Source organism: Spirosoma validum, from assembly GCF_014699035.1.
Classification (GTDB): Bacteria; Bacteroidota; Bacteroidia; order Cytophagales; family Spirosomataceae; genus Spirosoma; species Spirosoma validum.
This window is the reverse complement of record NZ_JACXAA010000011.1, coordinates 1-57671: the sequence shown is the minus strand read 5'-3', so window position 1 is coordinate 57671 and position 57671 is coordinate 1. Positions and strand designations below refer to the sequence as shown.

Below are 57671 nucleotides of genomic sequence, written 5' to 3'. Positions count from 1 at the left end.
GGAGAAAATATGCTCTACTAATTTGTCTTTTAAAGATGCATTGACATACCTGCCTCCTGCCAATACGGTTTTAATGGCTTCCAGCAGTTCCTCTTCTGAAGCATCTTTCGTCAGATAGCCGTCTATCCCCAGCCGCATGGCTTGCTTTACCATACCTATATCGATCAGGGAAGTAAGCAGAATCGTTTTGGTGTTGGGAAGTTGTTGCTTTAGGATCGTCAACATATCGAGCCCATTCATGCCTGGCAACAGAACGTCGCAAATGACAACGTCAGGATACCACTGATCCAGCTTTTCCGCTAGCAGGGCTTCCGCCTTTAGATACGTTTTGAATGAACTTTCTGGATATTCCTTGGTAAGCAGGCGCTTAATGAACTGAGTAATCAATAAGTGGTCGTCAATGATGCAAAAGTTCATGAGCTGGAAAAGACTCAGATAGAGTCCATGATTGCTATTTATTTGATTGCTTAAAGATAAGGGACAAGTTCGGGACTTTAATTCCAAAAAACGTGGGATATGAGCTCCCTAATTTGGGGGTATAAATACTCCAAATTATTCGTGTACTGTGCTCCTCACGTTTAGGGCTATCCTGATTTATTATATCTGCCGACCTTTGTCATAATTATCTCCCTCTAATTGAGCTGCTTAAGTTGTTCTTAATCAATACGTGAATGGCCCCGCCTACCGTCGATTTTTTGCCAATAAATGGTCTAAAATTATGCTGGTGGAACCAAACTGGATATGTATTACCCTCAATGCTTTACCGTACTAAACTAGATGAATTTTCTACTTCTCTTGGCGGCCGTCCTACAGGGGAAAAGGTTTGATTTTCAGGGCGTATTATAAACTTTATCAATAAGTATTTCATGATGTACAATTACACACCAGATTCCGGGCGGTTACGAAGCTCCCAATCTGATATCGCGTTTAGGAAGCCCGCATGGGCTACCACTTTTTTAGGCTATACATTCAGTAAGCTAGCCAGTGGTCTTCTAGCGACTTTTTTAGGCCTGGTACTTTTTGCTGGGCAGTCTAAGGCCGACGATGTCTACCTGAGCGCTGGCGGCAGTGGCACCCAAACCGGTAACAGCTGGAACAATGCCAAGGACTTCAACACCTATTTCAATACGTTCTTCCCATCTGCAGGGGCCATACCCGCGGGGACACACATTTATATCAAGGCGGGCAATTACAGTATTACCCCCGCACAACCGGCCGCACTAAACGCCAATGACATTCTCATTCAGGGGGGCTTTCCGCTAACCGCTACGGGTGTCGACAAATCCGGCTACAACCCCTTGGCAAATATCACCAAGATTACCAGTACCGGCGGGTTTGTCGGCACCAATGGCTCTCTAAGCGCCAGCACCAATGTCATTGAACTCAAAGGCATTGAATTTGGCGGGGCGGGTAGTTTCTATTTTGGCAATATCGGCGCCCAAGGCACCCGGGGCACTTTTAAATTTACCGACCTAAATATCCATAATGTAAGTGGCCAGGCTGTATTTTTCCAGGCAAATGGCAGCGGCAGTTCGGCTAGCTTTACCAATTGTTTGTTTGCCAACAATATCAATGGTGCGGGAGGTGGCGCGGCTATCTCCAATCCTCCGACCAATTTACCGCTCACTATTGTCCGTTGTAGTTTCACTGGCAACAACAACAGTGCCGGGTCGGCGAACGGTGGGGGGGCCATCTTCTCGGAGTCTAACCTAACCATATCCGACAGTTATTTTTGTGATAATACTTCCTATGTAGGCGGGGCCATAGGCGTTCCTACGGTAGGTAGCGTAAATCCGGTGTATACCGTCACGAATTCTACCTTTTATCATAACAGGGCCATCCTCTACGGCGGGGCCATTGGTTTGAGCAGTGGTAGTATTGATATTACCGGCTGTAAGTTTTATGATAATATCTCCAATGGTTCAAGAGGTGGGGGTGGTATCTGCGTGGTTTTGTCTAGTATTGGCACGGTCAACACGGTTGACGATTGCATGTTCTATAATAATGGTACCCTTACCCCGGTTGCTCCTTACGGGGGCGGAGCCATCAGCTTGATGCAAGGGGGTTCCTCTAATTACCAGATCACCAATTCGAAATTTGTCAAGAACTACGTTAATTCAGGCTATGGCGGGGCTATTTGCTATGATAATAATGGGGGTACCGCTACCCCCACCATAAGCGGGTGTCTGTTTTATGACAATAAAGCTAATGGAGGTTCTACCGGGCTCGGCGCCGACTTGGGAATCCGATATGGGACGATTTCGAGTTACCCGCGTTATGTGGTCAACAGCAGTAAGTTACAACTGGCCCAGTCTGCTTACCTGGGATTTAATGGCGGAGGCTCGGGGAGTGGCACCAATGGGTACGTCTTTGGCACGGGGCCTAATGTGAACACGTTCAGCAACACCACCGATGATGGTGGAATAGGAACCCCTACGTTCAGTTGCCCTACATCGATCAACGCAGTAGCGGTCAACATTGAGGGTCAGGTGTGGGATGATGTCAACGGCAATGTCACCTTCGAGGGCTCGGAAAATGGCACCAATGCCGGTGGTCCCCTCTTCGTTAATTTAGTGGATGGAACCGGTACGGTCATTGCCTCCACCACCGTATCAGCCTCGGGCAGCTATACCCTGGCCGCTCCCACCAGCACCACCGGGCTTAAACTCGTGCTGACCAACACGGCTACGGCTACCGCACCAGGTCCCCTGCCCAGCCAGTGGGTCAATACGGGCGAGAACGTGGGGTCTAGTAATTCGGCTACTCAAAGTGCTACGTTAGGCCAAATCGAGTTGAGCATCGGCACAACGGCCATTACGGCTCAGAACTTCGGCATCGAACACCTGCCCACACCGGGCTCAGGTACGGCTACGGTCAGCAACGCGGGTGGCACGACACCGGTGACGGTTCCCCCTTCAGCTTTCACTTCCACCAGCCCTAGCTCGGATACTGGCGATACTCCGCCCGGCAGCGTGACAGCGATTCATATCACCACCTTCCCCAGTAACGTCACGAGTCTGACTATTAACGGGACGGTCTACACCAGTATTCCTGGGGGCGGCATCACCGTGCCCACCGATGGTAACGGTGCGCCAACGGTGCCCATCCTGGTGGACCCCACCAACGATAGCCAGCCGGTGAGCTTCACCTTCACCGCCATCGACAATGCGGGTAAAGAATCTACCACCACTGGCACAGCCGTGCTGCTGCCGGCTCCTGACCTGACACCGATCATCTATGCCCGCCCCTCAAGTGTCTACAATACCACCGACCTGACGGTGGTGGTGGATGTGGTGGAGTTGCTGGGAGTGCCCACCAGTGGATTGATTACGGTTCGGGTGACCAAGGACGCTCGGGTTAACCTGGTCTTCATCCCCAGTACGACCCTGGTAGGTGGTCGTTCGGTGAGCAATAGCGTGTGGAATGTGGACCTGTCGAATCCGAGCTATTACACCTTGAGTACGAGTCAGCCCATCGGTGCTGGCGACAAGCTCTCGTTTGGTTTTACCGGCACCTTGACGCCTGGGGCGACAACGGGGGTGTTGACGCTGAGTTCGGTGATTCTGGGAGGTAGTGGGGGTGAGGTACGGGTCAACAACAATGTGGATGCCGACAAGATCGATTACTTCCAGCAGTAAGAATCTTCTAATCGACAATTAATAAATTGATCCCGATACACTTCCAAAAGTGTATCGGGATCAATTTATTAATAAGCTCTATATTTCTAGAAAATCAATCACTTGTAAACCTGATCGGGCGTAAGAAAACTGGTTCGTTTTTGCTCAGGATCTTTAAGCGTTACGTCGACCTGGTAGGCTTTACGATCCCGGACGAAGGCGTCCAGAAAGCCTAAAATTTCGGGCAGGTTTCGCTGAAGCGGGGTAATCGCCACTTCATGTCCCATATCGGCTACGCGGCAGATATAATACGGGAAACCACGCTTTTTAAATTCCGCAGCAATTGGGCTCGATCCGTAAAATCCTTTGTTAAAAATGCGGATCTTATTATAAAAGACGAGCTTGTCGTCGGTGCCGTGAAACAGCATAGTCGGAGCGGGCGGGGTGCGGTAGTTGAGGCCCCCGTCGAATCGTAGAATCGCGCCCGCGAACGATACTACACCCGCGTATTGAAAATTGGCTGGTAAACGCTTGCTGAGTTCAGTATTATTTCGCTTTTCGTAGTCGCCCTGCAAAACCGTCATCGCTCCCGCGCTGGAGCCCGACAGTACAATCCGGCCTGGGTCGATGCGTAGTTCGTTGGCATGATCGAAGAGCCAGTTCGTGGCATCGAATAAATCTTCTACCGCGATGTCGATCGCTCGTTTGAGCGGTTTAACCCGAAAGGCCCATATCTTTCCCGCCCCTTTGAGCCCCAGCCGATACGAAATCGAGATGACTGCATACCCATGCCTGACTAAACTGGTAAAGTAGGGATAATAATCTGGGCAGTCCCGACTCCCCCGTTTGAAACCACCACCGAATACAAACAACACACAAGGGCTCTTTGCGAGCATGTTCGGGCGCTGATAAACGTCCAGTTGCAAGTTGTCATGGTCTTTGACGGCATACGTATACGTCTTTTTCGTAATACTGACTTCGACAGGAGCAGTAGCCGTCATGGTGTGGTTCTTGGTGTGGCTGAAGGCAATCATTTCAGGTTGTGTGGTTATGTGTTTTGTTGGATCAAACTTAGAAAGGGCAACTGCCGGAGCCCAAACCATTTTGCATGAACTGTACAATCTTTGGGCTAGAATGGCTAATTGGTCTCTTGAAAAAGTTATAGTTGATTACTGCGAGGTTATCGTGTTCCAGCTAATCGAGTCTCTTTGCGAATTGCTGCAAATCAAAAAAATGCCACTAATGAACGTAGTAACTTTTGTTGTAAACTGAGTATGGATTGGTATCAGATTTTACTCGCGCAACTTCTATAAACAATACGCTTATTGCGATTTTCGACTCAACAATACGTTAGCAGTTCGCGCTTTTTTGTCGGTTTTTGCCAACACATCCGGCTGAGCGCTTGTTTTCTGCATAACCACTTATTCGATCATCCTATTAACACATGAATCAGGCACTAATCAACCGCCGTACCCTGGGCGTTACGTTCACGGACGACGGCGCTTGTGTGCGCGTCTGGGCACCGCTGGCGCAATCGGTAGCGCTTCACCTTTGTCAGCAGGACGTAACCATTCCGCTTCGGCACGATGGCAATTACTGGCAAACGCTGGTCAGTGAGCTAAAGCCAGGCGATACGTATAAATTTATTCTCAACGGCACTCTGGAACGACCCGATCCGGTGTCGCTTGCTCAGCCCGAAGGCGTTCATGGGCCATCGCAGGCCGTTGATACCAGCGCCTTTAGCTGGACCGACGATGACTGGCGAAATTTGCCACTGGAAGACTATTTATTATATGAACTTCATACGGGTACGTTTACGCCCGAAGGCACTTTTGCCGGTATTGAGGAGCAACTGGATTACCTGGTTGAACTGGGGATCAACGCGGTCGAGATCATGCCAGTGGCGCAGTTTCCCGGTACGCGCAACTGGGGGTACGATGGCGTTTGTCCGTATGCGGTCCAGAATTCGTATGGTGGCGCTGAGGGGCTGCATCAGTTAGTCGATGCCTGCCACCGGAAAGGGCTGGCCGTAGTGCTCGACGTTGTTTATAATCACATGGGCCCGGAAGGAAATTATTTTTCCGATTACGGTCCTTATTTCACAACCCGCTACCAGACACCCTGGGGACACGCGCTCAATTTTGATGATGATTATAGCGATAGTGTCCGACGTTATTTTGTTGAAAATGTGTTAATGTGGTTTCGTGATTTTCACATCGACGCGCTACGTATCGATGCGGCTCATGCCATTCATGACACGCGCGAAACGCACCTGCTACGCGAAATCAAGCAGTACGTCGATGAACTTATGCGGCAAACGGGTCGGCAGCACTATTTGATCATTGAGTCCGATCAGAACGAAACACGATTTATTCAGTCGCTGGCAGATCAGGGCTACGGCATGGATGCTCAATGGAACGATGAGTTTCATCATGCGTTACGTGTCACGGCCGGTGGTGAGCGAAAAGGGTACTACGCCGACTACAACGGCATTCAGCATTTAGCCAAATCCTACAAAGATGCGTACGTATACGATGGCGCTTATATGCCCCGCCGGGCACGTATTGTCGGGAAATCGACGGCGGGTCATGCGGGGCGACAGTTTGTCGTTTTCTCTCAGAACCACGATCACATCGGTAATCGGATGCTGGGCGATCGGCCGAGTCAATCGGTGAGTTTCGAGATGCAGAAACTGATGGCTGGCGCCGTTATGAGCAGTCCCTATCTGCCGATGCTGTTTATGGGCGAGGAGTGGGGCGAGCTAAATCCGTTTCAGTATTTCGTGAGCCATTCCGATCCGGCCCTGATTGAAGCCGTTCGCCAGGGACGTAAACGGGAGTTTGCCGCTTTTCAGGGGGGATTAATTGAGGCTCCCGATGCGCAGGATGAGCAAACATTCATGCGGTCGAAACTTCTGTGGTCACGACTCTCGCAGGAGCCGCACCAGACACTATTCCGCTACTACCAGACCTTGTTAGCCCTACGTAAGCAGTCCTCGTTACGTCACCCGGACCGGGAGTCTGTAGCGGTCGTTGTGGACGATGTTCGGAAGACGCTCATTCTGTTCCGTCAGCACGCGCAACCGTTGTCAGCCAATTCGCAGGCGGGGTCGGAGACAGTTGTCTGTCTAATGAATTTCTCGAAAGAACCGCAGTCGATGACCTTACCCAGCAATGACCGTTCCTGGCAGAAACTTTTCGATTCAGCTGAGCCACAATGGCGTGGTCCAGTGGCAGCTCCGGCTTCAGTGGCAGGCTGTGAATCGGTTACGGTTCAGTCCGAATCCATTCTAATTTACACAAATAAGTAGCGTCGTGGGTTGTTAGTAAGCGTTCTTGTTGGCACAAATGACACACAGTGGATAAGAACGCTCTGGTAACTGATGAACTCGAATTCTCTCTTTATGTATAACCCAATTGCTACGTATCGTATTCAGTTTAATAAAGACTTTACGCTTACTCATCTCGAATCGCTCTTACCTTATCTACAGACAATAGGCATAACGACAATTTATGCATCGCCCATTTTCGCGGCCACTCCTGAGAGTACACATGGATATGATGGCGTTGATCCAAATCATATAAATCCCGAGATCGGTACCATCGAGCAACTACGTGCCCTAACCCAGCGGCTACATCGGGCGGGGATGGGCTGGCTACAGGACATCGTGCCGAACCACATGGCCTACCACGTCAATAACGAGTGGCTGACGGACATGCTCGAAAAAGGGCCCGTGTCGCGCTTTGCTCAGTTTTTTGATACCTCGTTGGCCAGTTCATTTTTCCGGGGACGTATCATAGCGCCTTTTCTCCCCGAATCGATGGAGGAAACCTTAGCGCAGGGGAAACTGACGCTGGCTTACGAACAGGACCGACTTGTCTTCAAAATTGGTGGAAATACGTTACCACTAAAACCAGGTAGCTACGAGGCTGTTTTGCAAGCGAATATAGTCGAAGCGAATGATGCCGTGCGTCAGTTATTGACTGTACTCAGCCCACTCCGACAGCTTGACGAACCAGAGGCTTATACCCTTGCCTGGGACGAATTTCGGGAGCAACTGACGTCGTTGGTTAATACCCCACAAACGGGTCAGTACGTAGCGGATTGCGTGAAAGCGATCAATGGGGATTCTGCAACGCTACGTCGACTGGCTGACGAGCAGCATTATCGGTTTTGCACGGAACCCGAAACGCGGCTGGCTATCAATTACCGACGTTTCTTTGCGGTCAATAGCCTGATTTGCCTGAACATGGGCGACGAACTCGTCTTTGAAAAGGTGCATAGTCTAACCAAAGAATTGATCGACGAAGACGTGTTCCAGGGACTACGTGTCGATCATGTCGACGGTCTATTCGATCCAGCGCAATATCTGAAACGGCTTCGCGAACTGACGGGTAAGGATACATACGTAGTAGTCGAGAAAATTTTGCAGGCGACTGAACGCTTACCCGAATCGTGGCCGGTGCAGGGGACGTCTGGCTATGATTTTCTGGCCATCGTCAACAATGTGCTGACAGACGGTCGGAGCGAGTCTATTTTCCGGGAGTTCTATCAGGGGCTGATCGGTAGTGATACGTCCCTTTCTAAGCGCATCCGTGATCGAAAAGCGTATTTTCTAGCGCAGTTCATGGGTGGGGAACTGGATAACCTTTATCAGTATTTTCTGTCGCTGAACCTGGCTGATGAGGTTAACCTGGAGACGCTGGCAGCCGGTGAGCTAAAGCTGGCTATCGGCGAGTTATTGATCGAATGCCCGGTTTATCGATATTACGGGAATCAGTTTCCCATGCCTGATGACGAAGCGAAGGTGATTCGAAATCTGCTCAAAACCGTTAAGGAAAATAGTCCAAATCTGGCGATGGCTGTTCGTGTGCTCGACGGGGCGTTGTTGACGAAACCACCGGTTGCTGACAAAGACTACAATCAACGCGCGTTACGTTTCTACCAGCGACTAATGCAGTTCTCGAGTCCGCTGATGGCCAAAGGCGTTGAAGATACGTTACTGTATACTTACAATTGTTTCATTGGTCATAACGAAGTAGGCGATTCACCAGAGCGTTTTGGCATATCAGTCGATGCATTTCATCGGGCCATGGAGGATCGCCAGAAACACTGGCCTCTGGCGCAAAACACAACTGCTACCCACGATACAAAGCGGGGCGAAGACGTGCGGGCCCGATTGAATGTGTTGACTGATTTAGCCGATGAATGGCTCACGGAAGTACAGCACTGGCAGGAACTGAATCGCAGTCTTATCCCAAAAGATGAGTCGGAAGTGGATTCGCCCGGCGAGACCACCGAAACGGCGGACCGGCCAGATCTGAACGACGAGTATTTTATCTATCAGAATTTGCTGGGCGCTTATCCAATGCCCGGACAAGACGAAGATGACTTCCCGAACCGTTTTCACATATACCTGGAAAAAGCCTTGCAGGAAGCTAAACGGCACACGATAGGCTGGGTAGTTGACGATACGTATCAGGAAGGTGTACGGCGTTTTACGGAGCAGTTGCTCGATCAGAAAAGTGCCTTCTGGAAACGATTTCAGGTCTTCCACCGATCGATTGCCGACTTCGGTATTGTCAATTCGCTGACGCAGACACTGCTGAAGTTCACCTGCCCCGGCGTACCCGATATTTATCAGGGTGGTGAAGGTTGGGACCTTAGTCTGGTTGATCCCGATAACCGACGGCCGGTCGATTTTGCAACGCGACAAGAGTGGCTCGCCGATGGAATGGCTCATCAACAAGCGGGTGAATCTTTCTGGGCCGAACTCTGGCAACACCGTTTCGACGGACGTATCAAGTTCTGGCTCACGCGTACCTTGCTTCAGGAGCGCCAGCAAAACGCCACTCTGTTTCTGAAAGGAGATTACGTACCGCTTGCCGTTCATGGAACGTATCACGATCATGTATTGGCGTTCGCGCGTCAGCATGAGTTGGCTTGGTACGTTGTGGTGGTGCCGTTGTATGCTGCTCAACTCTGCCGACAGCAGAATCAGGACGTAGTATCAATTGATTGGAAAGACACACATGTTTTGCTTCCCAACAATGCGCCTTCAGCCTGGACGAACCAGCTCTCGGGGCTAACCGGTGACGAAGGGCATAGCGTTGCGGTAAAACGTGTGTTAACGACCTTACCAGTCGCTCTATTACGATTAGGCTAGCAACGTTTGGTGAAAATCTGTCTTTGAGTAAGACTTATGAAGGAATTTGTTTCGAAACAAATTCCTTCACCAACCGATGTATGGCTACGGCATGACTGAACAGCACTATGGGCACGATGACACCCGGTAACCAGACGTAGGGCGCTTTGAGCACAGCTACGTTCGGCTGATCAAATGCCATTTGCTGGAATGGCAATGGGGCGGATAGTATTGCCTGCACAACGATATTGATCACTAATCCTAACGCGAGTACGTTCCAGAGTAGTAGCCAACGAGCTGACAATTGCCGTCGACAAAAGGCGAAATAAGCAACGATCGGCGCTGTCAGTCCTGCGAGAATATCAAGGTTACGGCCGTCAAATGTCATCAGTTGCGGAATTTGCTGATGGAGGTACAATCCATATAACGTCAGTTCAACCGGTAGGCGCACGGTGTGTAAGAGCGTCATCACCGACAGCGGTAACTGACGTATCCAATAACGACCTTTTTCTGTCACGAAGAAGCTGCCGATGAGTAGGAGGGGTGGTCCGATAACCAGAATAAATCGGGGTGGTACGGCATTGAGTTGCTGGAAGAAGTGATTGTAGGCTAAAAGACCCAAAACCGTCATCCAGCTTATACTCACTAGTAAAAATCGAGTAGCACTGATTGCGGCCGCCCGGCGAATTGCTACGTACAATGTACCGACAGTTAAGATAGTTATAGCTACCATTGACGCATTTAACCAAACTGGTGTCTCTTCGTATAAATGAGAAAGATTAGGATGCATAGGAGAACTCGTTAAAACAAGTTGGATTGCTTGCTGCGACAAAGCAACAGCAACTATCTTTCACAGGAAAACAGGTTGATGGCTACGTGAACGAGTGGTACCGAATAGCAGGATGAATGGTCAGCGTTCGGCGGAGACTTGTAGCCACTTTCTGAGTTCGAGGCTTCGGTAGCGACTTACCGTTACTTCCTGATGCGCTTGCTGTTTGTGCAGAGCGGGCACCAACGTAACGACGAGCTTGCGATTCACATCGTCCTGAACACCCCGAACGGATCCTAAGCCAACTACAAACTGGCGACTAAGCTGGAAAAAGTAGCGGGTATCTAACCCCGATGTCAATTGGGCGAATGACGAATACCGGGTAGTCACTTGCTGACCATCTGTTTTAACCAGCAAAACCAGCCCGCCCGCCGAGTAAAAATACGCAATCTGTTCAATCGGTAGCCGGAGTTGACCGTTGCTGATGTCTATTGTAATTAAGGCAGCCGTAGAGATAGGTTTACTGCCATTGATGGGTTTGGTTAACTGTTCTGCTTCAGCGCTGTAGGAACTCTTTTGACGCTCCGCCAGAAAAGCCTTCAACAGATATAAGCCCGAATACCCTCCGTTTACGAGCGAAGCCAACGTAACACAAACGGCCACTCCTTTGAGTACCGTGGTCGGCGCAGGCCAATGGTGCGTATACAATCGTTGAGACAGCGGGAACACCAGCGCGAAGGTTAACAACGTAGCCATACCGCCCACCAGCACCTGACTCATCAGGCGTCGGATAGGATGCTGCCAGAATGGTAAGAGGTCATCGAGCCAGCGGAAAATAAATAGATTCACCTCCCAGCACGAAAGCATGACGGTAGCAACGGTGAGAAAATAAGCCCATGGAAACTGATAGCCTGGCTGTCCGGGAAATACCTGACGGAAGACAATATGAGAAGCTACCAACGCTGCAATAGGCACAACGATCAATCGAAGAATCACATTTTGCCGATGCGTAAGAGGAGCCATTTGTCTTTAGTTTATTCGATCAAATTTCACGAGAATATACCGGTTAAAATCCGTAAGCTGTTGAGATTAAATACGGTTCATATTTAAGACTGTTTATTTTTATTTTAGTTTATACTAAATATTTTTTCGACAATTATAGAGTAGTAAAATCGTGCAGTTGTACTATAAATATTAATAAAAAATAATTGTTATTTACATAATAAAGGGTCTAAAAATCAGCTAGTTGAACTTTTAAAAACATTGATACACAAAAAGTTTTTCTTTATTAACTTCCTGTTTATTTTTATGGCAATCTTCCTTAAAATTATTGATCATTTACACCTGATTAGCAAATGAAAAATCATCTACACTTTCTTTTTTTAGTATTGATATCAATACTAATCCAGACAAATGTATGGGCACAATTTTGTTCAGTTCCTGCGCTACCGAGTTGTTCCAACTGCACACCACTTACCGATAACAGCAACAAGAATCTGAGTTCGGGTACGTACTGTATAACGACAACGGTAAATAACGTAAATATGAGTGGTTCGGCAGTCGTATGCATATCAGGAGCCGGAAAAATTAGTGGTAATCTCAATGGCGGTACAGTCATCTATAACGGAAGTACGGCTTCTGACCCAATAAACCTGGGCAATCTCGGTGGAGGTACGCTACGTATCCGCAGTAGCGTCACACTGAATAACCTAACGGCCATCAATAGCGGATCAACGCTTATTGTCGAAAATAACGCTAAGCTTACAGTAAGCAGTATCGACGTAAATGGGACATTGATTGTCGATCGGGCTGTTTTGTATGTCAACAATGCTCTGGGCATAAATAGTAATGGCGGTGTTTGCTTTAACAACGGCATTGTCGATGTATCTCAGTTTCGCTCGAATGACCAGACGAACTCGTCTAAAGTCATTAGTGCATCGGCCAAAGGTTGCTACGTGGTTCGAAACGGCTTCAACAACTTTAACCAATCGCTTACGAACACCAGTAACGTATCGATTTGCCTGCCTGGTAATACCGCGCCCAACAATACAGGTAGCGCGACCCTAAATTACAGTTGCGCAGGTGGGGGCGGATGTTACGCTGCGCTACCGGTCCGACTAGTTTCGTTTCAGGCTCAGTCAGTTGGCGAGGGCGTTCGTTTGGACTGGACAACGTCGATGGAGAAAGATTTCGATTACTTCCAGGTTGAACGCGGCACCGACGCTACGTCGTTCGAAGCCATTAGCCCGCAGATCAAGTCGTTGGGTGGGCAGGAAGATAACCGAAAATATAGCTGGACGGATGTTGACGCAAAGAATGGTACGTTCTATTACCGCTTAAAACAGGTTGATCTGGACAAGAGCGTTATATATTCAAAAATTGTTGGCGTTACATTCGACGGCGAAAATAAGGGCGTTCTCATAACGCCTAATCCTTTCTCGAACGAGCTGAGCATTACGTTGAACAGCCCCATACGAGGAAACTACATCATTGAACTGTACTCGACCTCAGGACAACTCCACGCGACGGCAGTCGGTGAGAAGACCGGAACCGTTACAACGCAGACATTAACCACCAATACGCTTCCGGCAGGATTTTACTTCGCCAACATTCGGCTGGGTGATCAGTATTTTGTCCGTAAGGTGATCAAGCCGTAACTATTCTTTTGGGTTGACACCCCATTTAAAAGCCCAGCGCCGGAGGCATCAGAGGTTTGCAGAGTTACTAACTCACAAACCTCTGATGCCTCCGGCGTTGATTCGTTAATACCCATAACAGATCTATGGCGTTCTTCAGAATTTCTTCAGATTCATTAGTTATGTTTGATGCCCTTATGAAATAGAATTCAGCGACTGAATACCTTAAGTCCACCCTTGTTAATAAATAATCCACAGCAGGAACTTAGGCTAACTAATGGTATTTAATTGAAACATACGTCGTGAATCGATCCATTGTTATTCTGGTGATTGAAAACAATCCAGATCAGCAATTATTAATTGGTTACAGTTTGCGAACGAGCATACCTCAAGCAAAACTAAATTTTGCTACTACTGCCAATGAGGCCCTTCGGTATTTGTACGAATGCTCTGCGGGGCAACTACCCTGTCCAAAGTTAATCCTGCTCAATACGCATCCATCCCAGGGAGAATCTGGCTGGCAACTGCTCAAAGAATTGCGAACACGTTATCCCCGTCTCCCTGTTCTGGTGCTTAGCGCTCAACACGATCCCGACTTTATCCGGCAGTCTTATGAATTTGGAGCGAATTCGTTTATTGTCAAACCCCAAAATCTGGAAGGATGGGAGCTGCAATTTAAACGTCTGGCAATCTACTGGTTAGGGGTTGTTACGCTGCCGCCGGCTTACTAATTTGTGACCAGGCAGACGACATCGTATGATTTGTTCCGTTCATTGAATTGTAGAGTGTTTCTTTTCGAATAAGTCAATGTTATCGGTTCGCTTCGAGCGATTATTCGTATGATGAAAATACTGCTGATTGAAGACGAGCCTGAATTGCTGGTGACTATACAGCATTATCTGGAAAATGAGGGGTTTATGGTATCGACGGCCAATAGCTTTCGGAAGGCATCGGAGAAGGTGAATGATTACGTCTACGATTGTATTATGGTGGATATTATGCTTCCCGATGGCGATGGTCTTTCGATTATTAAGCAATTGAAAGAGGTCCATTCGGAAGCAGGTATTATTATTATATCGGCCAAAAATTCGCTGGATGATAAGCTAAATGGTTTAGACCTGGGGGCCGACGATTACCTAACCAAGCCATTTCACCTGCCCGAATTAAATGCCCGAATTCGATCCCTGATGCGCCGACGCCATCATGCGGGCGAAACTCAGATTTCCTTTGGAGACATTACCATATTTCTCAACCGAAAGGAGGTAAAAATCGCGAATCAAGTCGCTGAGTTAACCCCCAAGGAATACGCGTTGCTGTTATTCATGATTACCAATAAGGACCGTTTATTATCCAAAGAGGTTATTGCCGAACATATTTGGGGCGATTACATGGACGATGCGGACTCTCTTGATTTTCTCTACACGCATATCCGCAACCTTCGTAAAAAACTGATGGCTTGTGGATGCCCTGATTACATCAAGTCGCGTTACGGAGTAGGCTATATCTTGACGGTTGACGCATGAAACTGATTCATAAGACCACCCGATATTTATTGCTAGTAACGTTGCCCATTGCGCTGGCCGGAACGTTTTTACTAGATTATCTTATTCATCAAACCATTCATAACGAGGTTGATGAATTGCTAATTAGCGAACTAAAACAGGTCAAAGAAAATCTTGATCGGCATCCACCCGATGCAAGGGGCTTACTCAACTGGGACCATAATCTGCAAATCACGTACGCTACAAAGTCCCGAACACAATCGCCCGTTTTTACGGACACTACGTTAGTTGATTCCATCGAGAATAAAGTGGTTCCGGTACGAATGCTACGCGCAACGCACGCTGTAGGAAGCCATTATTATGCCATCCGATTGCACCAACCCTACCTGGAATTTAACGAAATCGCCCACATCCTGTCCATTGGGATTGTGATCTGCTTCGTAGCGCTGGTCGCTTTGCTGTTACTGATTGAGACACTTATTTTTCGACGGATTCTACAGCCTTTTTACGTAATTATTCAGCAACTGAAGAAGTACCGGATTGATCAATCAGAGAGTCTAACGTTTCCGACCAGTGATGTGGATGAATTCACGTTATTAAGTCAATCCCTTGATGAAATGACACAGCGGGCTGCCCACCAGTATAGTCAGCAAAAGCAGTTTACCGACAATGCGTCCCATGAGTTGCAGACCCCGCTCAGCATACTATCCTTTGACCTGGACCTGTTGCAACAGTCGGATCGACTCTCAGAAGCGGACTTACAGCGAATTCAGCGATCTCAAAAAACCATTAAGCGCCTGTCGTCCATGAACCAGGCTCTGCTGTTACTGACTAAAATTGATAATCATCAATTTATACGTAGTGAACCAATTAGTATAAGCGAACTGATTAATAAACTGATCGATAATTACGGGGACTACGCAGCTAATAAGGGGATTACCCTGGAGCGACTTATCAAAGAGGGGCCCACTATATCGATGAATCGTCAGTTAGCCTTTATCCTCTTCTCAAACCTGATTAAGAATGCGATTCGACACGGACGTCCGAATAGTTCAATCTTGGTTCAAATCAGTACAAACTCATTTAGTATTACGAACGAAGGCGAGCCGCTTCCTTTTTCCAAAGAAGAACTATTCCACCGGTTTGTCCGGAATCAGGCGCTACCGCATTCGACGGGACTAGGCCTAGCCATTGTTAAAGAGATTGCCAATCAGTACGGAATGAGCGTCCAGTATACTTACGCTTCGTTGATCAGGCGTCACATCTTCGAGGTTACTTTCTAATAACGTTTACAAAGTGGACTTCAAGTAGTGGAAAGCAAGGTAGTCAGAAGAGATCATGCTGATGCTTTACCACATCCGTTTTATTGGTTGATGATTCAACAAAGAGACCATTACGTACTGGCTGAGTGGTGGTTCATCTTCAGTTTTTCTCAAGATTCATTCAGTAGCTTTGGCACCTTAGTGTCTCTACAAACAACTGGTAAAGGAACTGGACAGCGTTGGTAGGGGCTAGCAACACAATTCAATGTATGGCAACTCAATTCGTAGCAAAGACCAGAATAGTGGTCCCCGCCTACCGGCACATTCAAGATACAAAATTGATTATCAGACTGGAGGGTAGGGGTAATTATAGTCTGGTTTATGTAAGGGACACATCGAACCCATTGATGGTTAGCCGAACCTTAAAGTATTTTGAAGACCAGTTTGCCGACTTTATCCGGGTCAATAAGTCATCGCTGATTAATCCTAACTACATTGACCGGGTGATTCGGAAAGACGCCAAAACCGTAGCGTTTCTGCTGATAGATGGCATGACGATATTAGCTTCCAGACGGCGTGTCGCTGATACACTCGCTCGTTTGGCGAACTAAAGCGCTTGATTGTCAATCAGATTAGCCAGTATTTTTATCTATTTTGGTGCCGGTACTTATTTTCTCTGTTCTACAAAGAACAGGGTAAAGTAAGTATTGACTTAGGTGTATATGTGAATTTGATGCATCGCTTCATTCTTGCCTATCTACTACTCGTAGGCCTGTTGGTCATTTCTGCCTGTCCTGCGCAAACCGTAAAGCCACTACGTTACCGATCAGAAATGGGTGCATATGTTGCTACCTTGGGAGAAACACCTTTCTGGCTACGAGCTAATCAGTACGGCATTGTGCCGCGCCAGGTTTCTTTTTTGACTATTCGCCAGGCCATATGGATGGACTACCGCAATCGATCAAGAAACAAACGCGATAGCCTTCGGACGATTAAGCAGTGGGTAGACTGGGGTTGGGGTGCCGAAGCCGTTTATAACCCAGGAACTGTTAGACCAGTACTTATCCCCGAAGCTTACGTAAAAGTAAAGTTAAAAAGAGGCTTTGAAGTCTGGGCTGGAAAGCGACGTGAGATTATTGGCCTGGTTGATTCCTCACTTACCTCGGGTTCGTATGCCTGGTCGGGTAATACACTACCGATGGTGAAAATTCAACTGGCCGTACCTGATTACTTACCTAGACAGGGGCTAGTCGGATTTAAAGGATTTTATGCTCATGGATGGTTTGAAAATGATCGTCTATTCAATAATACGATGCTTCATCAGAAGGCATTGTATGGTCGCTTTGGCAAGTCCCACTGGCGTTTTAAAGTATATGGCGGTATCAATCACCAAGTGATGTGGGGCGGACATACGGATCAAAATCTGGGTTCGGTCGTTATAAATAAACAATTACCAAATCGATTCGGTGATTATTTGGATGTTGTTACCGCCAGCGCGCTTGGTAATCGAAAAAACATTGATACGAACCGGATTAGCTCATTTGACCGTGAGAATAGAATTGGTAATCATCTCGGGACAGTTGATATAGGATTCGATTATATGGGTCGCCATTTCTCTGTTTTTGCTTACCGTCAGAATATTTACGAAGATGGCTCGTTGTTTCACCTTATCAACTTAAGAGACGGGTTAAATGGAGTTATGATACGTAATCGGCGTCCAATTAACTCTCATGGCTTTCAGCTTCAAAAAGCGCTTTTTGAGTATTTATATACTGAACATCAGGGAGGGGATTTATTTTTGGAAGATGCAGCGCAAAGGGGGCGAGACAACTATTTCAATCATTCGCAGTATCAGGATGGTTGGTCGCGGTTTGGCTCAACCATAGGTACTCCTTTTATTTCTCCTTCCAATGACAGTCGTAGTGAGCTGCCTCACTACGTGTTTACTAACAATAACCGGGTGGCTGTCATGCATATTGGTCTTTCAGGGCAAGCCTATAATTTTCTGCGATTTCACCTAAAAGCTTCATATAGTGAAAACCTTGGAACGTATGCGATACCTTTCGAACAGCCTGTGCGTCAGTTTTCGTCGATTCTGAGTTTATCAGCTCCTATTCCACATCTAAAAGGAGTAACTACCAGTACAGCCATAGCAGCCGATATAGGAGACCTTTATTCGCGCAACTTAGGCTTTTTTATTGGTATCCGTAAAGAAGGACAAAGTCGATAAGTTATATTATTCATGTTGAGATCCAGTACATGACACAGTATAACCTGCTTAAGAGCATATTTAATTAAAAAGCTAGGTGGTCCTGACGGGAATCGAACCCATATCAAGCGTTTAGGAAACGCTTATTCTATCCGTTGAACTACAGGACCAAACTAAAAACCTATAAGGTCCCAAAGACCTTATAGGTTTAGCTCACACAAAATTGCCGAAAATCCGTCAGCTTGCCAAACCATCACCATATTCGGCTGATTCTGTGAGGGGTACGTGCAGCCAGTTGGGGTAAATCTGGTAGTGTCTTTCTTTCACCAGATCGTACAGTAACTCCCGTAATTCGCCGACGTTCTCACCCGTTTCGGCAGAGATGAACGCTACGTAGTCCGCCTTTTGGGACAGGTATGTTTTTTTCAAGTACTCCAGCGCTGTTTTTCTACGAACGGCTACTGGAATCATTACCCCCTCGTGCGTGTCCTGGAACGTATCGTCGTCGTCATTTGTGTGGGGTTGTTCTGCCCATTCATCTTTCGGAACAAACCGGTCCATTTTATTGAAAACCAGTACCATCGGTTTATCGGCAGCTTTGATGTCGGCCAGCGTATCGTTAACAACCTCAATCTGTTCTTCAAAATTTGGGTGCGATACGTCCACTACGTGAACCAGAATGTCAGCTTCACGCACTTCGTCGAGCGTCGATTTGAATGACTCGATTAACATGGTCGGTAGTTTCCGGATAAAACCAACCGTATCGGTCAGCAAAAATGGAATGTTGCCGAGCGTCACCTTTCGTACTGTCGAATCGACCGTAGCAAATAGTTTGTTTTCGGCAAAGACATCGGTTTTCGCCATCGTTCGCATCAGAGTCGATTTGCCGACGTTGGTATATCCGACCAGCGCTACCCGTACCAGGCGATCGCGCTCTTTCCGGCGTGTCTGGCTTTGTTTGTCGATCTTGGCCAGCTTCTCTTTCAAAAACGAAATCCGGTCTTTTACAATCCGACGGTCCGTTTCCAGCTCTTTCTCACCGGGTCCACGCATCCCGACGCCCCCTTTCTGACTGGTCAAGTGACTCCACATGCGGGTTAGTCGGGGATACATGTACTGGTATTGTGCCAGCTCCACCTGTACCCGTGACTGTGCCGTTTGAGCACGTAACGAGAAGATATTCAGTATCAACAGACTACGGTCAAGAACTTTAACATCTTTAAACTCATCTTCCAGGTTACGTACCTGAGCGGGCGTCAGATCGTCATCGAAAATGATCGAGTCAACTGGATTGTCGAGAATGTACGTCTGAATTTCTTCCATCTTACCTTTCCCCACAAACGTACGGGTATCGGGTCGGTCGAGTTTCTGCGTAAACGTTTTCAGGGTTTTTACCCCCGATGTTTCAGCCAGAAACGCTAACTCATCTAAATATTCCTTGGTCTGCTCAGCCGTCTGTTTTTGCGTAATCAGCGCGACCAATACAGCGGTTTCGGGTTGTTTATGGGTTTCAATCATATACTAAATTCAAATTTTAGTAGAGTTTACCGGTTGAGTCATCATATACTTATTCTGTACTAGATTAAAATCTCCAGATAAACCCTCAAATTAAAAACGACCCCCTTCGGGGAAAAGTTTCGCTGAAGAATCGGCTCAAGATAGTGTTTTTTACTACACCTGAACCGTTTTCCAGTGCCCTCGCCGGAATACAAAAACGGCGATAATAGCCAGCAGTGTTTCGCTGATTGCCACGGACCAAAACACACCCGGCGGTCCCCATTCCAGAAGGTGAGCGAGCGTGTAAGCCAGCGGAATCTCAACTGCCCAGAAGCACACAATGTTGATGATTGTCGGGGTTTTTGTATCACCGGCTCCGTTAAGCGCCTGGCTCAGTACCATACCGTAAGCCATGAACAGATAGCCCAGGCAAAAGACACGCAAACACTGTACGGCAACATCGACGACGCCTGCGTTGTTGTCGAACAAGCCGACGATTGGAGTGGCTCCCAGAAAGAAACCAACGCCGACAGCCGCCAAAAAGAGCATGTTGCAGAAAGCCGCCCGCCAGGCCGACGTTTCAGCACGTTCGGGCTGACCAGCCCCCAAATTCTGCCCAACCAACGTAGCAGCTGCATTCGCCAGGCCCCACGACGGCAGAATCGTAAACACAATAATCCGAATGGCGATGGTATAACCAGCCACTACGTCACTGCCGTACGTTGACAGAATTCGCGTTAAGAAAATCCAACTGGCCGAACCAACCAAAAACTGACTCGTTCCCCCAACGGCCAGACTAAGCAGATTCCGAACAATGCCGGTGTCGGGCGTGATGTCAGTGTGTATAACCTGTATGGCGCCTTTCGTGCGTGTCAGCGCGTAAAGTTGGTACAGAACGCCAATTGTCCGTCCCAACGTCGTAGCCACTGCCGAGCCCATTACGCCCAGTTCTGGAAAGGGCCCCAGCCCGAAAATAAATACCGGACACAGCACAATGTTGACACCATTCGCTAACCACAACGACCGCATCGCAACTGAGGCATCGCCTGAACCGCGCAGGCAACCGCTTAGGGTGTAAAGCAGAATAATCGCTGGTGAACTGGCGAAAATCATCCGGGTAAAACCGACACCATTGGTAATCAGGCGTTCATCGCCACCCATTAGCCGCAGAATATCTTCGGCAAACAGGAAACCGGGTATACCCATCAGGATGGCCAGCATGAGTGACACCAGAATTACCTGACCCGCTGTTCGGCTAGCTTCCCGATGATTATCTTCCCCAACCCGTCGGGATACCAGCGCTGTTGCTGCCGTACTCAGACCAATAGCAATCGAATAGACGATGGTTAATACCGATTCGGTTAAGCCAACTGTAGCAATGGCCTGCGTGCCGATTTTGGCGACAAAAAAGACGTCGACTACGGCAAAGAGTGACTCCATCACCATTTCCAGAATCATCGGCACGGATAGCAGAAAAATGGCTCTGTTGATACTACCAGACGTAAAATTGGTTTCTGAACCGCGCAATGCGGCCAGGAACAACCTTATAAATTTGGTCATTGAATTAAAAAGACTATGCCGTAGCCCGACGACTACTGACCGATGTGAATAAAGAAAAAAAGGAAAATGACCACCGAGCGGTGGCTGAATTTAAGAGAAGAAGAAAAACCGCGTGGGTTTTTGAGCGAGGAACTTCATGGGCTTTTTTGGACCGCCAGCGCGGACGCCTTTATAGCTGCAAACTTACAACTTTCTCCCGCAAACTGCCAAATTTGTTTGAGTAAACGGTTGACAGATTGCAAACTATCCAGGGAAAAGAGGGTTTAGCTAACTATGAAAACGCCACATCCTTCACTAAGCGAACTAGATGATTTCCTACGTAACGAACTTAATACAGATCGATATCCTGACACGGAACAAGGGGGAATCTATTATCCATCCGAACGGCCTGTTCATCGAATAGGGCTATCACTAGAACCTTTTTCTACCTTATCGGCCTGGATTGATGAGAATCATATCGATGCCCTTTGGCTTCATCGCCCCTGGCAACTCAATCTGGCAACTTTACCACCAGACATCGGTATTCTGGCACATCATCTGCCGTTTGATGAAACGTTAACAATCGGGTATAATCAGCAATTAGCGAGTCAGCTCGGTGCCACACAACTGCTTGAACCGCTTGGTTATAAGCAGGCCGCGAATGAAATAGGTGAGTTGTTGCCGGAGCGCCCAATCGGTATGGTTTTTGACATCCCTGAGCAGGAATTTGATTCTTTGTTGCATAGGATCTCAACTCTTTTTGGCGGGTATGACCGGGCCGAAGCAGGACCTGGTCCGGGCGGGTGGCAGCCTGACAGCAATCGTATTGCCGTGGTGGGTGCCATGACCGACGCCCTGGTTCGGGAAGCGGCTGATGAAGGTGCTCATTTATATGTGACGGGAGCGTATCGAAAGCCAGCTCAGCAGGCCGTAGACGAAACAGGGATAGCCGTTGTTGCGGTTGGGCATCGTCGGGTTGAGGAGTGGGGGTTACGCGCCTTAGCCGATCTGTTGCATGAACGCTGGGAAATTGATTGTTTCGTTCATGAGTAGGTTTGAATGTAATCAACACGTCTTGGCGGGTGACTCGTGTGATGTCAGGTTCGAAAACCTGACATCACACGAGTCACCCGCCAAGACGTGTTGATTATTGAGTTTTTAAGGTAGAGTACGTGGATCGTCGGCGATCCGGGTGTTGTCGTAGAAAGTATTCATATGCCTCATATCCTCGTCGGAAATGGTAAAATCCAGTACGTCGAAATTTTCATAGATCCGTTCACGGTGTACCGATTTCGGAATGGTTACCACGCCATGCTGCATCGACCATCGGATCAACAACTGATACGTTGATTTACCGTATTTTTCGGCCAGCGCGACTAATTTTGGGTCATTTTGTTTCTCGCCCCGTACCAATGGTGCATAGCCTTCCGGTTGAATATTTTTCTGTCGACAATAGTCTATTACTTCGGGAAGAAACGAGTATGGGCTAAGTTCGATCTGATTGACGGCAGGGAGTATCTGTGCTTCAGTCAGAAGTTCGTCTATATGCGCCGGGTAATGATTGGAAATGCCAATTGCCCGCGCGCGACCATCCCGGTAGATTTTTTCAAGGGCTTTCCAGGTATCATGTCGATGCTCCTTTATGGGCCAGTGAATCAGGTATAAATCCACGGCATCGATTCCAAGTCGCTCAAGACTTCGGTTAAACGCACGTAGCGTTCGGTTGTAGCCTTGGTCATCGTTCCAAACTTTGGTCGTGATAAAAATATCACTTCGAGGAATACCGCTAGACCGTATGGCGTCGGCAACTTCACGTTCGTTGCCATAAGCAGCTGCCGTATCGATCAGGCGGCATCCGGCTTCGAGAGCCCATTCAACAGCCTGTTGTACTTCGTTATTTTGGCGTGGAGCATAAACACCTAGCCCCAGCAGAGGCATTGAAATGCCATTACTAAGAGTAGTAGATGGTATATCCATTTAGTAATGTCACCTTTTTTGTATAAAAAGGAAATAAAGACAATATGTTTTATAATCAGATCGCTTGATCAATTTCACTGGCTGCTACCGTTGAATAGATTATATCCCTGATTCAAAACAATCCAAGCGATAGAGGTTTTAAGATTACATGGATTTTAATTTATTTTTAATGTTGAGTGCTAAGTTGCCAGTTCTTCTAATGGTATAAATTATTGATTATTAGGACTGAGAAAGTTTGTAGGCATTGTATTTCTAGCCCTACGCAAAAGTTTTTAACAAAATTTTAACCACTATCAAATCCATCCTTTACGATTATACGTATAGGTATTTACCTTCAACTATGTTCAACGTAATAACTATGACCCCCAAAAAACTACTCCCTGTTGTTGCCGGATTACTGGCAATTGGTTCTGTCTTAACATTGAATTCCTGCCAGGATCACCGGATGGCACCCGATCCAGCGACAGTTCCTGACGTTACGGTGTATGCCCTGAATGACGTCAATCAACTTGTGCGATTTAGTGTTCGTACGCCTACCGCAACGACACCGATCAGCATTTCGGGAACAATGCAGGATGAACGAATCCTCGCTATTGATTTCCGGCCTGCTACCGGCCAGTTATACGGCGTAAGCAACCAGAGCCGGATGTACACGATCAATCCAATGACGGGAAGAGTTCAGCCGATTAACATGAATACGACGCCGTTCACCCCGGCTCTTTCGGGAACTATTGTTGGTCTGGATTTCAACCCCACTGTCGATCGTATTCGGCTTGTTACCAACATGGGGCAGGACCTGCGACTGAATCCTGAAACGGGTACCGTAGCCGCTACTGATGGCATGATTAGTGGCCCGATGGGGGTGGCAGTATCTGAGGTAGCCTACACCAACAATTTTGCGGGAGCAACGTCGACAACTTTGTATGACATTGATCCAGCTACAGACCGTCTGTATATTCAGAACCCACCCAATAATGGTACGTTAGTTGACGTAGGCCCGCTGGGCTTAGACATTACGGGCGCTGCTGGGTTCGATATTTCGCCAACAGATAACACACAAGGTCTGGTAGCCGTGACGTTTAATGGAGCATCGGAACTGCAACAGATCAACCTATCGACGGGACGCTTGCAAAAACTGGGTAACTTACCCGGTAACATTATTGGTCTGGCGATCCCAACTCAGCCAACGGCCTATGCAGTTGATGGTTCGAACAATCTGCTGATCTTCAATCCAATGAGTCCAGCGCCGGTTACAAAAAGCATTGCCGGATTGCAGTCAGGCGAATCTATTGTTGGTATTGATCAGCGGCCTGTAAATGGTCAGCTGTACGCATTAGGTAGCACCAGCCGACTTTATACAATCGCTGTTACAGCCACGGCTAGCTGGAGTGCTGTAGCGGTGGGTAGCGCTGGCGCATTCACGCTTTCTGGAACAGATTTCGGCTTCGATTTCAACCCAACGGTTGACCGGATTCGGGTGGTTAGCAATACTGGCCAAAATCTGCGGTTGAATCCAATGGATGGATCATTGACGGCGACAGATGGAAATTTAAATCCAGGAACACCTAATGTATCGGCAGCTGCTTATACGAACAACTTCGCAGGCGCAGCTACCACTATGCTGTATGACATTGATGTTCGCCCAGGCAGCGCCGTGCTGCTTCAGCAAAACGCGAACCCAGGAATCTTGACGACAGTCGGCCCACTCGGTATAGAGGTTGAAAGCGCCAACGGATTCGACATCGGCGGTGCAAGTAATCTGGCCTATGCGTTGTTACGTTCGGGTGGCACTACCCGCGTATACAGCATCAACCTGACGAATGGAGCCGCTACGGCTGGTATGGCCTTACCCGGTAACCCAACGGTTCGTGGTTTTGCACTCGGTTTAGGATTCTAGAATACGTTAATACGTTATTTACAGAACGGCCTGACTTACTTTAAGTAAGTCAGGCCGTTCCATTTAAAAGCAGTTCAGTTTGTTTTAATATAGTAGAGATGCTACGTAGTTAACTCATGAATCGTTCGAAAAATATCCTGGGACTAACAATCTCAGTATTGTCGATTATCTCTAAATCTAGTAAATCCCTATCTCCGGTAATCAGGAAATTTGCTTTGATAAACAGAGCTACCTGTAAAACATTATTATCGTCAGGGTCACGGGAGTCAGTTGGTAAATCGTTCGTAGGAGCTACGACAATATGCCTTTCGCGGATAGCACTAATAATACGCTTCCTTTGTTCAAGCAAATACCTGAATTTGTGGTCCATTTTTTCATCGAACTCGCTCAATATCCACTCAGACGTATAGAGCTCAAAAAAGAGCGCGCAGTGATTATACACCTCTGCCGCAAAACCTGAAAAAACGAAAGTGGAAATAAGTACGTTTGTATCGAAAACTACCGATGTTGAGGCAGGTAAACGCAAGGGCGCTTCCATATAGCTAAGAAGGAGTAGAATCAGACAGCCTCTTTGCCTGAGTCAGTTAATGCACAATAATAAATTGTTAAGCTGATATTACGAAATCTCTTTGTATATATCTTCTTCGGAAGTAAAGCCAACTGCTTCAGCAGTCCCTTTTAACTCACGACGAATCTTATTTATTTTCTCAATATGCAGATAGTTTTTCACAATCCGGCTAACCATTTGGTCTGACGGTAGATTAAACATACCGGAGGTCTCCTCTAAATCTTGAAAAACTTTATCTTCTAGTTCAACAGCTATAACCGTCATAGCATTTATTTCTTGAGTAGAATGTGAATATCTACCTTATAAACGCAAATTACAATAAAAAAATTAAGCCACACTCATCAGAATGTGGCTCAATAAATAAATCAAACTATGTTGATTACCGGCTTAGATATAGGTTTCGTTCGGAATAAACCTTCTGAAAATAATCGTCGGTCAGATCGTCGATGAAATAGATACCCTCGCCGGTTGATTTCATTTCGGGGCCGAGCTCCTTGTTCACGTTCGGGAATTTGTTGAACGAGAACACCGGAATCTTGATCGCATAGCCTTTTTTAACAGGTTTGAAATCAAAATCTTTCACCTTTTTGTCGCCCAGCATCACCTTGGTAGCATAATTCACATACGGCTCTTGGTAGGCTTTGCAAATAAAGGGTACTGTACGGCTGGCGCGGGGATTGGCTTCGATAATATAAACCACTTCGTTTTTGATCGCAAACTGAATGTTGATCAAACCAACCGTTTTAAGCGCAACGGCAATTTTCTTTGTATGCTCCTCGATCTGCCGGATTACGTTATCGCTCAGATCGAAGGTTGGTAGAACGGCATACGAATCGCCAGAGTGGATACCAGCTGGTTCAATGTGCTCCATGATACCAATGATATACACGTCTTCACCGTCGCAGATGGCATCGGCTTCAGCTTCGATTGCGTTTTCGAGGAAGTGATCGAGCAGGATGTTATTATCGGGAATATCTTCCAGAATCTTCATCACGTGCGCTTCCAGTTCGTTCTCGTTAATCACAATTTTCATGCTCTGCCCACCTAATACGTAGCTAGGACGTACCAGCAATGGGAAGCCTAATTCACGCGATAATTCGATCGCTCCTTCGGATTCACGTACCGTGCCGAACTTTGGATACGGAATATCCAGCTTTCTGAGCATTTCGGAGAAATGACCCCGGTCTTCGGCTAAATCGAGTGCTTCCCAGCTTGTACCAATAATCTTAATACCGTAACGAGTCAGCTTTTCGGCCATTTTTAACGCCGTCTGTCCCCCCAGCTGCACAATAACGCCCTCGGGCTGTTCGTGCATAATGATGGCGTGAACGTGCTCCCAGAACACCGGCTCGAAATAAAGCTTATCAGCGATGTCGGGGTCGGTCGAAACGGTTTCCGGGTTGCAGTTGATCATGATCGTCTCGTAGCCCGCTTCTTTGGCCGCCAGTACGCCATGTACGCATGAGTAATCGAACTCAATACCCTGTCCGATTCGGTTCGGCCCTGAACCCAGCACTACTACTTTCTTGCGATCACTACGTATCGACTCGTTACCGGGCAGATCCGAAACGGGTTCTGCATGATCGGTTGTTATGGGCACTTGGTTATTGAAGGTCGAATAGTAATACGGTGTTTTGGCTTCGAACTCTGCCGCACACGTATCGACACACTTGTATACCCGACGAATGTTATGCTGCTGACGGTACTCATACACCTTGCTTTCTTTCACCTGTAGCAAATGGGCCAACTGACGGTCGGCGTATCCTTTCTGCTTGGCGGTACGTAGCAACTCAGGCGGTAAGTCCTCCAGATCGTACTGCTGAATCTCGCGCTCCAATTCAATCAACTCTTCGATCTGATGTAAGAACCAGGGGTCAATTTTGGTCAGCTGCTGAATCGTACGGAATGACATACCCGCTTTAAAGGCGTCGTAGATATGGAACAGCCGGTTCCAGGTTGGGTGCTGAAGACTGTACGTAAGCGCATTTCGGTCGGTAAGCTCATGACCATCGGCACCCAGGCCGTTACGTCGGATTTCGAGCGACTGACAGGCTTTCTGGAGCGCTTCCTGGAAATTCCGGCCAATACCCATCGCTTCACCCACCGACTTCATCTGGAGTCCTAGTGAACGATCGGCCCCTGGAAACTTGTCGAAATTCCAACGGGGAACCTTCACGATTACATAGTCGATGGCAGGCTCGAAAAAGGCCGAAGTGGTTCCGGTAATGGGATTGATTAACTCATCGAGGTTGTAACCTACAGCCATTTTGGCGGCAATCTTGGCAATGGGGTAACCCGTTGCTTTAGAAGCCAGAGCCGACGAGCGGCTTACCCGTGGATTTACTTCGATGACAATAATCTCATCCGTTTGCGGATTGACTGAGAACTGGATATTACACCCGCCCGCAAATTGACCGATACCGCTCATAACCCGAATTGCCAGGTCACGCATTTGCTGGTATAGTGTATCAGGCAGGGTCATGGCAGGCGCTACTGTGATGCTATCGCCAGTATGAATACCCATCGGATCGAAGTTCTCGATGGAGCAGATGATAATGAAATTGCCGTTGTTGTCACGTAACAATTCCAGCTCATATTCTTTCCATCCCATTACGCTCTGCTCTACCAGTACCTCATGCACTGGCGATGCGTGCAGGCCGTGCGTCAGAGCTTTATCAAACTCTTCGGGTGTATTCACAAAGCCACCTCCCGTTCCTCCTAGCGTAAACGAGGGCCGAATAACCAGTGGAAATCCGATTTCCTGTGCGATTTCCTTACCTTCCAGAAACGAGCGGGCTGTACGTCCTTTGCACACCCCTGCGCCAAGCTGGAGCATGAGCAGGCGGAACTTTTCCCGGTCTTCGGTTGTCTCGATCGCTTTGATGTCAACCCCAATGATCTGAACCCCATACTTCTGCCAGATGCCGGCTTTATCGCAGTCAATGGCCAGATTCAGTGCTGTTTGACCACCCATTGTTGGTAAGACAGCATCAATTGGCCGACCCATTTCCTGGTGTTTTTTGAGAATCTCAACGATCGACTTCTTCTCAAGAGGTAGCAGGTACACGTAATCGGCGTTGATCGGATCAGTCATGATCGTGGCCGGATTGGAGTTAATCAATGCGACTTCGATGCCTTCGTCCCGAATAGAGCGGGCGGCCTGCGATCCGGCGTAATCGAATTCACACGCCTGACCAATAACAATAGGGCCTGAGCCAATAATAAGGACGGAGCGAATGTTGGTGTTTTTGGGCATTTTTCTGTGGAGCAATGAACCGCACGGGCGGCTTCAGTATGTGTAATGGCTACTGAATACAGATGAACAAAACAGATAATGATCGGCAGCTTGTTAAAGCGTAACCAAAAATCCTGCAAAAATAGCGGATACAAGCGAAAGGAGTAGGCGACTAACGTAAAAAAATCCGAACTTACAGTAAATCGTAGGTAAACACTTCCTTGAACAAAGGAATTGCCTTTACTTTCGGGAACAGAATGGTTGGCAAGACGTTTTAATTCTGTCGTCTATCTGGATAAAAAATATACTTCTGTATTTATGGTTCGTTACTGTTTACTGTTGCTGTTGGTAAGTAAGCTGATCATTAGTTGCACGCGTGACTATCCAGCTACGGCACCCTATACGATTGTAGCGCCTGTACCCCCTGCCAAAGGAGGTGGGTTGCCTGTACAGGAACAACCCGCTGCCCAGAAGCGTCTCTATCTGGCTAACGATAAAGTGCGGATGGGTATTGACTTAAATGCCGGTGGCGCCATTACGTATCTGGCCGAAGCAGGCAGTAATGAGAATATGGTCAATAATCCTGATTTGGGACGACAGATTCAGACTGCTATTTATGCCGGGCCATATAATTACATTGTGCCTGGACAGGTACCTGTTAATTTCTGGCGGTTTTTAGGGTGGAATCCAGTTCAAACGGGCGATTATTACAATACCCCTGCGCGTATTGTCAGCTATCAACAGGGGCAGAACACGCTATATGTCAAGAATATACCCCTTATATTTCAATACAAGGATGTTCCCGCAGAATGCATATTCGAACATTGGTATGAATTAAAAGACAACACGATTCATGTGCGTTGTCATGTAACGGTTAATCGGGCTGATACAACGCACTATGAAGCTCGCACTCAGGAAATGCCCTGCGTCTATCTGAATGGACCTTATTATCGGATGGTTAGTTATGTTGGGCAAAAGCCGTTTACGAACGATGCTGTTTCGGAATTTACGACGAGTGGAAGCTGGTATTACCGGTATACACCAGAACACTGGACAGCTTTATTGAATGATCAGGGCCGGGGCGTTGGACTATATAAATCGGGTGAAGTACGTTTCGGAACGGATAAGTTCGGGACTGGTCGGACAGGTGGAGAATTTGACCTTAATAGCGGTTATATGAATACACAACCCTTTTTGGTCATTGACCATAATGGGCAGTATGACTATGAATATACACTGGTAGTGGGTTCGCTGAACGAAATTCGCCAATTCGCTTATAGCCAGCCCCGACCAATTACGCGCCCTGAATTCCGATTCACAAATAATCGGCTAGGCTGGTATTACACAAATACGCACGACAGAGGCTGGCCTATCCAAAATGAATTGAATGTCCGTTGGGAACGTGATAGTCTGGACAAACCACGTTTTCGCATTGCATCGCCCATGACGGTCTGGTATGCCAACGAGATACCGAAGCTATACATTCAGGCAGCGTTTCAAACGAAAGGAACCGTTGCCCGTTTGGTTTGGCTAAGACCTGGTGAGAGCAATGAAATACAGGAAGATCCAGGACGCTACGTCGATTTTCCGATTGTTGGCGATGGGCAGTTCCGGACGTATGAAATCAACACAAGCCAGCTATCTGGCTGGACGGGCATCATTGCTCAGATTGCCTTGACCAGTCCTGAAACGCAGTATGCTTACGAAAAAGGATCAACCGTTCGGATACGTAGCATAACAACGAGTTCTCCTTAAACAAAAAAAACGGGACTTAGTCCCGTTTTTTTTGTTACTATCAACTTCACTAATTAATTGAATTTGACAATAAATGGTGTAGCGATAGCCAGCACCTGTTCTTTTGTCAGTGGTTCATCGAACGACTCAGAGATGGTATCTGGTGAGATACCCGTGATTGACGATACATTGATGCCCGCCTGAGTAACCATGTTATCACCCTTGTAGACAGCGCCTACGCCTGGGATGTTCGATGTATCTTCATTCGTGATCCAGCCTTTGTAGCCACGTAGGTAGCGAACGCGAGCTGCGTGACGAGCCTCAACCGAGTGAATCTGTAAAGCAACTTCCAGTACAGAAGGAACGGCTGGCGTAGATGTACCGATTAATCGTGGTGCCTGACCTTTATAAGCCCGAACACCTGTGTCTTCCAGTGCCTGCGATACCGCCAGATACGTATTATAGTCGCTCAGTACGTTTGCGAAAGCGCCTTTATACGTAAGATCGAAGTCTGGCTTAAGAATAGCAGCACCACCCGCAGTTTTCAGACCACCTAAAGCGCCTATTAGCAGTTTAACGTGTTCGTTCTCGTGTAGGGCAATTTGCGTGTAGATCGTACGAGCCATGCTGCCCGCAGGAAGTAAGTTTGGTTGCGCTAATCCTACGTTGTAGAACTCGGCTTCCAGGTATTCCAGAGTCAGGGCAAAGTTCAATACGTCGACGATATCCTCCTGACCAGCGTAGGCTTTGTTAAGCATTGAGGCAAATACTACAGGAGCACCAGCGGCAGCACCTTTCATTGCCTTTTTCATGAACGTCTGGAACATATTCCGACGTGATACATGTTCGAGACGTTCATACACTTCGGCATCAACGTTCTCAATTTCATTCAGTATGTTTTGTAAAATCATGGCTATAGGAGATTAGGGGCTAGCTTATCGAGCGTTAAAGTTTATGGTTTCATAGATAAATGGAGCTGCCGCCGTCAATACTTCTCTGAACGACCGTACTTTATCTAAACCGCCCATATTAGAAACTTCGGGCTCTCCTGCGAACGCTACTGACATTGGATCAATCAACGTAGCAATGATAGACGCGTGACGAGCTTCAACCGATACAATTTTGCCCGCAAGTGTCAGGTAATCAGCATTCTTGATGAATTTGCCAGCTCCGTTATAAGCAGACACACCAAGGTTTTCATACGTTTTAGCAACACCTAATACAGCAGCACGACTTTTGAAATCAATCATGGTGAAGTCGGGTGTCAATCCTGGGATTGCAGCACCACCCAAAGCTGTCTTGAACAATTCACGGTGAGCGATTTCGTGATCTCTGATATCTTTCAAGATGATCATTTCACTGTTCGTTATACCCGTGTATGGCGTCATTATTACCTGAGAATAGAACGCAGCTTCCAGTTGTTCCAACGCGTAGGCGTAGTTCAAAATGGCTGTATCATTCGTCTCAAGGTCACCAAGGTCAACTACTCTGTAACCCGCCCGAGCGGCACCACGTGGTGTAGCAGAGTCCATCACTTCATTCTGGCAAGCACTCAAAGCCACGCCGGCAGCAGCCGTTGCTCCGAGGTAACGCATAAAGATTCGACGACCAAGCCGTGCCGATTCTTTTCCCGTCAGGGACTGACTGATTTCAGCCAGATCTTTGGGTAGTTTTTCCATTGAGATAAATAGTTTAGTGAAGTTTTTCTTTCTGCCGTTCATCGGGAGAATTGCTATAACTACGGTTAATAGGGCCGCTTGGTTTTAAGTAATCGAAAAAAAACTTCAGAAAAGAAAAATAATTGACTAAACGGCCTAAATTCCACCGTTTACGAAAGAAATAATAACAAATATAAATTTGCTAAGTAATAGGCAGCACTTGAATCAGATGTGTATATATGGATATAAACAAAGGGGCAACTCCACCTGCCAGTCAATGAAGGTTGCTTAAGTAGCGGTAGGTGTACAACACTAATTTTTTCCTGCTTCCCCTGAAAACAATCCGCTCTATACGTGGGTTGTACTTCCGATTCATTACTTATCGAAAAAGCAACTGTTATGATTACGAATAAAGAAATTGTCGACGATCTCAACGATCTGGTCAAGATCAATAATGACCGTATTCAAGGGTACGAAAAAGCTATTGAAGACAATGAAGACGCTGGTTTGGATGACCTGTTTCGGCACTACGTTATCCAAAGTCAAAATTTCCGTAGCCAACTCGCTGATCACATTGTGAGAATAGATGGTCTGGCTGTATCGGACGCAACATCCACGGATGTGGCAAGCAAGCTACATCGGGCCTGGATCGATATTAAGTCTGCCCTGACTGGAAAAGACCGGGACTCTGTGTTAAGCTCCGTAGAGTTTGGCGAGAGTGCAGCTGTAGAAGCGTATGAAGATGCGATCGCCAAAGATCACATTCCGGCCTACATCAAGGAAGACTTACAGAAACAATTAAGTGATCTGAAAGCCTCTTATGATAAGATTAAGTCTTTGGAAAAAGCTTAACAATCAGTGCATGATTTTACAAAAAAAGAGACGGCTACGTAGCCGTCTCTTTTTTTGTAAAATCAATTTTAAAATTTCTTTATTTCTGAGAAACTCGAGTTGATAACTCTTCCAGAACCTCAGCTAGCTGCACCAATTGACCAACCAAACCAACGTCCGACGATTCGTTGGCAGCCAGCTTCGTCAATTTGCTAAGCGTATGCAATGAACCCGCAATTTTGGCCATTTTCTTTTCTGCCAGGGCTTGCTTGAGCGAAAACAATTCGTTGGCAACATTCTCCAGCGTCAGATTGCCTTCGCCGAGCGCGTCACTCCACTGACCTATCAATTCATCAACCGGATCGAGATGATTCGCATCTTGCTGCAACCGACGTAGCGTTGAGGTTAACAGTTGCTGAAGATGTTGTTTTGCTTGTGGCCCCATAAGACTTTAGCTTTAGTAAGTCAATTCGTTTCCGGATTAAATGCTCGTGTATGACGCGAGCATTTATGACTCTATAATTCGTAAATATACATGAGTAGTAAGACGGTAAGCATTGATAGTTAAGTATAAATTTGAAAGATAGATCTTATATGTTGATGTATTTATATAGTTCATATTGCAAGGAAATAAACTTTTATTAATAGTGAATCGAAGTGTAGAACGGTACTATAGAAAAAAGAACTTTCAATATATGTTTTATGAATATCAGACAACTAATTCCCTCCTTTGTTAAGAAAGTCATAAAAAGCCTTATACCAGTTTCAGTTATTGATCAGTGGGAAATTATCACAGGTCAACGCGATTCAATGACACCTCCAACCCGACTTCATTTTGTTGGTGGTGGCGATTTTAAAAATCAAGGAATCGCATTTTTACAGCGATTTAAGGAAATAGGTAAACTAAAGCCTACAGACAACGTACTGGATATTGGCAGTGGAGTAGGGCGTATGGCGCTTCCTTTGACCAGTTATTTATCCCCCACCAGTCGTTATGAAGGTATCGAAATAGTAAAAGATGGCGTGGATTGGTGCAATGAACACATTGCCGATAAACATCCTAATTTTCATTTTCAACACCTGAATCTTTATAATAAAAGATACAATCCTACGGCTACGCTTCGGTCTTCAGAACTCACTTTTCCGTTTCCGCCAGAAACATTTGATTTCATTTTTTTAACGTCGGTTTTTACGCACATGTTTGAAAAGGATATAGCTCGTTACTTAAGCGAGATGTATCGAGTACTTAAACCAAACGGCCGTGTTTACCTCACGATTTTTCTGCTTAATCCAACATCCCGCCAACTTATTGCTGAAGGCAAATCCAGTATAATCTTTTTGCCATTCACGAGTTCATCCATGGTTGAAAGTCATGAAGCGCCCGAAAATGCCATTGCTTTTGATGAACATGTTATTCTGGATATGCTTACAAAAACAGGATTTACATTAGATGGACCAATTCACTATGGCTATTGGGCGGGGCGAGGTGATTTTTATGATTACCAGGATACCATAATCGTTACTAAGCCTGATTCAGCTACTGAGAAGAATTAGTGATACGTAAAGTATTCCTAATAAATAAACGGAGTTTGACAATAAGTTATATTAATGGTTGGATAACTAACTATTGATATAATTAATAAAATTGATACTTAACTCGAGTACGCGTTTGCGTATATGAATGGCTTAAAGTTATTCAGTTATACAAAAGAATTATTCTACGTATTATAATCCTTATGAGTAAGAAGATTCCAGTTCTAATTATAGCTAATAAAATGTCGAATATACTAAAATAAGCGAATTCACTTCAGCTCCCTTTCTTGTTAAGTATATTTTTTAGCGTATTTTGAGGCTGTTAATTCTTTTTTTATATAAGTAAATAAAAATACATATTTAAATATTTAAAATGTCGAATAATAGGAAATCTATATACTAAATATTTTCGTACATCCCGTATAAGGTAACATTGTACTCACTCTACAAGCCAATACAGGATGAAGAATTATTTACATGACTATTTTAGTCAGTTCCTATTATTGACTCTTATCTTCTCACTTATTCAGGCCAACTATGCCAATTTATCGCTCACACTTAACGGTATTTCTCCTGACGATGGATTGAGGAGTTATAGACTTTTAAAAAAAACTGATCCTGCATTTAAAAGTAGTAGGGTTATCACAAAAACGAAACGTGTTACCAACGATCCGATCCACTTTCAGATCAGCACCAATAAGGAACAGGTAGCCATTGGCGAAGAGATAGAGCTAACTGTTACGGCCCAACTGATTTCGATCTCGCCCAATCTAATGTTTTTTCCGTCTGGGTCAAACGCTTATACGCTTAAAATGCTCCTTCCGACTAGTTTTCAGCAGACTGGCGGTGATCTAACCGAATACCTTACGGGCGAACTAGTTTATCCTTCCAAAACCATAGCTACTTATACGATTCGGGGTTTTTTTGCCAATGCCGATAACAAGGCATGTTTCCGATTATTAAGAAGCCATGAACAGGCTACCAGCCAAAGTCTTTTTGTTGAAAAAGCGGGCGTTTGCATTACTGTAAATGAGACTTATGTTAAGGGATCTGCTCGCGTTGCGGCTGATGTGTCAACATTTAATTGGTGCATTGAAGCGGAACAAGGGACGGGTAATCGCAGTGTAGCAAGCAGTAGTTTGGCGTCGGGAGGTCAGTTTATGGGCCGTTTCGGGAACAGCACTGAATATATGAATTATACCGTTACGAACGTACCTGCTGCTGGGGAGTATGTTCTGCAGGTATGGTATAGTAGTGGCGAAACCCCTCAATTAGGGATTGTGGTTAATGGAAATCTACAGATCGTTGCGGGTACTAACAATGGCAATTGGGCAGGACCTTTTGCTGAAAAAGCAGTAACCGTTCAATTGCGGGCAGGTACGAATAGTTTACGTATTCAGGGTGTTGAAAGGAGTTTTGTTTTAGATCAACTCTGTATAAAGGGCCAGGAGTCTGCCTGTGCAGCACCGAGTTTAGCCCTGACTTCGTCGGGTTGCAATGGCAGCAATACGTATTCGGTGGGCTTCACGGTTCAGGCAGGGGCTACGGTGAGCAGCAGTGCGGGCGTGGTTCAGGGCAACCAGGTGATCAACGTTCCGGTGGGTACCGACGTAACGGTCACGGCGAGCTTGAATGGGTGTTCAACCCAGAAAACCGCTACCTCACCCACCTGCGGCTCATCGTCGGGCTGCGGCACGGGGAGTGGGCTAATCGGTACGTATTACAACACTAACGATCTCTCACAGAATCCGGTGATTACCCGAACCGACGCCCGGGTGTATTTCAACTGGGGCAATGCCTCGCCAGCCGATGGCGTGCTCAATGCGGATAATTTTTCGGTACGTTGGTCGGGTCAGGTGGAGGCCCCGGTTTCGGGCACGTACAGTTTTAGAACTTACAACGACGATGCGGTTCGATTGTGGGTCAATGATCAACTGCTTATCAATGACTGGAGTGCCCGTGGGTCTGGCTGGAAGGAGGGGAGCCTCACGTTGACGGCTGGTCAGAAATACACCCTAAAGCTGGAGTATGCGGATTTGAGTGATGTTGCCCAGATGCAGCTGTATTGGGAGTACTCGGGTCAGGCCAATCAGGTCATACCCAGTTGTCGGCTGTATCCGAGTGTATCCTGTACAGCACCGAGCTTAGCTCTGACCTCGTCGGGTTGCAATGGCAGCAGTACGTATTCGGTGGGCTTCACAGTTCAGGCGGGGGCCACGGTGAGCAGCAGTGCGGGCGTGGTTCAGGGTAGCCAGGTGATCAACGTTCCGGTGGGTACCGACGTAACGGTCACGGCGAGCTTAAATGGCTGCTCGACTCAGAAAACCGCTACCTCACCCACCTGCGGCTCATCGTCGGGCTGCGGCACGGGGAGTGGGCTAATCGGTACGTATTACAACACTAACGATCTCTCGCAGAATCCGGTGATTACCCGAACCGACGCCCGGGTGTATTTCAACTGGGGCAATGCCTCGCCAGCTGATGGGGCGCTCAATGCGGATAATTTTTCGGTACGTTGGTCGGGTCAGGTGGAGGCCCCGGTTTCGGGCACGTACAGTTTTAGAACCTACAACGACGATGCGGTTCGATTGTGGGTCAATGATCAACTGCTTATCAATGACTGGAGTGCCCGTGGATCTGGCTGGAAGGAGGGGAGCCTCACGTTGACGGCTGGTCAGAAATACACCCTAAAGCTGGAGTATGCGGATTTGAGTGATGTTGCCCAGATGCAGCTGTATTGGGAGTACTCGGGTCAGGCCAATCAGGTCATACCCAGTTGTCGGCTGTATCCGAGTGTATCCTGTACAGCACCGAGCTTAGCTCTGACCTCGTCGGGTTGCAATGGCAGCAGTACGTATTCGGTGGGCTTCACAGTTCAGGCGGGGGCCACGGTGAGCAGCAGTGCGGGCGTGGTTCAGGGTAGCCAGGTGATCAACGTTCCGGTGGGTACCGACGTAACGGTCACAGCGAGCTTGAATGGGTGTTCAACCCAGAGAACCACTACCTCACCCACCTGCGGATCTGTGGGAGGTGGCGGTGCCTATAATTACCCAATTCCAGCAACTCCTGCTTCCTGGCCATCTTATAACAGCGATGTGTTGTCAGGTAAGACCATTGGCGAGACGGCTGTATTGGAAAATGAGTATGTAAAAGTTGAAGTCCGAAAAAATTACGGCGGAGCTATCCAGATTATTGACAAGGCATCTGGAAAGAAGCTGGTAAATTTTGCCGACTGGGGTAGACAAAACGAACTTAGTATTTATAGCGGTCCCAAAGATTTCTCCGCAAGCGGCTGGCCTGGTTTTAATCAAATTGGCTGGAATCCGCTGACGGTGGGTGATATTTATGGCAATGGGGCGCCGGTAGTTACCTGGGGTTTCGTTCGGGGTAATGATGGTCTACAGCGCATCTACGTAAAGACCCGGATGATTAACTGGCCGACGAATAATACGTTAATGGATGCTTATAACGAGCGTTGGTACGCTCTGAATGGCAGAGAAATAGATGTGAAAACCCGTGTTACGTTTAACCGCACGGATCAGAAATTTTATGAGCCAACCGTACCTCAGGAATACCCTTGTTTTATGCGGAGCGGTAAGAACACGCTACGTTACTATACGGGTAACGCACCCTACACAAACGCTCCTTATACAACGACCAATAATACAGAAGTGAACGGAAATGCGTTTGCCAGTGGGCATTTTATGATCGCTGAGCCCTGGATTTCTCAGGAACAAAATGGACTGCATATATTCGTCAATACGGATAAATTAGCCCTTGCCAGTACTACGGGCTACGACTACCAATACAATAATACTGATTACGAAGGAGCGTTTCAGGCAACCTATGCAACGCCTGCCAACTGGCTGGTAGTTGATCCGCACGATGTTTGGTACCACAATTATGGTTTTTACGTAACACCTTCATTTACAGAAGGGAGAGTATGGGCTAATTCCCGTCCACGCAAGTATGGCGATAAACCGGATTTTCGTTTCGACGCAGCTCGTGGTCGAAACGACTGGCATGTAGGCAAGGGCTATGATCAGGGGCAGCCATTTAGTAGTGATGGGTGGAATTGTACCTTGGTCCCAAGCCAGGATGGAGGACCGCTCACAGCCCGACGCAGCTCGATTTGCTCGCCATTTGGGAGCTGGAAAGCATCGACTATTTCGACACTGTATATACGGATGAAATATACGGGGCAGGAGAATCAATTTCGGGTGACATTTCGACGGAACGGCCAATCCGAGATTCCTTACAATTCAGATAAACCGAACCAGTTTGCTGCCTGGTACCCAAATGGGTTGGAAAATTCACTCAGCCAAAGCTTTACGTTTACGCCTATTAAAGACGGGCAGTACCATACTTACACGATTAACTGTGCCGCCAATCCGGAGTGGAGAGACGTTATTCAGTATTTTCAACTTGGCTATGGCAATGGGAATGAAGTCATTCCACAGGAGACAGTGAGCCTGTTGTATTTCGGTGTCAATAATCCGGGTAATTGATAATTTGTCAAGAGAAGTATGCCTTACGCTTAACCTTTATAACCTTAACGTGCCCTTCGATCCATCCAGATTCGAGAACTAATCGTGCTTGGTTAAGCAACACATCTTATAGCCTGATCCTACCAGTTATCTCATTGACTGGTAGGATTTTTTATAGTGTACAGTTGTATAATTTACATGTGTTGCATGAATAATAAATCATACCTTTGAGACACAGCCAGATTTTCTGCTACATAAATTGATCAACGTTACAAAAATGAAAAGTATGTACCACACTGCTCAATTACAAGGTCCGCAACTATATGAAGCCTGTTGTCTCATCGTCGCATCACACAAATAATTTTGATGTTATCCGGTTAGTGGCCTCTGTGTTTGTGCTTATAACTCATTCGTATCAATTATCGGGTCGTTTTCATACCGAAAGTGAATTTATGGAGCAGTTCAGCGGTCACCATTTTCCGCTGAGTTACTTTGGGGTTGGTATCTTCTTTATCATCAGTGGGTACCTTATCAGTCAGAGTCTTTATCGCAGCGCATCGGCTCTTGATTATCTCAGAAAGCGGGTTGCCCGCATCTTTCCGGGGTTAGTTGTCATGGTACTACTGACTATTTTCGTACTTGGCCCTTTGTTTACTACGTTCAAATTATCTACTTATTTCTCCGATCCTGAAACCTATACGTATCTAAAAAACTGCCTCCTTTTTAAGTCACAGTCTCACTTACCAGGTGTATTTCTAAGAAACCCCACTACACCGATGGTGAATGGCTCTCTTTGGACATTGGTCTATGAGTTCAGTTTCTATTTAGTGCTCCTTTTCTGTTATCAAACGGGTCTTCTTCGATTTCGCTTCCTGAATCTTGCTTTATTTGGTATTGGGATATCTGTATTTACATTGTTGAAGGAGATACCTATTTATTATAATTACTACCCATCGATCAATATGTCGCCAGGTGACCTGATGCGATTTTTGCTGTTTTTCTGGAGTGGTGTTCTCGCTTTTCTATACAGAGATCGTATCAGCTATACTGGCAATGGGGCTTTACTTGCGGCTACTGGCTGTATAAGTCTCATCTATTTACGTCAGTATGATCTATTCAATTCATTGGCTTACATTTTGTTGCCATACCTGATATTTTACCTGGCTTATATACAAGGTTCACTGAATGACTTTGGAAGGCACGGTGATTTCTCCTATGGTATCTATATCTATGGCTATCCTGTTCAGCAGGCGATCGTTTCCTTTTATCCAAACATGCAAGGGATTATGTTAATGGTCTTGTCTGTACTCATAGTGGCTCCCTTGGCCTGGATGTCGTGGTTCTGGGTAGAATCACCGGCACTCCGTTGGATCAAGTCGAAAAAGCAAAAATTGGCGTTGGAGTCAAATATCGTCAGTTCATGATCGACTAAATGAATTGCAAATCGGTGTGGTAAAAAAGTTGCGTTGAATCTGGTCAATTATTGAATTTTTCCCAGATCAGATCAGCAATTTGCTGCATACCAACGTCGTTAGGATGAGCGGCTACAGCGGGATTTGAATACTGACCAGCAAAGTACCGACTCTGGCCGACCATTCCACTTAGATCAACCAACACATAGCCCTTTTCGGTCGTCACTTTTCGAATGACAGCATCAGCCTTCGGGCGCGCCCAAACGCTGGTTGTACAGATTATCTTATGTGGTTGACTGGTGCTGGACAACTCCGCCAACAGCGTTCGATACTGAGTTTCAAGATCGTATGGCTGAACCCTGTTTTCATCCATATTTTCGCCGAGCCGAACGACAATCAGATCGGGTTTGAAATCATTGATTACCGGAGCGAATTCAGCCCTGGTATAATCAGGTGCTCCAAACTTTAACTCAAAATCTCCCCCGTTTTGCAGTCTAACCAGCAGAGGTTTGTAAAGCGTTTCCAGATTGGCGGTCAACAAATGGACATAATCCTTTTCAGGAGCGGATGCCGCCATTCCATTTGAGTTAAACCAGCCTATACTGGCTACCGGAGGATGTGACGTTATGCTATTCCCAATAATGAGCATCCGCTCGAAGTATAAACGGAAAGAGGCCGATCGGGTTAGTGAGACCCTGTTATCCGCCCGTAGCCGGGCCATAACCTGACCGCCCTTTATCAGTGTAAATTGTTGACCCACTTGCCAGGTTTGGCCTTTATCCAGGGAATATTCAATGACGGCCCCGGCAGGCAATGTATCTGTAACTAGCTGAACATCAGTTTTAACGTGGAAATTGCCGCCAGCTGGTACGATACGTGGCGTTTTCAAATTGACCGTATCGACGGGAAGGCTGGTGTCGAGCGATGGATCGTCAGGTGTACATCTGCTTCCGGCCAGTACAAACAGTAATCCAAGTAGTGTAAAAATCAATCCTGGCCAATTTCTGTGGCCTTCTAACAATCTGCTAATCACGTTCATATTCAAAGAAGCAAAATAGAATAGTGATTAGCAGATTGATTAAAGAATGGCGAAAATTTTACCAGATTTTTTTTACTACTCAGTAAGTTTTATGGTTGAGCAAGTGCTCAACCATAAAACTTACTGAGGTAACGGCATGTCCTGAAAATCTTCGCCCGTAAGCTTGATCGAGACGGCTTTCACATTCTCCTCGAGGTGTTCTACCGACGAGGTACCAGCAATGGGTAACATCACTGGGGAAGCGGCCAATAGCCAGGCCAATGCTATCTGGTAATCCGTTGCTTTATGACGCGCAGACACTCGTTTGATGGCATCTTCAGCCGCTACGTTGCCGGCATTGAGCGGAAACCACGGAATGAAAGCGATGTTATTTTTCTCGCAGTACTTCAGTACGTCATTCCAATGCTGTTCACCAAAATTGTACATGTTCTGTACGGATACTACATCAAAATACTGTTTGGCCTGTTCGATCTGATCAATGCTTACTTCCGACAGACCAATATGACGTATTTTACCTTGCTGCTGGGCTTCCTGTAAAAATTCCAGGTACTCTTCGGCAGGGACTTTGTTGTCAAAGCGGTGAAGCTGATAGAGATCAATCTGCTCAAGTTTCAGTCGTTTGAGACTGCCATTTAGGGCTTCTTCGAGGTGCTTGCGGCTGCCATCAACGGGCCACTGATTGGGTCCAGTACGTAGTAAACCACCTTTGGTGGCGATGACTAAGCCATCAGGGTAGGGGTGAAGGGCTTCGGCAATAAGTTCTTCCGATATGTAAGGACCGTAGCTGTCGGCTGTGTCGATAAAATTAATGCCCAGATCGAGCGTACGTTTGAGTACACGAATGGCTTCGTCATGATCTTTGGGTGGCCCCCAGATACCATCGCCAGTTATGCGCATAGCGCCATAGGCCATTCGGTTGACAGTTAAATCGCCACCAATCGTAAGTGTACCCGCCTGTGCTGCCAATAAAGATCCAGCGGGTTGTTCAGTTGCTTGCATGAGCGTTTCGCTATTGTTTTGTTTAAACCAGGAGCGTTGATGAGGCTCCTATATCTTCAGTGTAAACAAATCGAAACGCCTTTTGATAAGCTATTTATAAACTTTTAACCTACCGCTTTTCAATTCCATCCAGTACGCGCCGGATTACATTCGCTCGTTGCATGAAATCCAGAGACATCGTTACGTCCTGATCATCAATAACTTGTTTGAATTGCTGAAGGAATTCGATATAAGCCGTCAGCGCATTCGAAACATTCGTTCGATTCTGATCGAAAATTGGTGCCCACATCTGAGGAGAGCTTTTGGCCAGACGAACGGTTGAACTGAAACCTGTGCTGGCCATGTCGAAGATAGCCTGCTCGTCTTTTTCTTTTTCCAGTACGGTCAAACCCAAGGCAAAAGCGCTGATGTGACTCAGGTGCGATACGTAGGCCAGGTGTAGGTCATGCTCTTGTGGGGTCATGTAAAACAGCTTCATACCGACATCCCGAAACAGACTTTCGGCCAGTGTCAGACTGTCGCGGTTGCTTTTATCACTGTCGCAGATGATCAGGTTTTTGCCAGACAGTAATTCCCGGAATGCTGCGCCGGGTCCAGAGTTTTCCGTTCCCGCCATGGGGTGTGCCGCTACAAACTGAGCTCGCTTGGGATGCGCATCAGCCACCTCACAGATTAGCCCTTTGGTTGAGCCCAGATCGACCACCGTAGCGTTGGGTGGCAAATGGTCAAGCACGGTGGGTAGCAGGTCGATGATTACATTCACGGGCGTAGCCATCACAACCAGTGTACTCTGTGCGACGGCTTCTGCTAAGGGCATCACGTCGTCTACAATGCCTTTTGCCAGCGCCAACTGGCTATTTACGGGTGACGTGTCAACACCGATAAAGCGGATTTTGGGGTATTTTTCACGCACGGCCAGGGCGAATGAACCGCCGAGTAAACCAATGCCAACGATACTAACAACCATTACATTAATCGTTTAACAGCCTCATCGATACGTTCTTTGGGCATACAGAGCGACACGCGCACGTATCGGTTTCCTTTCGGACCAAAAATAAAGCCGGGTGCAATGAATACGTGTTTATTCACCAGAAGATCATCGACCAGCGCTTCGGCCGATTCGACTGAATCCGGTAGTTTAGCCCAGATGAACAGACCCTCCTGGTCGGTGGTGTATGTGCAGCCGAGTGTATTTAGGAGGGCATGAACCGCATCCAGTCGCCCCTGATAGACCGCGTTACGTTCCCGATGCCAGTCGTCAGAATTAGTCAACGCTTCGGCAGCCGCATCCATAAGCGGTTTGAACTGACCAGAGTCGACGTTGCTTTTGATCGTCAGAACGGCATCGACGTACTCTTTGGCACCCGCCATCCAGCCAATCCGCCAGCCCGCCATGTTGTGCGACTTACTCAGTGAATTCAATTCAACGGCTACGTCTTTGGCGCCATCTACCGACAATAGACTAATGGGTGATTTTTTATTTAAAATAAGACTATAGGGGTTATCGTGACATAACAGCAATGTATGATCATGCGCGAAACGTACAGCCTGCTCGAATAACGACCGGGTTGCGGGGGCTCCGGTGGGCATGTGCGGATAGTTCAGCCAGATAATCTTAGTCGTGTCGGTCACTAAATCGGCCATGGCTTCCCAGTCGGGTTGCCAGCCGCCATGCTCCAGCAAAGGGTATTCCTGCACGTTGGCACCGACCATTTGGCTGACAGCCCGGTAAGCCGGATAACCTAACTCGGGTACCAGCACACCGTCGCCCTCGTTCAGAAATGTCAGGGAGATGTGCGTAATGCCTTCTTTTGATCCGATCAGGGGCAGGATTTCGGTTTCTGGATCAAGCGTAACTCCGTATGTATGTGCGTAGAATCGGGCAATGCCCTGGCGAAGAGCCGGCGTACCTTTGTAGGATTGATACCCATGAGAAGTGGGTTGGTGCGCCGATTTGGTCAACGCATCGATGGTGTTGGCCGAGGGCATCATATCGGGATTGCCGATTCCCAAATTAATAACATCGTGACCGGCCGCCTGAAGACGACGGACTTCAGCCAGTTTGACCGAAAAATAATACTCCTGCGTTTGATCAGCGCGGTGAGCGAGGGGGATAATCATGACCGGAATTACACGGATTTATGAATTAGCAGAATTAGCAGGATACTGCCTGAAAATCGGGCAACCAACTAAATTAGGACGGCAAAGATACTCGTCAGGAGAATGCTATTGGCCTTTCACAACGATAAAAACAAGGTCAGCTTTAGCCTATAATCCGCTGAATCTCGCGGGGCCACCCGGCGTTTCAGACAGATATTTCAATAGCGGTGCTACGTGCAAGGCCTGAATCATCTCGCTGTTGTTGATAATTTCCCGGGCTCGTTCCGGCGAAACGACATGAACCGTTATCTCCTCCGTTTTTTCAAGGTGTTGTGCCTGCCTTGGTTCGACTCCCGTGGCCAGAAAAGCGTATGTCAGATTATTGTGAGTGCCCGGATTCACCGAAAGCGTCATAAGCGGTTGCCAGTTTCCACCACCAAACCCCGTTTCTTCCAGCAACTCGCGCTGAGCGGCCACCAGCGGATCTTCGCCCAGGTCAATAACCCCTGCACAGAGTTCATAATGGACACCCGCAATGCCATGCCGATACTGACGAATGAGCACTACGTTACCTTCAGTCGTAACGGCCACTACGTTGACCCAGTCAGGGTATTCAAAAATAAAGTAATTAGGGATCGAGCCCCCGTTTTCCATTCGGATGGCGTCTTTGCGAACGGTGAACCAGGGTAACTGATGAATGTATTCGGACGTATCAACCTGCCAGGGCTGGGGATCATTATCGGGATTCATAGGCGCAAGGTACACCTAACGAACTAATTCATCGGCAAAGCGCAGGTATTGTTCCCAGTCATAATCCGTTACGTCGTGTTTGCCCGTACGGTCGTGATAACGGACGGTTTGTCCGACAGGCTGGTTTACGGTCGGAAAAGTCGTTGTACCCAGCGCTGTTTTTCCGTAAAGTTTATAAACAGGTTCGGTATGCATTGCCCCCAGAAACTCGCCTTTTGGGTCCGACCATTGGTCGTCGCTAGCGCTGGCAACGTAAAGCGGACGGGGCGCTATTAACGCCAATAGCTCGTGTTGATCAATGGGCAAATCTACTACGTGTTTGTTATAGGTTTTGTAACGGACGCAAAACCAGTGTGGGAAACTGGTATTGATACGTTCTACGGTTTCGCCATACCACCGTCGGGACAGAGCCGCTCCGCCCTCGCCTGATTCGTTGGAGATAACAGCCGCAAATCGCTCATCCTGAGCTCCGGCCCACAAAGCGGCTTTGCCAATACGTGAGTGCCCGATAGACATGATCCGTTTCGTGTCGATTTTAGGTTCCGTTTGTAGATAATCGAGAATACGACTCATTCCCCAGGCCCAGGCACCAATCGCTCCCCAGTTATCAGGCTGGGTTGTGTCTCCCAAGACAGAACGAATATGACCTTGCCAGCCTTTGGGATGATCCGGTTCGATGTCGCCGTAATAAGCCGTTACCAGCGCATACCCTCGCTTTACAATCGTCTCGACAGGCCAGCGCCTTGCCTGCATACCGCGCGCTTTTCCGGTTGCCTGGTTAGTTATAGTCGCTTCGCCCGTGTTGGCCATCCAGCGGGTTGACAGCGGAATAGTTGCATCGGTTGTGACACAGTGATTCCCGCAAAAATTTAAGCCTAGAAAAGCTGCAGAAGCCCGGTTGTTTTTGGGGAGATAAATCAATACATCGATGGAAGGTAGTTTCGGATAATCGATGAAGAAAATGGAAACCTGTTTGCGAATCGCCAGTCCGTTCAGTGCCGATGAATCGACCGCTGTTGTTTGAAAACGAAGCTTGACTGCTTGTTTGGGCGTTTGTCCGTACACGTTTTCAGCAAAGAGCTGTATAAGTTCTTTCCGCCGATTCGCCCAGTCCGCACGGGTTTTTACGGGTTTCCCTTTAGCGTCAATCAATGGATCAGGCAGGGTATACGTACCGACTTTCGCTTCGTCGTAATTAAATACGGGTTCAGGAGTCTGTGCGTTGACAAGATGTACTACCAATATGATCAGCGCTAACGAAAACAGAATTCGAGCCATAAGTGCGATTCGGAAAAGTTTTGATCAGAAAAGCGAAATAGTCTGTTTTACATACTGGTTGAGTCACCTTTTACACCAGATTTATACCCCAGACCGAGCATTCTTTAGTCGGCTTTTTTATGCCTTTCATATTAACCGCCTTGTCTGATTCGTTGTAGAAGGGATTTACTTTTGCCAGTTTGGTTCGTACAACCCGCAACCTGATGAAAAATAGTATTGCCCTGATTGCTGCTACGTTCTGTTTTTTGCTTTCGTCATGCCACCGGCCCGTCGCTTACTTTCAGCCAACGCCCCATCCGGCTGCGGCCCGTTTATCCGTCGATAAACCGACTACGTCCACAGACACTGTACCGTCTGATTCTGTAATAGCGGAGCTTCCCCAGCTTGCTGTCGTTCCCGAAGTGGTGACTAGCGTCAGTATAAAGTCAGGGCTCGAACAGACAACCAATACACAGGTCGAACGACGTATCCGCCGGATTCAGTCGTTACTGGGAAGTTCAACGACCGAAACGACGGATAAACAGCCCGAGCCAAAACCAAAGAAAAAACTCAAACTCGGTAACCGAATCCGGGAGAGCTTGGGCATGCCGTTACGCAAGGAACTCAACTGGTGGCAACGAATCAGCTGGAAACTCAAAGCATCCGTAATTGTGTTGCTGGTAGCCGTATTGTTCGCTATTCTGCATATTACGATACTGGCTATTATTTTCGGGATACTAGGAGCATTCCTGCTCATTACCGGCCTCAAGAGATCGTTTAAAGTTCGTCGGCCCTGGTTCTGATGTTGCGGTAGGGTTTACTCATGGCAACCCACAAACAGCCTCATAGATTAAGTCGATGTACCGCTTCCGGTCAATGTCATAAACAAAGTCTACGTTCGGCGTTTTCTTCAGTACGTCAAAAAAATCAACGACCGTCGTGCCTGCGGTCAACTGGCCTGTTACCTCTACAGCAACGTAGCAGGGTTTTAACGTGAACATTGACGGATCGATTAGCCAGGCAATGGCGCAGGGATCGTGCAAAGCGGCACCACCTTCCAGTTCGGGACGTTCACTCCGGTAATAAATAGAAAAGAAATCCATCAAGTCAGCGAATACGTTGCCCGTTTGGTTACCCAACGCTCTAAACCGGTCGATATCTTCCTGGAAAACCAGCGCCTTATGCGTTACGTCTAATCCACACATCGTAATCGGAACCCCGGAGTTAAAGACGATGGCAGCCGCTTCGGGATCAACGTAGATGTTGAATTCGGCTGTAGGCGTAATATTTCCTCGAAACGCACCCCCACCCATCAGTGAAATGCGTTCAATTTTTGGCTTAAGGTACGGGTACGCGAGCAGTAACGTAGCAATGTTCGTTAAGGGACCAGTCGGCACCAGCGTTATCTTTTCCTGACTCTCGCGTAGAATATTGGCCATAGCCTCGATGGCTGATACCGGTTCGTGTTTCCGAACCGGCTCAGGCAAAACCGGACCATCCAGGCCCATTTCGCCGTGTACATAATCCGCAATGATCAGTTCGCGAAAGAGCGGTTTCTCACTGCCCTTATATACCGGAATATCGGCGCCCAGCAAATTCATGATTTTGAGCGCATTCGTCAGCGTTTTTTGCTGCGTCTGGTTCCCTGCCGACGTAGTAATCGCCTTGATGTCGAATCGATTGCTGCCAACCGCCAACATCAGCATGACGGCATCATCGTGGCCGGGGTCGCAATCAATTATAATCGGTAATCTATTCATAATCTGTTCGTTAAAACAAAGTGCTATGGCCGTTCACCAAGGCTTGTAGCTCGTTAGGGCGGCTAATATACCATCTGTTCGATACGTATTGCGACAAAGATTGGCTACTAAGTCCGTTTTTGCATTGGACCTGCCGAAACCATAGATTATCTTAGCTACTATTTCTTCGTCATTCTACCTGATCAAATGCGCCACTTGACTTACTGTTTGCTCGCTCTGCTCATTAATTCGCTTCCTGTAGCCTCGTCTCTGGCTCAATCCGATGCTATTCCCGCCGATGCCCAGCGCGTTACCCGAACCGTTCGCCCGGAGGCTATTCGCAATCACATGCGGATTCTGGCGAATGACTCGCTGCGGGGCCGAAAACCTGGTACGCCCGGCTTCGATATGGCCGCCGATTACGTAACGAAACAATTGAAAGCGCTGGGATTAAAACCAGCCGGGGAAAACGGTACGTATCGGCAGGACGTACCCTTACGGAGGTGGCAGGTAAATGAAGCAACTAGTTCGTTAGCGTTGGTAGTCAATGGTCGTGAACAGCCGCTGGTTTATGGCAAGCAGTTTATTTTCAGCCCAAGTCCGGACCACGCCACCAGTAACGTAACGGCTCCCGTTGTGTTTGTTGGGTATGGGGTTTCAGCGCCTGAGCTGGACTATGACGATTACACCGGTATTGATGTAAAAGGCAAAATTGTGGCCTTTGTAAACGGAGCACCCGCTACGTTCCCATCGAATCAGCGGGCGTATTATTCGTCGTCGAAAGCCGAAAATGCGGCTGCACACGGTGCCGTTGGTACCCTGGCATTTAGCTTACCTTCCGATCTGCGGAACCGGATCGAAACGGCGGCCCCCCGCGCCCGGCAGGGAACGTATCGTTGGGTCGATAAAATGGGTAAGCCGCAACGTACCTACCCGGCCATACAGGGCGCGGCTTCGCTGAGTGATTCGGCCGCCCGACTGCTTTTTGCCAACGCCGGTACTTCATTTAAAGACGTGATCACCAATGCACAGAAAAATCGGCCGCAGGCTTTTCCGTTAAACGTTTCGGTCCGTATGCAAACGCAAACCAACGTAGTGGAGAACGTACCGGGCTATAATGTCGTGGCCATGCTGCCCGGCTCAGATCCGGCCCTGAAAGATGAGTACATTGTCTACGTAGCGCACATGGATCACCTGGGCGTAGGGCGTCCCGTAAAAGGAGATTCGATTTACAACGGTGCCCACGACAACGCATCGGGTGTGGCGATTATTCTCGAAACGGCCCGGCTGTTTACGTCGCTGGAGAAAGCACCCCGCCGATCCATTCTGTTTGTGGGCGTAACGGGGGAGGAGATGGGCCTGCTCGGGTCGGATTATTTTGCGAGCAATCCAACCGTACCGAAAGATAAAATCGTGGCCAACCTGACGTTGGATATGCCGTTTTTCTTTCACGCGTTGCTCGACATTGTGCCGTATGGTGCCCAGCACTCAAGCCTGGATCGGGAAGTGAGGCAAGCGGCTGGATTTGTCGGTGTGCAGATCAGCCCCGACCCCATTCCTGAACAGACCGTTTTCATGCGGAGCGATCATTTCAGCTTTGTTCGGCAGGGAATTCCGGCGCTTTTCATCAAAAGCGGGTCACAAACGGGTAATCCAAATCTGGACGGTACCAAACTCAACCTCGAATGGCGGGCAACCATTTATCACTCACCACAGGATGATATGAACCAGCCGTTCGATTTTAAGTCAGCTGCCAAGCATGTACAACTACAATTTCTAACTGGCTACCTGACCGCTCAAACCGACCAACGCCCCGTCTGGAACAAAGGCGATTTCTTCGGAACGAAGTTTGGCAAAACGAGTGAATAGAATGGTATCACGGGCTTCAGCCCGTTTACTGACTAACGGGAGACACGGGCTGAAGCCCGTGATACCTACACCCCTTTCCATTTAATGCCGCAACCAACTGCTCGGGCGGAAGGCGTTGTCACGGATTTCCCGGCCAGCAATTCATTCACCGCTGTCTCAACGTATTTTTTGTCAGCGGCTGACGGTTCGTACTGATTGTTGTCAATAGCGCCAATGTACGCTACCCGATATTGGTCGCCATCGCGCTTCACCACAAACATGTGCGGTGTATTGGTCGCGCCAAACGCCCGGGCAACGGTCTGCGTATCATCGTACAGATACGGAAATGAATACTTCGCTGATTTAGCCCGCTGTTGCATGGCATCGTACGAATCGCCAGGTGACCGCTGGGCATCGTTCGACTGAATAGCCACGACCGGATAGCCTTTGGAAGCGAACTGCTCATTCAGCGCGACGATCCGACTTTCGTACGCTTTCGCGACTGGGCAGGTGTTGCAGGTGAAGGCAATAATGTAGCCTTTTACGTCCTTTTTGTCGGCCAGGGAAACGGTTTTCCCGTCAATGTTTTTTAGTTTGAAATCCTGAACCGTATCACCAACTTTATAGCCATCCGACAGCGGTCGGAAGTTCATCAGGCCGACTGCTAACAGGAAAGCAATCACTGGTAAAAAAACGCTCTTCTTCATGGTTGATCTAACGTTTACTTTGGTTAATAATCGATTCGAGTTCTCCCTTCTCTACAGGCTGTCCGATAAATTTACGGATGTTCCGTTGCTTATTCAAGATCAGAGTCATCGGTAACGCGCCTGACCATTCCGGAGTTAGTTTATCGACCCAGGTATTCAGGTCCGGCTCATCCAGCAAGACGACCTTTGACTGAATTTTCCGGTTACGAACAAATGGAACCACCTTCGTCGACAGCGTTTTTTTATTGTCCATACTGACCAGCAACACGGCCACTTTTTGGGTCGCATACTGCCGACGTACTGATTCAAACAGAGGTAGCTCTTTTACGCAGGGCGCACACCAGGTAGCCCAAAAATTTACGACATACAACGTATCATTTGACCGGTCGACCATCTGCTTCAACTGATCGAATTTAACCATCGCCACCGATTGACTCCGGGCAGGTAAGTTAGTTAGCAGTAGAGCAAGCAGAATACTAGCAGGCAATTTCATTCGTCAGGCTGATCGTCAATAGATTAACAAATACTGAACGAAACCTTCCCGGTTTTTATGATGATCAGTCAAGGTCCAAAATCATTCTGACTGTTGAGAGCGGCCTTTCAGCTTCAGATGGTTAAGAAGGTGCTTATCAAGGATGCGTAACATCGGTTCTGTCCCGATAGCGAAAAACGCCGTGAACGGAAGAATTTGGAGAAAACGACGTAAGCGCCTGGTGTACTGGCGTAGCGAATTGCCAAGAAAACTCTGACTTAACTAGAGTTTTCGCTTTTATGGTTGAGTCGCCGTAACGGTACAGAGTCATCCACAAGCTACTGCAAATTCACACTGACCGAGCCAGGTACGTATCGTGAAGGGAAATAGTAAGATTTACGCTACTTCATCTTTTGAGTTTTCTAGAAATACCATGTCTTATCGAAATGGAAATGAGACTTTTTGCGCTACGTAAATTCCCTGGAAAGCCTGTTGTTATGAAGATTGTATAAGTATTTTTAACTAATTTTTAATTGTGATTTTATGAGTGTTTAATAGCAATTTTGTGCTTTTGGTATGCCTAGAATGTTGTTTAGCCAGGCCCTGTTGATCGAATGATTTTGCGACTATCCCTGTATCTCCTTTTGTTTCTCTGCTTATCCGGTCTGAGTGCTTCTGCCCAGACTGTATTCACCTTACGACAGACTCTTCAGAAAGTTCGCGATAACAGTCCGGCTCTACGCGTGGAACGGTATAACATCAATGCTGCACAGGCTGATCAAACGACTGCGAATCTCCGGCCAAACCCCGTCCTGAACAATCAGACGCTTCTGCAATTGACTCCCACGCCCGGTGCTGAAGGAGTGGGTTTGATGAATCGACAACGGCGGCAATTCTGGTTACAGGCTACCAAGGAATTTGACATTCACAATAAACGATTGTATCGGAGCCGCTTTGCTGAAGCCAATACCAACCTGGCCATCCGAAGCGTAGCCGAAACCGAACGGGGCTTGCTTTTCGACGCGGCCAATCGCTATCTCGACGCCTGGTATGCCCGTGTTCAACTGGCGGTGCTGCAACGTGCCAAAGCAAACGTTGATACGTTGGTGCAATTGAGTAAAGTACGGCTTAAAAACCTGGTTATCACCACCACAGACCTCACCCGAACGCAGTTGATCTCGGATCAGTATGATATTCAGACCCGTACGGCCCAGCAGGACGTACGTAATCGGCTGAATGAGTTACGATTAGTATTGGGTGTGGCGGATAGCATCAGCGTAGCCCTGAACGACTCGATCGTTAATCCACCGTTTACAACGCCCCTCCGTTTATATCCGACCGTGAATGCCAGCGAAGACAGTTTGCTTCGACTGGCATCAACGATCCGTACCGATGTACAGGTAGCCGAAGCTAATCTTGAAACGGCCCGGCGTAATGTGGCTTTGCAGCAAGTACTGGCCAAACCACGTAACGAAGCCGGTTTCATCTGGAATCCGCAGAACGCTGTGCCCTATGCGGGCGTGTTTCTGACACTCGAACTACCAGTCTATAGCCGAAACCAGGGTGAAATTCAGAAGTCGAGGGTCTTGCAGGAGCAGGCGGGTCAGGCGGCTGCGCTCGTGCAGGCTCGAATTCAGTCAGAGGTCGAAACGGCTTATCAATCGTTCATGACGAGCCGTCAGAATGTGGATCGTTATACGGGTATCCGGCGTGATGCCGATCAGGTGCTTGCTTCAGTACGATATGCTTACCTGCGCGGGGCCACTACGCTGATCGATCTGCTGCAAGCGCAGAGCGCCTGGTTCGATACACAAACGGCTTATTATCAGACCCTTTATACCTACCGTCAAAACTACGTTCGGCTTTTGTACGTAACCGGGCAGATCAATTCCTATTAAGTATGAAATTCCCATCCATTTTACTGCTGACGTTGCTGCTGGTTGGCTGTAAAGAAAAGCCTAAGCCCGTCGTTACGTCGATTCCCAGGCCAGTAATCAGTGCAGACGGTAGCCGCATTACGTTCTCCGATTCAGTTATGATGCGGGCTTTCACGACACAGCCTGTGCATTCGGCGGCTATTCAAACCGATTTTTCGGCACCTGGACACGTAGCAGCCATGGTTTTACGATCGGGTGAGAACCCATCCGAACGGCTTGTCCTCTTCGATGATCCCAGTTTATCCGATAACTACACGGCCATTCTGCAGCACCGCATCAACATCCAGACAGAACGCGGTAATCTGGAACGGGTAAAAGACTTGCAGGCGCATGGGGCAGCCTCAGGCAAAGAAGTTATCGAAGCGCAGACGCAGCTGGCAAACGAAGAAGCGGCCATTATTTCGGACGAAGCCACCCTTAAACTCGCGGGCTTTGATCCCGTTGCGTTACGTCGAGCCGCTCCGAATACAATCCTGGTCGTCTGTGAAATTCCCGAAAATCAGTTTGGCAGTATTCGAAAAGGATTGGTCTGTACCCTCAATTTTACGGCTTTTCCAAACGAACGGTTTGCGGGACGTATCGATAATGTCAATGATTATGTCGATAACACCACTCGCCAGATCAAGCTACGCATTTCCGTGGCTAATCCCGATGGGCGACTAAAAGCAGGCATGTTTGCAACAGTAGAGTTTGGCGTTACCGAAGGCCAATTTATGACCGTTTTGCGCGACGCTGTGGTGACGGTTCAGGGACGCGATTATGTCTTCATCAAAACAGGGCCAGAGCTTATTGAACGACGGGCAGTGCAGTTGGGTCAGCAACGGGCCGATCGTGTCGTCGTGCAGAGTGGGTTGCGCGAAAATGATCAGGTTGTTGCCGCCAATGTGTTGCAATTGAAGGGGTTGAGTTTTGGGTATTGATAAAGAGAGGAGGAAGGGGAAGAAAGGGAGGAGAAGGAGGAAGGACCAAACCGATGGGTGGTGGTTTTCCGTTCAGCCCTCTCCTCCCTTTCTTCCCCTTTCTCCTTTTACATTATGATTCAGAAATTAATAACGTTTTCGCTCAAAAACCGCTGGATTGTTGTCGGACTGGCCATAGCCATAATGGGTTTGGGATTGTGGTGCTTCAAACTATTAAAGATTGAAGCCTATCCCGACATTGCCGATACCAACGTGATCGTCATCTCGAAATACGATGGTCGGGCAGCTGAAGAAGTTGAGCAGCAGGTGACCATCCCGATCGAGCGCGTCCTCAATAACGTACCACACGTAACGGATCGCCGTTCCCGAACGATTTTCGGACTGTCGGTAGTTCAGTTGAATTTCGACGAAACGGTAACGGATTATTTTGCCCGTCAGCAGATTATCGAGCGACTGTCAAGCGCACAACTTCCCGATGGTGTTGAACCGGAGTTAGCACCGTTGACCACCGCCGTTGGCGAAATTTATCGGTACGTGATCGAAGCACCACCGAGCATGACGCCTATGGAATTGCGGGACCTGCAGGACTGGACCATCATTCCGCAACTGCTCCAGGTGCCGGGGCTGGCTGACGTAACGACATTCGGTGGTCCCATCAAACAGTTTCAGGTTATCCCCGATCCGGCAAAGCTTCGCAAGTATAACCTGACCTTGCAGGATGTTATAGAAGCCGTTCAGAAAAACAATCAGAATACGGGCGGAAACGTCATTGCGCGTGGTGGACAAGGCTTTGCGGTTCGAGGGTTGGGTGCGTTGAAAACACCGGATGACGTAGAGCACATCGTGTTGAAAGCGAATGAAGGTGTACCCGTTTTACTACGTGACGTTGCCAGTGTCGAGATCAATCCGCCATCGCCGTCGGGTATCCTGGGCTATCGAATTCCTGACGAAAACCTGGATGTAATTGGCGCTACCGAAGGAATCGTACTGTTGCGTCGGGGAGAAAATCCCAGCGAAGTGCTGGAACTGCTGAAAGCTAAAATTGCGGATCTCGAAGCGCGTGAACTACCGAAAGGTGTCCATTTACGCGTATTGTATGATCGGGGTTTTCTGATCAATCACTCCCTCGAAACGGTTGCGCATACGCTCATCGAGGGGATTTCGATCGTAGCCATTCTGCTCGTTTTGTTTCTGGGAAGCCTGCGGGCGGCTTTGGTCGTTACGGTCACGATTCCATTCTCGTTATTGTTCGCGTTCATTCTGATGAAACTGGTTGGTATTCCGGCTAACCTACTATCGCTCGGGGCCATTGACTTCGGGATTATTGTTGATGGAGCCAGCGTTATGGCAGAGCATCTCCTTCGACGATACCGGTCGTCGGGACCCGCGGATCGAAACCAGGGCATTGTGAACGTAACGGCACGATCGGCGGGGGAAGTGGCGCGGGAAATTTTCTTCTCCGTCACGATTATCATTCTGGCGTATATGCCGATTTTGTTGATGCAGCGTGTTGAAGGCAAGCTCTTTAGTCCGATGGCGCTGACGCTGTCATTTGCCGTAATTGGTTCGTTAATCTGCGCACTGACTATTATTCCCGTATTGATTTCATTTGCTTTCCGCAAAGCGCTAGCTCCCGATGGTAAACCGCTCAAAGAGCATAAAAACTTCCTGCTATCACCGCTGGAACGGGGCTATCAATGGTTACTACGCTCTACGCTATTCCGGGTTCCGCGTCTGGTCGTTGGCGTGGGTATGGCGATTGTACTGGTTATGATCGGTTTTGGCCTGAAACTGGGTACCGAATTTTTACCTGAACTTGACGAAGGCTCGATTTTTATGCGGGCGTTCATGCCATCGGGGATTACGATTCAGGAGAACGCGAAGATCTCGCCTAAAATCCGCGATATTATCAGTGAATACAAGCCGGTCAGTTTTGTGATCACACAGGCGGGACGTAACGACGATGGAACCGACCCCTTTCCAACGGACCGTACCGAAATTCTCGTCGGCCTGAAGGATTACAGCACCTGGTCGGATACAATCTCTAAGAAAGAAATTGTGCGCTCGATGCAAAACAGGTTGCAGGAAGCTTTTCCGGGTGCGTTCTTCTCGTCTGGCCAGCCGATTATCGATCAGGTGATGGAAATCGTGACGGGCAGCGCGGCTGACTTAGCCATTTCTGTGGTAGGCAGTGATTTAACACTGATGCGCGCCAAAGCGGATAGTATTGCTACCCTGGTACGGGGCATGAACGGGGCTGTGTCGGTCAATATTGAACAGGAAGGGCCCCAGGACCAACTGGCGATTAATATTAACCGGCCGGCTGCGGCTCGCTACGGAATCAACGTTTCTGAGATCGAGAACATGATCGAAGCGGCCATTGGTGGCAAAGCCATCGGTTCGATTTACGACGAAGCCAAACGATACGACATTGTGATCCGTTTCACGCCCGAAAGTCGGGGAAGTATCGATGCGATTCGGCTTCTCCAGGTTCCTTCAGCAACGGGTGCTTTGATTCCAATGAACGAATTGGCTGACATCCGGTACGTTCAGGGGCAGACGAATATTTATCGGATCAATGGGAAACGTATGGTGACGGTCAGAACGAATATTCGGGGCCGGGATCAGGGCGGTTTTGTGAAAGAGATCAGTCAGAAAGTGCGTGAACACGTCAAAATTCCCGAGGGCTATAGCGTCATCTACGGTGGTCAATATGAAAACCTCGAACGGGCCGGTGGCCAGTTAGCCATTTCGATCCCGCTGACAATTGTCGTTGTGTTCTTATTCCTGTTTCTACTTTACGGAAACGTTCGCGATACGTTGCTAACACTTACCTGCCTGCTGTTTGCGCTGGCGGGCGGGATTGGCGCTTTGTTGTTGCGAGGGTACAATTTCAACGTATCGGCCGGAGTAGGTTTTGTGTCGATTTTTGGAATCTCTGTGATGGCGGGCGTACTGCTGGTTTCGGCGCTGAATCGTAATCTGCTCAACAATCCAAAATCGTTGATGGAAATTACGATTGAAACAGCGCAGGAACAGTTTCGGGCCATTATGGCGATTATGGTGGTTGCCATTGTCGGTCTTGTACCGGCTGCCATTTCGAGTGGGATCGGCTCCGACGTTCAACGGCCGCTGGCTACGGTTATCATCGGTGGACTGACAACAACCCTACTTTTCACGCCATTGATCATTCCACCGTTATTTTACCTCGTCAATCGGCGTCGTCCGCGTCCAACTCCGCTGGATTCTACGGGCCACCACATACCCGAGCCGATTGAAGAAGGAACAGAAATGTAGAAAGCAGTGAATCGTGTCAGCCGTGGCAGCCGTGGTGTTTGGGTTGGAAAGCCGAGGGCTGGGCTGCCTCGGGCGGGGTGATTTTTTGCTTTTCTGGA

43 protein-coding genes and 1 tRNA gene (1 of these 44 running past the window's edge) are annotated in these 57671 nt (G+C 47.7%); 21 read left to right on the top strand and 23 right to left on the bottom strand.

Going from position 1 to position 57671, the window contains the following annotated elements; all coding sequences use genetic code 11:
* Nucleotides 1–417 carry the 5' portion of a response regulator gene (locus tag IC230_RS24775; RefSeq protein WP_191041761.1) on the bottom strand. It extends 222 nt beyond the left edge of the window, so the window shows 417 of its 639 coding nt (coding positions 1–417); the start codon lies at nt 415–417; the stop codon falls past the left edge of the window.
* Between the two features lie 449 nt (nt 418–866).
* Between IC230_RS24775 and IC230_RS24770 the strand changes: the two genes are divergently transcribed.
* Entirely contained in the window at nt 867–3638 is a 2772-nt protein-coding gene (locus IC230_RS24770; RefSeq protein WP_191041760.1) for a beta strand repeat-containing protein, read from the top strand.
* A 98-nt stretch (nt 3639–3736) separates the two neighbouring features.
* On the opposite strand, the gene IC230_RS24765 is transcribed toward IC230_RS24770, so the two are convergent.
* Complete coding sequence (locus IC230_RS24765) at nt 3737–4651, bottom strand: alpha/beta hydrolase (RefSeq protein WP_191041759.1); 915 nt, start codon at nt 4649–4651, stop codon at nt 3737–3739.
* Between the two features lie 410 nt (nt 4652–5061).
* On the opposite strand from IC230_RS24765, the gene treZ reads away from it, so the two are divergent.
* Complete coding sequence (gene treZ, locus IC230_RS24760) at nt 5062–6927, top strand: malto-oligosyltrehalose trehalohydrolase (protein ID WP_191041758.1); 1866 nt, start codon at nt 5062–5064, stop codon at nt 6925–6927.
* A 72-nt stretch (nt 6928–6999) separates the two neighbouring features.
* Nucleotides 7000–9783: a malto-oligosyltrehalose synthase gene (gene treY / locus IC230_RS24755; RefSeq protein WP_223860826.1), complete on the top strand. Its 2784-nt coding sequence runs from the start codon at nt 7000–7002 to the stop codon at nt 9781–9783.
* Nucleotides 9784–9817: 34 nt separating this feature from the next.
* Here treY and IC230_RS24750 read toward each other — a convergent pair whose 3' ends face one another.
* The gene (locus IC230_RS24750) at nt 9818–10552 is read right to left on the bottom strand and encodes a hypothetical protein (protein WP_191041757.1); all 735 of its coding nucleotides are present in this window, start codon (nt 10550–10552) and stop codon (nt 9818–9820) included.
* A 120-nt stretch (nt 10553–10672) separates the two neighbouring features.
* Nucleotides 10673–11554, bottom strand: a complete 882-nt coding sequence (locus tag IC230_RS24745; RefSeq protein WP_191041756.1) for a LytTR family DNA-binding domain-containing protein — start codon at nt 11552–11554, stop codon at nt 10673–10675.
* A 521-nt stretch (nt 11555–12075) separates the two neighbouring features.
* On the opposite strand from IC230_RS24745, the gene IC230_RS24740 reads away from it, so the two are divergent.
* The 6 genes from IC230_RS24740 (at nt 12076) to IC230_RS24715 (ending at nt 18161) form a co-directional block, all read left to right on the top strand.
* A complete protein-coding gene (locus IC230_RS24740; protein ID WP_191041755.1) occupies nt 12076–13188 on the top strand; it encodes a T9SS type A sorting domain-containing protein in 1113 nt (370 codons plus the stop codon).
* Nucleotides 13189–13469: 281 nt separating this feature from the next.
* Nucleotides 13470–13898 carry a response regulator gene (locus IC230_RS24735; protein ID WP_317171832.1) on the top strand — a complete coding sequence of 143 codons (429 nt, stop codon included), beginning with the start codon at nt 13470–13472 and terminating at the stop codon, nt 13896–13898.
* A 111-nt stretch (nt 13899–14009) separates the two neighbouring features.
* Entirely contained in the window at nt 14010–14690 is a 681-nt protein-coding gene (locus tag IC230_RS24730) for a response regulator transcription factor (protein ID WP_191041919.1), read from the top strand.
* Entirely contained in the window at nt 14687–15952 is a 1266-nt protein-coding gene (locus IC230_RS24725; RefSeq protein ID WP_191041754.1) for a sensor histidine kinase, read from the top strand. The genes IC230_RS24730 and IC230_RS24725 overlap by 4 nt, the downstream gene beginning before the upstream one ends.
* A 248-nt stretch (nt 15953–16200) precedes the next feature.
* Complete coding sequence (locus IC230_RS24720) at nt 16201–16542, top strand: LytTR family DNA-binding domain-containing protein (RefSeq protein ID WP_191041753.1); 342 nt, start codon at nt 16201–16203, stop codon at nt 16540–16542.
* A 5-nt stretch (nt 16543–16547) separates the two neighbouring features.
* Nucleotides 16548–18161 (top strand): capsule assembly Wzi family protein, encoded by a 1614-nt coding sequence (locus IC230_RS24715; RefSeq protein WP_223860825.1) that lies wholly within the window; start codon nt 16548–16550, stop codon nt 18159–18161.
* A gap of 77 nt (nt 18162–18238) precedes the next feature.
* On the opposite strand, the gene IC230_RS24710 is transcribed toward IC230_RS24715, so the two are convergent.
* From IC230_RS24710 to IC230_RS24700, 3 genes are all read right to left on the bottom strand, one after another.
* Nucleotides 18239–18310 (bottom strand) — tRNA-Arg (locus IC230_RS24710).
* A 67-nt stretch (nt 18311–18377) separates the two neighbouring features.
* Nucleotides 18378–19658 (bottom strand): GTPase HflX, encoded by a 1281-nt coding sequence (gene hflX, locus IC230_RS24705; protein ID WP_191041752.1) that lies wholly within the window; start codon nt 19656–19658, stop codon nt 18378–18380.
* A gap of 153 nt (nt 19659–19811) precedes the next feature.
* A complete protein-coding gene (locus IC230_RS24700; RefSeq protein ID WP_191041751.1) occupies nt 19812–21197 on the bottom strand; it encodes an MATE family efflux transporter in 1386 nt (461 codons plus the stop codon).
* 273 nt (nt 21198–21470) lie between these two features.
* Between IC230_RS24700 and IC230_RS24695 the strand changes: the two genes are divergently transcribed.
* Nucleotides 21471–22229 carry a Nif3-like dinuclear metal center hexameric protein gene (locus tag IC230_RS24695; protein WP_191041750.1) on the top strand — a complete coding sequence of 253 codons (759 nt, stop codon included), beginning with the start codon at nt 21471–21473 and terminating at the stop codon, nt 22227–22229.
* A gap of 105 nt (nt 22230–22334) precedes the next feature.
* Here IC230_RS24695 and IC230_RS24690 read toward each other — a convergent pair whose 3' ends face one another.
* A complete protein-coding gene (locus tag IC230_RS24690; protein ID WP_191041749.1) occupies nt 22335–23153 on the bottom strand; it encodes an aldo/keto reductase in 819 nt (272 codons plus the stop codon).
* A 358-nt stretch (nt 23154–23511) separates the two neighbouring features.
* On the opposite strand from IC230_RS24690, the gene IC230_RS24685 reads away from it, so the two are divergent.
* Nucleotides 23512–25050 (top strand): DUF4394 domain-containing protein, encoded by a 1539-nt coding sequence (locus tag IC230_RS24685; RefSeq protein ID WP_191041748.1) that lies wholly within the window; start codon nt 23512–23514, stop codon nt 25048–25050.
* A gap of 109 nt (nt 25051–25159) precedes the next feature.
* On the opposite strand, the gene IC230_RS24680 is transcribed toward IC230_RS24685, so the two are convergent.
* From IC230_RS24680 to carB, 3 genes are all read right to left on the bottom strand, one after another.
* Nucleotides 25160–25588 carry a putative toxin-antitoxin system toxin component, PIN family gene (locus IC230_RS24680; protein ID WP_191041747.1) on the bottom strand — a complete coding sequence of 143 codons (429 nt, stop codon included), beginning with the start codon at nt 25586–25588 and terminating at the stop codon, nt 25160–25162.
* 78 nt (nt 25589–25666) lie between these two features.
* Complete coding sequence (locus IC230_RS24675; RefSeq protein ID WP_191041746.1) at nt 25667–25882, bottom strand: hypothetical protein; 216 nt, start codon at nt 25880–25882, stop codon at nt 25667–25669.
* Between the two features lie 115 nt (nt 25883–25997).
* Nucleotides 25998–28874: a carbamoyl-phosphate synthase large subunit gene (gene carB, locus IC230_RS24670; protein ID WP_191041745.1), complete on the bottom strand. Its 2877-nt coding sequence runs from the start codon at nt 28872–28874 to the stop codon at nt 25998–26000.
* Between the two features lie 297 nt (nt 28875–29171).
* Between carB and IC230_RS24665 the strand changes: the two genes are divergently transcribed.
* Nucleotides 29172–30608 carry a hypothetical protein gene (locus IC230_RS24665; protein ID WP_191041744.1) on the top strand — a complete coding sequence of 479 codons (1437 nt, stop codon included), beginning with the start codon at nt 29172–29174 and terminating at the stop codon, nt 30606–30608.
* A gap of 53 nt (nt 30609–30661) precedes the next feature.
* Here IC230_RS24665 and IC230_RS24660 read toward each other — a convergent pair whose 3' ends face one another.
* Both IC230_RS24660 and IC230_RS24655 read right to left on the bottom strand, forming a co-directional pair.
* Nucleotides 30662–31498, bottom strand: coding sequence for a ferritin-like domain-containing protein (locus IC230_RS24660; protein WP_191041743.1), 837 nt, complete (start codon nt 31496–31498; stop codon nt 30662–30664).
* Nucleotides 31499–31522: 24 nt separating this feature from the next.
* Entirely contained in the window at nt 31523–32266 is a 744-nt protein-coding gene (locus tag IC230_RS24655) for a ferritin-like domain-containing protein (protein WP_191041742.1), read from the bottom strand.
* 378 nt (nt 32267–32644) lie between these two features.
* Here IC230_RS24655 and IC230_RS24650 point away from each other — a divergent pair, with 378 nt between their 5' ends.
* Nucleotides 32645–33097 carry a ferritin-like domain-containing protein gene (locus IC230_RS24650; protein ID WP_191041741.1) on the top strand — a complete coding sequence of 151 codons (453 nt, stop codon included), beginning with the start codon at nt 32645–32647 and terminating at the stop codon, nt 33095–33097.
* Between the two features lie 79 nt (nt 33098–33176).
* Here the strand turns inward: IC230_RS24650 and IC230_RS24645 are convergent, their stop codons facing one another.
* On the bottom strand, nt 33177–33521 hold the full coding sequence (locus IC230_RS24645; protein WP_191041740.1) for a hypothetical protein: 345 nt from the start codon (nt 33519–33521) through the stop codon (nt 33177–33179).
* A 257-nt stretch (nt 33522–33778) separates the two neighbouring features.
* On the opposite strand from IC230_RS24645, the gene IC230_RS24640 reads away from it, so the two are divergent.
* The 3 genes from IC230_RS24640 to IC230_RS24630 all read left to right on the top strand — a co-directional run bounded on the left by IC230_RS24640 (nt 33779) and on the right by IC230_RS24630 (nt 40520).
* Entirely contained in the window at nt 33779–34630 is an 852-nt protein-coding gene (locus tag IC230_RS24640) for a class I SAM-dependent methyltransferase (RefSeq protein ID WP_191041739.1), read from the top strand.
* Nucleotides 34631–35070: 440 nt separating this feature from the next.
* Nucleotides 35071–39117 (top strand): PA14 domain-containing protein, encoded by a 4047-nt coding sequence (locus tag IC230_RS24635; protein WP_191041738.1) that lies wholly within the window; start codon nt 35071–35073, stop codon nt 39115–39117.
* Nucleotides 39118–39419: 302 nt separating this feature from the next.
* Nucleotides 39420–40520 carry an acyltransferase family protein gene (locus IC230_RS24630; protein ID WP_191041737.1) on the top strand — a complete coding sequence of 367 codons (1101 nt, stop codon included), beginning with the start codon at nt 39420–39422 and terminating at the stop codon, nt 40518–40520.
* A 52-nt stretch (nt 40521–40572) separates the two neighbouring features.
* On the opposite strand, the gene IC230_RS24625 is transcribed toward IC230_RS24630, so the two are convergent.
* From IC230_RS24625 to IC230_RS24600, 6 genes are all read right to left on the bottom strand, one after another.
* Nucleotides 40573–41499, bottom strand: a complete 927-nt coding sequence (locus IC230_RS24625) for an SGNH/GDSL hydrolase family protein (RefSeq protein WP_223860824.1) — start codon at nt 41497–41499, stop codon at nt 40573–40575.
* A gap of 168 nt (nt 41500–41667) precedes the next feature.
* A complete protein-coding gene (locus IC230_RS24620; protein WP_191041735.1) occupies nt 41668–42546 on the bottom strand; it encodes an aldo/keto reductase in 879 nt (292 codons plus the stop codon).
* A gap of 109 nt (nt 42547–42655) precedes the next feature.
* On the bottom strand, nt 42656–43513 hold the full coding sequence (locus IC230_RS24615; protein ID WP_191041734.1) for a prephenate dehydrogenase: 858 nt from the start codon (nt 43511–43513) through the stop codon (nt 42656–42658).
* Complete coding sequence (locus tag IC230_RS24610; RefSeq protein ID WP_191041733.1) at nt 43513–44667, bottom strand: pyridoxal phosphate-dependent aminotransferase; 1155 nt, start codon at nt 44665–44667, stop codon at nt 43513–43515. Before IC230_RS24610 ends, IC230_RS24615 begins: the two co-directional genes overlap by 1 nt.
* A 147-nt stretch (nt 44668–44814) precedes the next feature.
* Entirely contained in the window at nt 44815–45396 is a 582-nt protein-coding gene (locus tag IC230_RS24605) for an NUDIX hydrolase (RefSeq protein WP_191041732.1), read from the bottom strand.
* 15 nt (nt 45397–45411) lie between these two features.
* A complete protein-coding gene (locus tag IC230_RS24600; protein WP_191041731.1) occupies nt 45412–46674 on the bottom strand; it encodes a glucuronyl esterase domain-containing protein in 1263 nt (420 codons plus the stop codon).
* A gap of 203 nt (nt 46675–46877) precedes the next feature.
* On the opposite strand from IC230_RS24600, the gene IC230_RS24595 reads away from it, so the two are divergent.
* Complete coding sequence (locus IC230_RS24595) at nt 46878–47456, top strand: hypothetical protein (RefSeq protein ID WP_191041730.1); 579 nt, start codon at nt 46878–46880, stop codon at nt 47454–47456.
* 18 nt (nt 47457–47474) lie between these two features.
* Here the strand turns inward: IC230_RS24595 and IC230_RS24590 are convergent, their stop codons facing one another.
* Entirely contained in the window at nt 47475–48413 is a 939-nt protein-coding gene (locus IC230_RS24590) for a nucleoside hydrolase (protein WP_191041729.1), read from the bottom strand.
* 186 nt (nt 48414–48599) lie between these two features.
* On the opposite strand from IC230_RS24590, the gene IC230_RS24585 reads away from it, so the two are divergent.
* Nucleotides 48600–50261 carry a M28 family metallopeptidase gene (locus tag IC230_RS24585; protein ID WP_191041728.1) on the top strand — a complete coding sequence of 554 codons (1662 nt, stop codon included), beginning with the start codon at nt 48600–48602 and terminating at the stop codon, nt 50259–50261.
* Nucleotides 50262–50326: 65 nt separating this feature from the next.
* On the opposite strand, the gene IC230_RS24580 is transcribed toward IC230_RS24585, so the two are convergent.
* Both IC230_RS24580 and IC230_RS24575 read right to left on the bottom strand, forming a co-directional pair.
* Entirely contained in the window at nt 50327–50947 is a 621-nt protein-coding gene (locus IC230_RS24580) for a thioredoxin family protein (RefSeq protein WP_191041727.1), read from the bottom strand.
* Between the two features lie 7 nt (nt 50948–50954).
* Nucleotides 50955–51440, bottom strand: a complete 486-nt coding sequence (locus IC230_RS24575) for a TlpA disulfide reductase family protein (RefSeq protein WP_191041726.1) — start codon at nt 51438–51440, stop codon at nt 50955–50957.
* A gap of 623 nt (nt 51441–52063) precedes the next feature.
* Here IC230_RS24575 and IC230_RS24570 point away from each other — a divergent pair.
* From IC230_RS24570 to IC230_RS24560, 3 genes are all read left to right on the top strand, one after another.
* Complete coding sequence (locus tag IC230_RS24570) at nt 52064–53317, top strand: TolC family protein (RefSeq protein WP_223860823.1); 1254 nt, start codon at nt 52064–52066, stop codon at nt 53315–53317.
* Nucleotides 53318–53319: 2 nt separating this feature from the next.
* Complete coding sequence (locus tag IC230_RS24565) at nt 53320–54276, top strand: efflux RND transporter periplasmic adaptor subunit (RefSeq protein WP_191041724.1); 957 nt, start codon at nt 53320–53322, stop codon at nt 54274–54276.
* A 114-nt stretch (nt 54277–54390) separates the two neighbouring features.
* Complete coding sequence (locus tag IC230_RS24560; protein ID WP_191041723.1) at nt 54391–57573, top strand: efflux RND transporter permease subunit; 3183 nt, start codon at nt 54391–54393, stop codon at nt 57571–57573.
* Nucleotides 57574–57671: the final 98 nt, after the last annotated feature.

Excerpts from the sequence above, each read along its gene's own strand:
- IC230_RS24770 (WP_191041760.1), top strand. The coding sequence starts at position 867 with ATGATGTACAATTACACACCAGATTCCGGGCGGTTACGAAGCTCCCAA.
- IC230_RS24765 (WP_191041759.1), bottom strand. The coding sequence starts at position 4,651 with ATGATTGCCTTCAGCCACACCAAGAACCACACCATGACGGCTACTGCT.
- treZ (WP_191041758.1), top strand. The coding sequence starts at position 5,062 with ATGAATCAGGCACTAATCAACCGCCGTACCCTGGGCGTTACGTTCACG.
- treY (WP_223860826.1), top strand. The coding sequence starts at position 7,000 with ATGAACTCGAATTCTCTCTTTATGTATAACCCAATTGCTACGTATCGT.
- IC230_RS24750 (WP_191041757.1), bottom strand. The coding sequence starts at position 10,552 with ATGCATCCTAATCTTTCTCATTTATACGAAGAGACACCAGTTTGGTTA.
- IC230_RS24745 (WP_191041756.1), bottom strand. The coding sequence starts at position 11,554 with ATGGCTCCTCTTACGCATCGGCAAAATGTGATTCTTCGATTGATCGTT.
- IC230_RS24740 (WP_191041755.1), top strand. The coding sequence starts at position 12,076 with ATGAGTGGTTCGGCAGTCGTATGCATATCAGGAGCCGGAAAAATTAGT.
- IC230_RS24730 (WP_191041919.1), top strand. The coding sequence starts at position 14,010 with ATGAAAATACTGCTGATTGAAGACGAGCCTGAATTGCTGGTGACTATA.
- IC230_RS24725 (WP_191041754.1), top strand. The coding sequence starts at position 14,687 with ATGAAACTGATTCATAAGACCACCCGATATTTATTGCTAGTAACGTTG.
- IC230_RS24720 (WP_191041753.1), top strand. The coding sequence starts at position 16,201 with ATGGCAACTCAATTCGTAGCAAAGACCAGAATAGTGGTCCCCGCCTAC.
- hflX (WP_191041752.1), bottom strand. The coding sequence starts at position 19,658 with ATGATTGAAACCCATAAACAACCCGAAACCGCTGTATTGGTCGCGCTG.
- IC230_RS24700 (WP_191041751.1), bottom strand. The coding sequence starts at position 21,197 with ATGACCAAATTTATAAGGTTGTTCCTGGCCGCATTGCGCGGTTCAGAA.
- IC230_RS24695 (WP_191041750.1), top strand. The coding sequence starts at position 21,471 with ATGAAAACGCCACATCCTTCACTAAGCGAACTAGATGATTTCCTACGT.
- IC230_RS24690 (WP_191041749.1), bottom strand. The coding sequence starts at position 23,153 with ATGGATATACCATCTACTACTCTTAGTAATGGCATTTCAATGCCTCTG.
- IC230_RS24685 (WP_191041748.1), top strand. The coding sequence starts at position 23,512 with ATGACCCCCAAAAAACTACTCCCTGTTGTTGCCGGATTACTGGCAATT.
- IC230_RS24680 (WP_191041747.1), bottom strand. The coding sequence starts at position 25,588 with ATGGAAGCGCCCTTGCGTTTACCTGCCTCAACATCGGTAGTTTTCGAT.
- IC230_RS24675 (WP_191041746.1), bottom strand. The coding sequence starts at position 25,882 with ATGACGGTTATAGCTGTTGAACTAGAAGATAAAGTTTTTCAAGATTTA.
- carB (WP_191041745.1), bottom strand. The coding sequence starts at position 28,874 with ATGCCCAAAAACACCAACATTCGCTCCGTCCTTATTATTGGCTCAGGC.
- IC230_RS24665 (WP_191041744.1), top strand. The coding sequence starts at position 29,172 with ATGGTTCGTTACTGTTTACTGTTGCTGTTGGTAAGTAAGCTGATCATT.
- IC230_RS24660 (WP_191041743.1), bottom strand. The coding sequence starts at position 31,498 with ATGATTTTACAAAACATACTGAATGAAATTGAGAACGTTGATGCCGAA.
- IC230_RS24655 (WP_191041742.1), bottom strand. The coding sequence starts at position 32,266 with ATGGAAAAACTACCCAAAGATCTGGCTGAAATCAGTCAGTCCCTGACG.
- IC230_RS24650 (WP_191041741.1), top strand. The coding sequence starts at position 32,645 with ATGATTACGAATAAAGAAATTGTCGACGATCTCAACGATCTGGTCAAG.
- IC230_RS24645 (WP_191041740.1), bottom strand. The coding sequence starts at position 33,521 with ATGGGGCCACAAGCAAAACAACATCTTCAGCAACTGTTAACCTCAACG.
- IC230_RS24640 (WP_191041739.1), top strand. The coding sequence starts at position 33,779 with ATGAATATCAGACAACTAATTCCCTCCTTTGTTAAGAAAGTCATAAAA.
- IC230_RS24635 (WP_191041738.1), top strand. The coding sequence starts at position 35,071 with ATGAAGAATTATTTACATGACTATTTTAGTCAGTTCCTATTATTGACT.
- IC230_RS24630 (WP_191041737.1), top strand. The coding sequence starts at position 39,420 with ATGAAGCCTGTTGTCTCATCGTCGCATCACACAAATAATTTTGATGTT.
- IC230_RS24620 (WP_191041735.1), bottom strand. The coding sequence starts at position 42,546 with ATGCAAGCAACTGAACAACCCGCTGGATCTTTATTGGCAGCACAGGCG.
- IC230_RS24615 (WP_191041734.1), bottom strand. The coding sequence starts at position 43,513 with ATGGTTGTTAGTATCGTTGGCATTGGTTTACTCGGCGGTTCATTCGCC.
- IC230_RS24610 (WP_191041733.1), bottom strand. The coding sequence starts at position 44,667 with ATGATTATCCCCCTCGCTCACCGCGCTGATCAAACGCAGGAGTATTAT.
- IC230_RS24605 (WP_191041732.1), bottom strand. The coding sequence starts at position 45,396 with ATGAATCCCGATAATGATCCCCAGCCCTGGCAGGTTGATACGTCCGAA.
- IC230_RS24600 (WP_191041731.1), bottom strand. The coding sequence starts at position 46,674 with ATGGCTCGAATTCTGTTTTCGTTAGCGCTGATCATATTGGTAGTACAT.
- IC230_RS24595 (WP_191041730.1), top strand. The coding sequence starts at position 46,878 with ATGAAAAATAGTATTGCCCTGATTGCTGCTACGTTCTGTTTTTTGCTT.
- IC230_RS24590 (WP_191041729.1), bottom strand. The coding sequence starts at position 48,413 with ATGAATAGATTACCGATTATAATTGATTGCGACCCCGGCCACGATGAT.
- IC230_RS24585 (WP_191041728.1), top strand. The coding sequence starts at position 48,600 with ATGCGCCACTTGACTTACTGTTTGCTCGCTCTGCTCATTAATTCGCTT.
- IC230_RS24580 (WP_191041727.1), bottom strand. The coding sequence starts at position 50,947 with ATGAAGAAGAGCGTTTTTTTACCAGTGATTGCTTTCCTGTTAGCAGTC.
- IC230_RS24575 (WP_191041726.1), bottom strand. The coding sequence starts at position 51,440 with ATGAAATTGCCTGCTAGTATTCTGCTTGCTCTACTGCTAACTAACTTA.
- IC230_RS24565 (WP_191041724.1), top strand. The coding sequence starts at position 53,320 with ATGAAATTCCCATCCATTTTACTGCTGACGTTGCTGCTGGTTGGCTGT.
- IC230_RS24560 (WP_191041723.1), top strand. The coding sequence starts at position 54,391 with ATGATTCAGAAATTAATAACGTTTTCGCTCAAAAACCGCTGGATTGTT.